At 57.6% G+C, this 52,157-nt stretch carries 52 protein-coding genes (2 of these 52 only partly in view); 24 read left to right on the top strand and 28 right to left on the bottom strand.

What is annotated here, in order from left to right:
• From ACO6TI_RS06340 to ACO6TI_RS06310, 7 genes are all read right to left on the bottom strand, one after another.
• Positions 1–626: the 5' portion of an SDR family NAD(P)-dependent oxidoreductase gene (locus tag ACO6TI_RS06340; RefSeq protein WP_055121109.1), read on the bottom strand. It extends 130 nt beyond the left edge of the window; the window shows 626 of its 756 coding nt (coding positions 1–626); its start codon is at positions 624–626; its stop codon lies off the left edge, out of view.
• Positions 627–646: 20 nt separating this feature from the next.
• The gene (locus ACO6TI_RS06335; protein WP_055121108.1) at positions 647–1,531 is read right to left on the bottom strand and encodes a dihydropteroate synthase; all 885 of its coding nucleotides are present in this window, start codon (positions 1,529–1,531) and stop codon (positions 647–649) included.
• Positions 1,532–1,613: 82 nt separating this feature from the next.
• The gene (locus tag ACO6TI_RS06330; RefSeq protein ID WP_422384558.1) at positions 1,614–2,015 is read right to left on the bottom strand and encodes a dihydroneopterin aldolase; all 402 of its coding nucleotides are present in this window, start codon (positions 2,013–2,015) and stop codon (positions 1,614–1,616) included.
• 98 nt (positions 2,016–2,113) lie between these two features.
• On the bottom strand, positions 2,114–3,286 hold the full coding sequence (uxuA, locus tag ACO6TI_RS06325) for a mannonate dehydratase (RefSeq protein ID WP_422384557.1): 1,173 nt from the start codon (positions 3,284–3,286) through the stop codon (positions 2,114–2,116).
• 26 nt (positions 3,287–3,312) lie between these two features.
• Complete coding sequence (locus tag ACO6TI_RS06320; RefSeq protein ID WP_055121105.1) at positions 3,313–4,053, bottom strand: FCD domain-containing protein; 741 nt, start codon at positions 4,051–4,053, stop codon at positions 3,313–3,315.
• Complete coding sequence (locus ACO6TI_RS06315; RefSeq protein WP_422384556.1) at positions 4,050–5,867, bottom strand: glycoside hydrolase family 2 protein; 1,818 nt, start codon at positions 5,865–5,867, stop codon at positions 4,050–4,052. Before ACO6TI_RS06315 ends, ACO6TI_RS06320 begins: the two co-directional genes overlap by 4 nt.
• 27 nt (positions 5,868–5,894) lie before the next feature.
• Positions 5,895–6,878, bottom strand: a complete 984-nt coding sequence (locus ACO6TI_RS06310; RefSeq protein WP_422384555.1) for a TRAP transporter substrate-binding protein — start codon at positions 6,876–6,878, stop codon at positions 5,895–5,897.
• Positions 6,879–7,117: 239 nt separating this feature from the next.
• Between ACO6TI_RS06310 and ACO6TI_RS06305 the strand changes: the two genes are divergently transcribed.
• The 14 genes from ACO6TI_RS06305 to ACO6TI_RS06240 all read left to right on the top strand — a co-directional run bounded on the left by ACO6TI_RS06305 (position 7,118) and on the right by ACO6TI_RS06240 (position 23,796).
• Entirely contained in the window at positions 7,118–7,642 is a 525-nt protein-coding gene (locus ACO6TI_RS06305) for a TRAP transporter small permease (RefSeq protein WP_104704819.1), read from the top strand.
• A gap of 20 nt (positions 7,643–7,662) precedes the next feature.
• Positions 7,663–8,964, top strand: a complete 1,302-nt coding sequence (locus tag ACO6TI_RS06300; RefSeq protein ID WP_055121101.1) for a TRAP transporter large permease — start codon at positions 7,663–7,665, stop codon at positions 8,962–8,964.
• A gap of 8 nt (positions 8,965–8,972) precedes the next feature.
• Positions 8,973–11,360 carry a TIM-barrel domain-containing protein gene (locus tag ACO6TI_RS06295; RefSeq protein ID WP_422384554.1) on the top strand — a complete coding sequence of 796 codons (2,388 nt, stop codon included), beginning with the start codon at positions 8,973–8,975 and terminating at the stop codon, positions 11,358–11,360.
• Between the two features lie 4 nt (positions 11,361–11,364).
• Entirely contained in the window at positions 11,365–12,807 is a 1,443-nt protein-coding gene (locus ACO6TI_RS06290; RefSeq protein ID WP_422384553.1) for a mannitol dehydrogenase family protein, read from the top strand.
• Positions 12,808–12,823: 16 nt separating this feature from the next.
• On the top strand, positions 12,824–14,230 hold the full coding sequence (gene uxaC, locus ACO6TI_RS06285; protein WP_422384552.1) for a glucuronate isomerase: 1,407 nt from the start codon (positions 12,824–12,826) through the stop codon (positions 14,228–14,230).
• Positions 14,231–14,348: 118 nt separating this feature from the next.
• The gene (locus ACO6TI_RS06280) at positions 14,349–15,596 is read left to right on the top strand and encodes an MHYT domain-containing protein (RefSeq protein WP_422384551.1); all 1,248 of its coding nucleotides are present in this window, start codon (positions 14,349–14,351) and stop codon (positions 15,594–15,596) included.
• Between the two features lie 441 nt (positions 15,597–16,037).
• Positions 16,038–16,904 carry an FAD binding domain-containing protein gene (locus ACO6TI_RS06275; RefSeq protein ID WP_422384550.1) on the top strand — a complete coding sequence of 289 codons (867 nt, stop codon included), beginning with the start codon at positions 16,038–16,040 and terminating at the stop codon, positions 16,902–16,904.
• A gap of 23 nt (positions 16,905–16,927) precedes the next feature.
• Entirely contained in the window at positions 16,928–17,437 is a 510-nt protein-coding gene (locus ACO6TI_RS06270; protein WP_082442984.1) for a (2Fe-2S)-binding protein, read from the top strand.
• Positions 17,434–19,854 (top strand): aerobic carbon-monoxide dehydrogenase large subunit, encoded by a 2,421-nt coding sequence (locus ACO6TI_RS06265; protein WP_104704814.1) that lies wholly within the window; start codon positions 17,434–17,436, stop codon positions 19,852–19,854. The genes ACO6TI_RS06270 and ACO6TI_RS06265 overlap by 4 nt, the downstream gene beginning before the upstream one ends.
• Before the next feature lie 118 nt (positions 19,855–19,972).
• Positions 19,973–20,854 (top strand): AAA family ATPase, encoded by an 882-nt coding sequence (locus ACO6TI_RS06260; RefSeq protein ID WP_197000691.1) that lies wholly within the window; start codon positions 19,973–19,975, stop codon positions 20,852–20,854.
• Positions 20,855–20,858: 4 nt separating this feature from the next.
• The gene (locus tag ACO6TI_RS06255) at positions 20,859–22,058 is read left to right on the top strand and encodes a vWA domain-containing protein (protein ID WP_422384549.1); all 1,200 of its coding nucleotides are present in this window, start codon (positions 20,859–20,861) and stop codon (positions 22,056–22,058) included.
• A gap of 19 nt (positions 22,059–22,077) precedes the next feature.
• A complete protein-coding gene (locus ACO6TI_RS06250; RefSeq protein ID WP_209003816.1) occupies positions 22,078–22,953 on the top strand; it encodes an XdhC family protein in 876 nt (291 codons plus the stop codon).
• 22 nt (positions 22,954–22,975) lie between these two features.
• Entirely contained in the window at positions 22,976–23,542 is a 567-nt protein-coding gene (locus ACO6TI_RS06245; protein ID WP_082442982.1) for an SRPBCC family protein, read from the top strand.
• Positions 23,543–23,601: 59 nt separating this feature from the next.
• Positions 23,602–23,796 (top strand): hypothetical protein, encoded by a 195-nt coding sequence (locus ACO6TI_RS06240; RefSeq protein ID WP_029064889.1) that lies wholly within the window; start codon positions 23,602–23,604, stop codon positions 23,794–23,796.
• A gap of 315 nt (positions 23,797–24,111) precedes the next feature.
• On the opposite strand, the gene ACO6TI_RS06235 is transcribed toward ACO6TI_RS06240, so the two are convergent.
• The 10 genes from ACO6TI_RS06235 to ACO6TI_RS06190 form a co-directional block, all read right to left on the bottom strand.
• Positions 24,112–24,762, bottom strand: a complete 651-nt coding sequence (locus tag ACO6TI_RS06235; protein WP_422384548.1) for a peroxiredoxin — start codon at positions 24,760–24,762, stop codon at positions 24,112–24,114.
• 251 nt (positions 24,763–25,013) lie between these two features.
• The gene (locus ACO6TI_RS06230) at positions 25,014–26,039 is read right to left on the bottom strand and encodes a trans-3-hydroxy-L-proline dehydratase (RefSeq protein ID WP_197000692.1); all 1,026 of its coding nucleotides are present in this window, start codon (positions 26,037–26,039) and stop codon (positions 25,014–25,016) included.
• 9 nt (positions 26,040–26,048) lie between these two features.
• A complete protein-coding gene (locus tag ACO6TI_RS06225) occupies positions 26,049–27,152 on the bottom strand; it encodes a cis-3-hydroxy-L-proline dehydratase (protein ID WP_197000693.1) in 1,104 nt (367 codons plus the stop codon).
• A gap of 10 nt (positions 27,153–27,162) precedes the next feature.
• Positions 27,163–28,413, bottom strand: a complete 1,251-nt coding sequence (locus tag ACO6TI_RS06220) for an NAD(P)/FAD-dependent oxidoreductase (RefSeq protein ID WP_197000694.1) — start codon at positions 28,411–28,413, stop codon at positions 27,163–27,165.
• A 25-nt stretch (positions 28,414–28,438) separates the two neighbouring features.
• Positions 28,439–29,371, bottom strand: a complete 933-nt coding sequence (locus ACO6TI_RS06215) for a proline racemase family protein (RefSeq protein WP_197000695.1) — start codon at positions 29,369–29,371, stop codon at positions 28,439–28,441.
• Positions 29,362–30,321, bottom strand: coding sequence for a dihydrodipicolinate synthase family protein (locus ACO6TI_RS06210; protein WP_104704838.1), 960 nt, complete (start codon positions 30,319–30,321; stop codon positions 29,362–29,364). Before ACO6TI_RS06210 ends, ACO6TI_RS06215 begins: the two co-directional genes overlap by 10 nt.
• A 90-nt stretch (positions 30,322–30,411) precedes the next feature.
• Positions 30,412–31,134, bottom strand: coding sequence for an amino acid ABC transporter ATP-binding protein (locus tag ACO6TI_RS06205; RefSeq protein WP_055121077.1), 723 nt, complete (start codon positions 31,132–31,134; stop codon positions 30,412–30,414).
• Complete coding sequence (locus ACO6TI_RS06200; RefSeq protein ID WP_055121075.1) at positions 31,131–31,793, bottom strand: amino acid ABC transporter permease; 663 nt, start codon at positions 31,791–31,793, stop codon at positions 31,131–31,133. Before ACO6TI_RS06200 ends, ACO6TI_RS06205 begins: the two co-directional genes overlap by 4 nt.
• 10 nt (positions 31,794–31,803) lie before the next feature.
• On the bottom strand, positions 31,804–32,466 hold the full coding sequence (locus tag ACO6TI_RS06195) for an amino acid ABC transporter permease (protein WP_055121073.1): 663 nt from the start codon (positions 32,464–32,466) through the stop codon (positions 31,804–31,806).
• A 148-nt stretch (positions 32,467–32,614) separates the two neighbouring features.
• Positions 32,615–33,415: a transporter substrate-binding domain-containing protein gene (locus ACO6TI_RS06190; RefSeq protein ID WP_035900161.1), complete on the bottom strand. Its 801-nt coding sequence runs from the start codon at positions 33,413–33,415 to the stop codon at positions 32,615–32,617.
• Between the two features lie 151 nt (positions 33,416–33,566).
• Between ACO6TI_RS06190 and ACO6TI_RS06185 the strand changes: the two genes are divergently transcribed.
• The 4 genes from ACO6TI_RS06185 (at position 33,567) to ACO6TI_RS06170 (ending at position 35,712) form a co-directional block, all read left to right on the top strand.
• Positions 33,567–34,226 carry a GntR family transcriptional regulator gene (locus ACO6TI_RS06185; protein ID WP_104704809.1) on the top strand — a complete coding sequence of 220 codons (660 nt, stop codon included), beginning with the start codon at positions 33,567–33,569 and terminating at the stop codon, positions 34,224–34,226.
• Positions 34,227–34,355: 129 nt separating this feature from the next.
• A complete protein-coding gene (locus ACO6TI_RS06180; protein WP_055121069.1) occupies positions 34,356–34,682 on the top strand; it encodes an ArsR/SmtB family transcription factor in 327 nt (108 codons plus the stop codon).
• A complete protein-coding gene (locus tag ACO6TI_RS06175; protein WP_422384547.1) occupies positions 34,679–35,137 on the top strand; it encodes an SRPBCC family protein in 459 nt (152 codons plus the stop codon). Before ACO6TI_RS06180 ends, ACO6TI_RS06175 begins: the two co-directional genes overlap by 4 nt.
• Positions 35,134–35,712: a dihydrofolate reductase family protein gene (locus ACO6TI_RS06170; RefSeq protein WP_422384546.1), complete on the top strand. Its 579-nt coding sequence runs from the start codon at positions 35,134–35,136 to the stop codon at positions 35,710–35,712. The genes ACO6TI_RS06175 and ACO6TI_RS06170 overlap by 4 nt, the downstream gene beginning before the upstream one ends.
• A 20-nt stretch (positions 35,713–35,732) precedes the next feature.
• On the opposite strand, the gene ACO6TI_RS06165 is transcribed toward ACO6TI_RS06170, so the two are convergent.
• The 8 genes from ACO6TI_RS06165 to ACO6TI_RS06130 all read right to left on the bottom strand — a co-directional run bounded on the left by ACO6TI_RS06165 (position 35,733) and on the right by ACO6TI_RS06130 (position 44,859).
• Positions 35,733–36,935: an oxidoreductase gene (locus ACO6TI_RS06165; protein WP_422384545.1), complete on the bottom strand. Its 1,203-nt coding sequence runs from the start codon at positions 36,933–36,935 to the stop codon at positions 35,733–35,735.
• An 80-nt stretch (positions 36,936–37,015) separates the two neighbouring features.
• Positions 37,016–37,324, bottom strand: coding sequence for an ArsR/SmtB family transcription factor (locus ACO6TI_RS06160; protein WP_422384544.1), 309 nt, complete (start codon positions 37,322–37,324; stop codon positions 37,016–37,018).
• A 230-nt stretch (positions 37,325–37,554) separates the two neighbouring features.
• Positions 37,555–39,387 (bottom strand): M24 family metallopeptidase, encoded by a 1,833-nt coding sequence (locus ACO6TI_RS06155; RefSeq protein WP_422384543.1) that lies wholly within the window; start codon positions 39,385–39,387, stop codon positions 37,555–37,557.
• Positions 39,380–40,375: an ABC transporter ATP-binding protein gene (locus ACO6TI_RS06150; RefSeq protein WP_055121057.1), complete on the bottom strand. Its 996-nt coding sequence runs from the start codon at positions 40,373–40,375 to the stop codon at positions 39,380–39,382. The genes ACO6TI_RS06155 and ACO6TI_RS06150 overlap by 8 nt, the downstream gene beginning before the upstream one ends.
• Positions 40,372–41,373: an ABC transporter ATP-binding protein gene (locus tag ACO6TI_RS06145; RefSeq protein WP_197000700.1), complete on the bottom strand. Its 1,002-nt coding sequence runs from the start codon at positions 41,371–41,373 to the stop codon at positions 40,372–40,374. Before ACO6TI_RS06145 ends, ACO6TI_RS06150 begins: the two co-directional genes overlap by 4 nt.
• Complete coding sequence (locus ACO6TI_RS06140; RefSeq protein WP_422385298.1) at positions 41,370–42,182, bottom strand: ABC transporter permease; 813 nt, start codon at positions 42,180–42,182, stop codon at positions 41,370–41,372. The genes ACO6TI_RS06145 and ACO6TI_RS06140 overlap by 4 nt, the downstream gene beginning before the upstream one ends.
• A gap of 50 nt (positions 42,183–42,232) precedes the next feature.
• Positions 42,233–43,189, bottom strand: a complete 957-nt coding sequence (locus ACO6TI_RS06135) for an ABC transporter permease (RefSeq protein WP_235814791.1) — start codon at positions 43,187–43,189, stop codon at positions 42,233–42,235.
• A gap of 71 nt (positions 43,190–43,260) precedes the next feature.
• Positions 43,261–44,859, bottom strand: a complete 1,599-nt coding sequence (locus ACO6TI_RS06130; protein WP_422384542.1) for an ABC transporter substrate-binding protein — start codon at positions 44,857–44,859, stop codon at positions 43,261–43,263.
• Between the two features lie 283 nt (positions 44,860–45,142).
• On the opposite strand from ACO6TI_RS06130, the gene ACO6TI_RS06125 reads away from it, so the two are divergent.
• From ACO6TI_RS06125 to ACO6TI_RS06115, 3 genes are all read left to right on the top strand, one after another.
• Positions 45,143–45,736: a helix-turn-helix domain-containing protein gene (locus ACO6TI_RS06125; protein WP_029064913.1), complete on the top strand. Its 594-nt coding sequence runs from the start codon at positions 45,143–45,145 to the stop codon at positions 45,734–45,736.
• Positions 45,737–45,835: 99 nt separating this feature from the next.
• Positions 45,836–46,486 (top strand): maleylacetoacetate isomerase, encoded by a 651-nt coding sequence (gene maiA / locus ACO6TI_RS06120; protein ID WP_422384541.1) that lies wholly within the window; start codon positions 45,836–45,838, stop codon positions 46,484–46,486.
• A gap of 31 nt (positions 46,487–46,517) precedes the next feature.
• Positions 46,518–47,396: a LysR family transcriptional regulator gene (locus ACO6TI_RS06115; RefSeq protein ID WP_055121047.1), complete on the top strand. Its 879-nt coding sequence runs from the start codon at positions 46,518–46,520 to the stop codon at positions 47,394–47,396.
• Between the two features lie 152 nt (positions 47,397–47,548).
• Here ACO6TI_RS06115 and ACO6TI_RS06110 read toward each other — a convergent pair whose 3' ends face one another.
• Positions 47,549–48,610 (bottom strand): Gfo/Idh/MocA family protein, encoded by a 1,062-nt coding sequence (locus ACO6TI_RS06110; RefSeq protein ID WP_055121119.1) that lies wholly within the window; start codon positions 48,608–48,610, stop codon positions 47,549–47,551.
• A 111-nt stretch (positions 48,611–48,721) separates the two neighbouring features.
• Positions 48,722–49,642, bottom strand: a complete 921-nt coding sequence (locus ACO6TI_RS06105) for a LysR family transcriptional regulator (protein WP_422384540.1) — start codon at positions 49,640–49,642, stop codon at positions 48,722–48,724.
• A 131-nt stretch (positions 49,643–49,773) separates the two neighbouring features.
• On the opposite strand from ACO6TI_RS06105, the gene ACO6TI_RS06100 reads away from it, so the two are divergent.
• Positions 49,774–50,790 (top strand): Gfo/Idh/MocA family protein, encoded by a 1,017-nt coding sequence (locus tag ACO6TI_RS06100; protein ID WP_422384539.1) that lies wholly within the window; start codon positions 49,774–49,776, stop codon positions 50,788–50,790.
• Entirely contained in the window at positions 50,791–51,579 is a 789-nt protein-coding gene (locus ACO6TI_RS06095; RefSeq protein WP_422384538.1) for a 3-keto-5-aminohexanoate cleavage protein, read from the top strand.
• Here the strand turns inward: ACO6TI_RS06095 and ACO6TI_RS06090 are convergent.
• Positions 51,576–51,974, bottom strand: coding sequence for a cupin domain-containing protein (locus ACO6TI_RS06090; protein WP_108876198.1), 399 nt, complete (start codon positions 51,972–51,974; stop codon positions 51,576–51,578). The two genes, ACO6TI_RS06095 and ACO6TI_RS06090, sit on opposite strands and share 4 nt — an antisense overlap.
• A 56-nt stretch (positions 51,975–52,030) precedes the next feature.
• Between ACO6TI_RS06090 and ACO6TI_RS06085 the strand changes: the two genes are divergently transcribed.
• Positions 52,031–52,157 carry the start of an Ldh family oxidoreductase gene (locus ACO6TI_RS06085; RefSeq protein ID WP_422384537.1) on the top strand. Its footprint extends 944 nt past the window's final position, so the window shows 127 of its 1,071 coding nt (coding positions 1–127); it begins with the start codon at positions 52,031–52,033; its stop codon lies beyond the right edge, outside the window.

The raw sequence follows: 52,157 nt of genomic DNA, 5'->3' as shown, positions 1-52,157 counted from the left end.
GGCCCGAGGGGTGTCAGGTTCTGCCGGCTGTCAAAGTTCTCCTGCGTCTGGTCACTCGGAAGTATGAGCCCCGGTGCGATGGCGTTGACACGGATCTTCTTCGCCCCAAGCTCAAAGGCCGCGAGCCGGGTCGCCCCTTCCAACGCAAACTTGCCACAGAAATAACTGAACCTTTCAGGTGATGCCGACAGCATCTGAGTGTCCAGCATGTTCACGATCGACCCGGTTTCGGGCAACGGATCCTGATTGGCAAAGGCCTGCATCAGAAAGACCGGAGCCGCCGCATTCACGTTCATCAGGAATTGCCAGCTTTCATGGGTCAGGTCGTGAAGGCTGTCCGTATTGAAAGCAGACGCAGAATTGACGAGGACCGAAACCGGGCCGCCAAGTGCGGCGGCAGTTTCGGCAATCAGTTCGCCTGCAAGTTCGGGCCGGCTCAAATCCTTCTGCAGCAGAACTGCCTGACCACCAGAAGCGCGGATCTCATCATGAAGTTCCTGAGCGCCACCAACCGACGAATTGAAATGAAGTCCGATCGCGTATCCCTTGTCGGCAAGACCCTTGGCAATGGCCTTGCCGAGGCGCTTTCCCGCTCCTGTTACCAACGCAATGTGATTTGATGCCATAGTCGTTCCCCCAGTTTGTGTCAGGCAAAATCCTGCAGGTTCAATACCGGCTGCACCCTTGAAACTTCATGACTGCGCACAAGATTGGCCTTCGACAACACCGCAAGCGTCGCAGCACTGGTCTGCGCAACACGTACCTCGTCGCGAAACAGGTAAACCGCTCCAGTCAGCTGCACCGTCACCGGCCAGCCAAGGGCACGCAACCGGAAAGACTGCAGAATGCTGTCTGTCTGATAGCGGATTCTGTCCGGGCCATCGGGCAAATGCAATGCAAACCCAAAACCCGGGTCCACCCAGAGACGCTCCACGCCCGCATCGGTCGCTATGCCGATCCGCTCCCTGAAGAAAGTCAGCTGATGATCAAAAATGTCTTCCGCCGGTGGCAGGTAGTCGCCGGACCTTGCATTTTCTCCCGGTGTATAACAGAGAACGACACCTGCCTGATGAGAAGCTATGGCTTCATAGAAAGCCGGGTCATCGACACGGCCGGTCAGATTGACAACACCTGCACCTGCTTCCAGCAGCGCCACGCCGACCTCGGGGTGATAGGTTTCGACCGAAACCAGAATGTTCTCCTCTGCGAGAGCCGTAACCACCGGGCGCATCCGGTCTATCTGCCGCTCGATGGATACGATGTCGGCCGTATCGCCTGTCGACTCGGCCCCGATATCGACCATTGCCGCACCTTCAAGCGTCATCCGCCGCCCTCGATAAAGCGCCGCTTCAAACGTGTGACAGACGGTTTCACGATAGGTGCTGTCTGCCGAAAGGTTCAGGACACCCATCTGGTAGGTTCTGTCTTCGAACCTGCGGCCGAATTTCGGAAAATCGAATGTTCTGACGGGGGTTTCGAGAGCGTCGCGATACTTGAGCCAGAGCGGCAGAATGCGATCAGCAGAAATCATGAAGGCAGGTCTCCGGATGGTTCGGCTTTGGTTTCAAAAGCCCGGGGTCACAAAGGAAGGGTGCTTTGCAATGCAAGTCAATTCAAGCCTTCTTGCGCGTGACCCGAATGCCTACCCCGCCGGCGTCTTCGAAAATATCGGGTTTGGTCACCTTGACCGTGACACGTGAGGCGAGCGGATTTGACAGCACAAACTCTGCAATGGCTTCAGCCCATTCTTCCACGAGCTCGACATGCCCGCCACGCTGCGCCTTGTCCTGTATAAAAGTGACCGTGTCCGCATAAGAAACATAAGTTCCGCTGTCCTGCACGACACGCCTGTAACCGGCTACTGTCTCGATGTCGACATCGAACCGGACCGCCTGACTGCGCCCCTTCTCGCTATCAAGTACGCCGATTTCTGCCGGCACCAGCAGATTTTCGATCAGGACCACATCCGGACCGTCTTCAACGAGGCCGATCGACTTCACCGGGCTTTCAGTCATCAAACTTCCTGTCCTTCGGAACATGCTTCAGGTTTCAGGACATGGATGTAGCCGGTAGCGGGCGCAGGTCAAGTCACCTGTCGCAACCGGTCGTCTCGTCAAGAGCGCAGGTTGTCAATGGAATCCACCGCACAGATCACGCCGCGCAGTTCCGCCAGACCCTTGAGCCGTCCAATTGCCGGATAGCCAGGTGTGGAGGCTCCGCTCAGATCGTTCAGGATCCGATGCCCGTGATCCGGCCGCATGGGAATGCGTTTTCCGGATCCTGCTTCCATCCGGCGCAGCGCCCGGATGATTGCAACCATATCAATGTCACCGCCAAGATGAGCGTCTTCGTAAAAGCTGCGCGGATCGTCCTCCCGGCGAGTTGCCCGCAGATGGGCGAAGTGAATACGATCGCCCATGGCCTCGACGATCGCGGGGAGGTCGTTGTCCGGGTGCACACCGAGCGAACCGGTGCACAAGGTAAATCCATTTGCCGGGGAAGCATTCATCGACGCTATTCGCTCCAGATCCGAAAGCGTACTGGCAATGCGCGGCAGTCCGAACAGGGGGCGCGGCGGGTCGTCAGGATGGAGCGCAAGGACGACACCGGCATCCTCGACTGCTGGAATGACCGTCTCCAGAAAATTCCGAAGATGCTGAAAGTGTTGTTCGCGTCCGATGTCCCGATAGGCGGCAAGCCGGTCCCTGAAGGCATCTAGTGTGTAACTTTCTTCTGATCCGGGGAGACCTGCAATGATATTGGCAGTCAACCGGTCCCGGTCCTCATGCGAACAGGCGGCAAGGTAGGATTGGGCTGCGGCAATATCGCCGCTGCTGTAGTCAACTTCGGCGCCATCCCTTTCCAGGATGAAAAGGTCGAAGGCCGCATAGGCGGCGAATTCAAACCGCAAGGCGGTGGCGCCACCCTCCAGACCGTAGTCGAGATCGGTGCGCGTCCAATCCAGGACCGGCATGAAGTTGTAGCAAATGGTCGTGATGCCCTGCCGGGCAAGAGCGTTTGCGGTTTCCGCCCAATTCCGTGCCCAGCGTTCCCAGCCAGGCGCACCGGTCTTGATGTCCTCATGAACCGGAATGCTCTCGGCGACCTGCCAGGTCAGACCCGCATCCTCGATCATCTGCCGACGCGCCGCGATTTCTTCCTCCGGCCAGAAAGTTCCGTTCGGGATTTCGTGCAACGCAGTCACGATGCCGGTTGCACCGGTCTGACGAACGTCATTCAGAGAAATCGGATCGTGCGGTCCGAACCAGCGCCAGCTTTCGATCATCGCCTTATTCTTTCTATTCGTGTTCTTTAAGGTGACGCGACCGTGGGCGTATAGAGATACCCGTCAAATTCCGGATCTCCGACATCGGAGAGTTCAAGAAGGGTCAAGCGCACATTTTCAAGATGCTGCCACATGGCAAGCCGGGCCTGTTCCGCATTGCGATGACGCAAGGCCTCCAGAATGGCGGCATGGTCGTCCAGCCAACTTGTCCGGTAACTCAGGTCGAAAATCCGGTCGTGCAGCCTTGCCCACATGGGGCTGTTTTCCCGTTTCTTCCAAAGCTCCTCGACATGATCGACGAGAACGCTGTTCTGGGTGGCCTCCGCGATCCGAAGATGGAATTGCCGGTCGGCGAAATAGTCCTCTTCGCCGTTTTCGATCGCCCTGCGTTCTAGTTCGAGCGTCTCCCGAAGTTTTATGATGTCACTTTTGGTAATGGTTGACGCGGCAAAACCCGCAATACTGCTTTCCAGCAGCTGCCGAGCCTGCAGCAGTTCAAAGGGACCGAAGTCGGACTTCTGGATGTTCAGCGAAATTTTTTCACCGGCTGCGACATAGCTGCCCGAGCCTTTGCGCACGTCGAGATATCCCTCGATCTCGAGCATGATGAAGGCTTCGCGCACAAGGGAACGGCTGATGCCCATTTCAAGGGAAATCTGCCTTTCCGTCGGAAACTTGTCACCGGGCCGGTACCCTTCCTCCGCGATCCGCCGTGCCAGGGATTCGGCAATTTCCTGATATCGGCGTTTTGAACCATCGCTGGTCATGAAGCCTTCCTTGCACTCTTCGCGTCCGCAGCAATCTTCCGATAGTAATCCGCCAGAATATGGAACGCTTTTTTCTTCGTCTTTTTGTCGGCCGCAATCAGCCCCTTGTGATTATACCCATTTTGAAAGATGTTTTGGCGCCGTTCCACTCGGAAATCATAAAGTATCCACGGCGACATGCCCTTGACGTAGTCCAGTTCCCGCAAGGTAGCGATCTGCCTGCGATAGACTTCGGCCATGTAGTCCTCGCTGAAGAGGCCGTTTTCCGGACCTTTGACGCCAATCACGCCATCAGCGCCGGTCTCGGAAATCACGACCGGCCGGTCCGGGTCAGAATTCCGGCCGATCTCCGCAAGGTCATCGAAATTCTCCTCGTACCAGCCGTAGTATTCATTGAGGCCGATGATATCGATATGCTCTGCGAGCCGATCCTCAATGCAGTTGTTTGCGTGATTGACGAGACAGGCAGCCGATGTCAGGCGGGTCGGATCGAGTTGAACAGCCCTTTCGGCCAGTCCCCTCATGAATTCGAGCCTGGCGTCCGTATCCGGGTTTTCGTTGCCAACCGACCAGATGATGACGCTTGCGCGGTTCCTGTCCCGCTTGATCAGCTCCATCAACTGGTTCTCCGCGTCCCGATAGGTAGCGGGATTGGCAAAGTCGATCGCCCAGTAGACCGGGATCTCTTCCCACAGGAGAAATCCGAGCTCATCGGCCAGTTCCGCCGCGCGCTCGTGATGCGGATAGTGGGCCAGGCGCAGGTAATTGCAGCCAAGTTCCCCGGCATGTTCGAAGCGCCGGCGCAGATCTTCGTCGGTCGTCACCTTGCCCAGGTCGGCATCGTCCTCATGCACCGAGATTCCGCGCAAGAACAAAGGTTCACCATTTAGCAGGATCTCGGTGCCCCGACGCTCGATCTGGCGAAAACCAACGCGATCTGCGACCTTATCCTCACCGAATGACAGGACCGCCTCGTAAAGCATCGGATCATCCGGGCTCCAAAGTCGCGGGCGCGCGGAGATTTCGATGCTGCCCTTGCCGTCCTCGACGGGAATTGTGCAGTCAATGTCGAGATCCGGGATCGACAGTCGTGCGACACCCGACCTGGTGCCACAAGTGGCTATCTCGGCACGAAGGCTGGAATAGGTACCGTCGGGCACAAGAAACAGGAAGAAGTCCCTGATCAGATCTCTTGGAGTTTCAAAGTATCGGACGTCTCGATAAACGCCGCCGTAATTGAACCAGTCGGTATTGCGCATAGGCACCCTGTCCAGGGTACGGGTATTGTTGACACAGGCCATTATCCAGTTCCGGCCCGGGCGCAACTTGCCGGTCAGTTCAACGCAAAACGGCGTTGACGCACCGTAGTGATTGCCCAGAAATTCGCCGTTCAGGAAAATCTTGCAGTCATAACTCGCAGCTCCGAAATGCAGGAACTGGCGCCTTGTTTCGTCAATGTCTTCAATATCGAGCGTGCGCGTATACCAGGCGCTGCCTTCAAAAAAATACCATTTGTCCTTGAGCATGGCCCAATTGGAGGGAACCGGAACGGTCTCGCCCATGTAGGGGTCGTAATCCCAGGGTTCGCAGCGCTTCTCCGGTGCTTCCGGCAGCATGGAAAACCATTTCTGCCGGAGGCCGGTGTCCAGTAGATCAACGCAAAAATTCCAGTCGCCGTTGAGACTTTCAGATGCCCGCCCGCCCATGAAGATCAGGCCGTCGTGATTCAAGGACTGTGTGTTGAAAGGAACATCATAGTCTTCATCATGAAGCGCCTGCAGCGCATTGTCGGCGAGTTTCGAGCGTTCGAGCATCTATCCTGTCTCCAGCCTGGACCTTGCTTATTGCGGTGCGCTTGCCTTGATGCGGTCGATCAGGTCCGAAACGACAGCAGATTTCTCGGCCGCCTCCTGGTGCATCGGCAGGACAGCCTCGATAAACGGTCCCTTTTCAACTTCGATAAACTTTACACCGAGTTCGGTCTTCGCTGTTTCAACAGCAGCAGCGCTCATGGCATCCCACTGTTCGCGGTGGAAATCCATCGATTCGCGCGCGGCCTTGGTCAGTGCCTGCTTGTGCTCGTCGGACAACTCGTTCCAGGTCTTGGAAGATATCATGACAACCGAAGGGATCATGGTATGGCCATCATTTGAATAAACCTTTGAAACCTCGCCGTGACGCGCCGACGTCAGCGCCATCGGATTGTTTTCTGCACCATCCACGACACCCTGCTGCAGGGCGCTATAGAGTTCGCCCCATGCGATTGGCGTCGGGTTGCCGCCAAGAAGCTCCACCATGCGGATCGCGGACGGGCTTGGCTGAACGCGGATCTTCATTCCTTTCAGGTCTGCCGGCGAATGGATTTCCTTGTTGGCATAGAAAGACCGCGCACCTTCGATGTAAAAGGCAATTCCGACAAAACCCTTGTCTGCGGATGCCGCCAGAATGTCTGAGCCGATATCTCCGCTCAAAACATCATAGTAATGGTCGGCATCCACGAAGATATAGGGCAGGTTGAGTGCGCCGTAGGATTCCTCGAAGGCTTCGAGTTCGGAGGCATTGGAGCGGGCCATGTCGAGGGAACCGTTCTGCATGAGTTCCATGGATTCACGCTGGGTACCGAGCTGCGCATTGGCGTAGATACGGATCTTCAAATCGCCGCCGGTCGCTTCTTCAAGCTTCTCCGCCATGTGCTCCATGGATTTGTGCAGCGGATGATCTTCCGGGTTGTTGTGATTGAGACGCAGGGTCTTGGCGTTGGCAACCGAACCCATTGCGACAGCACCTGCGGCCAGAACGGCCGCGAGCTTTACAAACTTCATCATGATTTCCTCCCAATGCAGCCTGGCCGAAACTCTCCGCCCTGACTTGAACGGGATGCCGGCTGCGGTTTTCGCGGCAGTGACTGCCACGGATGGCAAATTGTTCGTCCAATTTCGCAAATCAGTCAACCTTTTTTACGAAATTGGTTGACCAGTTTGAGTTGATAGCGCATTTCTAGTGCTGCCGTGCCCCGCTACCATCTGCTCAAAATGGTATTGCAGGCCGGATTGGGAGGACAATCGTGAACACCATTACCAAAGGCGTGGATCTCGTGCTGCGCCTTGTCATCACCTTCGCATTTGCCGTTTTGGTCGCCTGCGTCATCTGGCAGGTATTCTCGCGTTACGTTCTGGAAAGTCCCAGCACCGTCACGGACGAAATGGCCCGGTTCCTGTTCATCTGGGTTGCGCTTCTCGGCGGAGCCTACACGCTCGGACAACGGAGGCATCTTGCCATCGACCTGCTTCCGCAAGTCACGAGTGGCAACCTCCGGCTCACGGTCAACGCGGCGATCATCTTGGCTATCGCCACATTCGCCGCGCTGGTGATGATCTATGGCGGCGTGGACCTGGTGAACCGGACGCTTTCGACCGGACAGGTCTCACCTGCGCTCAGGCTGCCCATGGGGCTCGTCTATATCGCGATCCCGTTTTCCGGAATCTGCATTCTCTACTACTGCCTGACCTTTCTGGCCGACCTCTTTCGGAGCGGACGAGGACCGAATGATCAGGAAGGTACACCGAAGGCCGGCGGCCCGCTGGACTAGAACGGGAACAAGGGAACAAAATGGATATTCAGTCTGTCCTCGTCCTGTTCGGGACATTTGCACTGCTCATGATGCTGGGCGTTCCGATTGCCTTTTCGATCGGTCTTTCGGCCTTTGCAACCTTCCTGCTGTTCATGTCTTTCGATCAGTCGGTCTATATCGTCGCCCAGCAGGTCGCGTCGGGTCTCGACAGTTTCACGCTGCTTGCGATCCCGTTTTTCATTCTTGCCGGTAACATCATGAACCGGGGCGGTATTGCGATGCGCCTGATCGAATTCGCAAAGGTGATCGGTGGCCGGCTGCCGGGCGCACTGGCACACTGCAACGTCATCGCAAACATGATGTTCGGCTCGATTTCAGGTTCTGCGGTCGCCTCCGCCGCCGCCGTTGGTGGCGTCATGGCTCCCTTGCAGAAAAAGGAAGGATACGATCCGGCCTACAGCGCCGCCGTCAACATCGCTTCCTGCCCGACAGGCCTTCTGATCCCGCCAAGCTCCACTTTTATCGTCTATTCCCTGATCACCAACGGCACGTCCGTCGCCGCTCTGTTCGTTGCCGGATACATTCCCGGTCTCTTGATGGGGCTCAGCCTGATGGTGGTTGCCGGCATCATTGCAAAGCGGCGCGGATATCCGGTTGCAGAACGTCCGAGCGGTGTGGAAGTCGTCAGAAAGGCAGCTGACGCAATGTTACCGCTCGGCCTCATCGTCATCGTCATGGGAGGCATTGTCTGGGGTGTTTTCACAGCCACGGAAGCCTCCGCGGTCGCTGTTGTCTACACGCTCTTCCTGGCCGTGGTCTGGTACAGAGAGATCACATGGAGAGAATTGCCGAGCATCATTCTGGACAGTGCGGTGACGACGTCCATCGTGCTTTTGATGATCGGGTGTTCGATAGCCATGTCCAAGGCCATGGCGTTTGCCGATATCCCCTATTCGATCTCCGACGCATTGCTGAAGTTATCCGAAAACCCGATCGTTCTTCTGCTGATCATCAACATCGCGCTGCTCGTGGTCGGCACCTTCATGGACATGACCCCGGCGCTCCTGATCTTCACGCCGATATTCCTGCCGGTGGTCGAGGATCTTGGCATGGATCCGGTTCATTTCGGAGTGGTCATGACGTTCAATCTGTGTATCGGTATCTGTACGCCTCCGGTCGGATCGGCCCTGTTCGTAGGATGCTCGGTCGGAGGAGTGAAGATTGGGCAGGTGATCAAACCGATGATCGGCTTCTACGCCGTCCTGGTTTCATTGCTTCTGGTGATCACATATTTTCCCGCGCTCAGCCTGTTCCTGCCGCGCGTTCTACTCGGCTACTAGGACGGACCATGAAATCTCTCAAGAGATGGCAATTTGCCGAGCGTACGGATAGCAGCTTCACCCTGCTCGTCGAAGAGAGACACAGGTTCACCGTGACCGTGCTCGAACAGGATCTGGTGCGGGTCACGCTCCTGAAAGACGGAACATACAGGCTGAACCGGACCTGGGCGATCGCACCGGATCAGGACGTCCCTTTCGAAGGACGCGTGCGGACAGACACCAGCGGATTTTCCTGCCCGGAGTTTCAACTCGAGACAGATGAAAACGATCTCGTTCTGGAAACGGAATGCCTGCGCCTGACAATTGGCCGACCACTTTGCCTTACATGGGAAGCACGCGCCAACGCTGACAGCGCCTGGCAGGAGATCGCCCGCGATCGTCCCCAGGATGCCTACATGATCGGGCGGAAGGATCATCGCAACCAGCATTTCCTTTGCCGAGACCCGGGCGAATTCCACTATGGTCTCGGCGAAAAATCGGGGCCGCTCGAACGCTCGGGGCGCCGCTTTGAAATGCGGAATCTCGACGCACTAGGCTACGACGCAAGAACCACCGATCCGCTCTACAAGCACGTGCCTTTCACGATCACGGACAAGGGTGAACCTGGTGCCTTTGGCCTTTACTACGACACGCTGGCGACCTGCTGGTTCGATCTCGGCAACGAAAAAGACAACTATCATCCGCCATTCAGAGCCTTTCGCGCAGCTGACGGTGATCTCGACTATTATTTCAGCTGGGCGCCAACCGTACTTGATGTCGTCAAGCGCCATCACTGGCTGACCGGTGGCACCGCCTTCATGCCGCGATGGGGGCTCGGCTACTCCGGGTCAACGATGTCTTACACGGATTCGGAAAACGCGCAGGAGCGGGTGCAGTCGTTTCTGGACAAGCTCAGGGAAGAAGATATCCCCTGCGACAGTTTTCAATTGTCTTCCGGATACACCGCGATCGAAGGAAGGCGCTATGTCTTCAACTGGAACGCGGACCGTTTCCCTGATGTCGAAGCCCTGACCTCTGCCTACGCGGAGGCGGGGATCCACCTGATCGCCAACATCAAACCGGTTCTGCTGGACGATCACCCGCTCTACGGGGAAGCGGTGTCGAAGGGCCTTTTCATTCGTGACAGCGAGAGTGGCGCACCGGAACAGTCTCCTTTCTGGGACGGAACCGGTTCGCATCTGGACTTCACCAATCCGGAGACTGTTGCCTGGTGGCAGGCCAATGTGACCAGTAAGCTGTTGGCAAGGGGCATCAAAAGCACCTGGAATGACAACAACGAGTACGAGGTTTGGGATGATGACGCCGTCTGCGCAGGTTTCGGTGAGCCCATTCCAGTCAGCCTCGTCCGGCCGCTGCATAGCCAACTGATGACCAGGGCTTCCTGCGAGGCACAGAAGCAAGATCAACCGGGTCAGCGGCCGTACCTGATTTCCCGCTGTGCGGCCCCCGGAACGCAGCGCTATGCCCAGACGTGGACAGGCGACAATTTCACAAGCTGGGACACCTTGCGCTGGAACATTCCGATGGGGCTCGGCCTCAGCCTGTCAGGCTTCTACAACATCGGTCACGATGTCGGTGGCTTTGCAGGACCACGGCCCGAACCGGAGCTGTTCCTGCGCTGGGTGCAGAACGGAATTTTTCATCCGCGTTTCACGATCCATTCCTGGAATGACGATGGAACGGCCAACGAAGCGTGGATGTACCCGGATCTCACGCCGCTCGTGCGAGAGGCACTCGCGTTCAGGGCAATGCTGCTGCCATACCTCTATACGTCATTGTATCTGGCAGTCAGCGAAGGCGAACCGATCCTGCGACCGTTGTTTCTTGATCACCCGAACGACCCGAACTGCCGCGAAACGGAATTCGACTTTCTGGTCGGCAAGGACCTGCTTGTTGCGACAGTTGTCGAAAGGGGAGCACGGGTCCGCCAGGTCACGCTGCCGGCCAATGACGATGGTTGGTGGTCCTTCGACGGGCGCCGCTGGTATCCCGGCGGCCAAAGGATTGACGTTCCCGTCGAGCTGCACACGATCCCGCTCTTCGTTCGTGGCGGCGCCGTCATTCCGATGGCAGTAGCCAACCCACGTGCTGACGCGCAGTCAGACAGGACGCGTTCCTGGCGGATTTACCCGCAGCCGGAAGGTCATGGGTTGCGCCATTCACTTGCCTATGATGACGATGGTGTCTCGGAAGATGCGATCCATCAAAGGCACTCTCTCACCCGGTTTACGCTCTTCAGACAAAATGGCAGGGTTCACTTGAACTGGCAACGCTCAGGCAGTTGGAACCCGGCCTTTACCGATATTCAGCTTTGGCTTGCAGGAGACGAGAATCTAGTCGTCAATGATGCGCTGCAGGCCTCCGGTGATTCCATTTCCCTTGACCAGAAGCAATAATGCCATGTCCGATCCGACTTCCCAGATACAAAAAATTCCCTACGACCGTTCGATGCTGAGACCCAGGATCCTTCACATCGGATTCGGAGCCTTCGCCAAGGCGCATGTCATGGTCTACCACGACGAAGCGCTAAGGCTTGATCCGACCGATTGGGGCGTTGTCGCCGCACGACTCAATTCCGGAGCGGATGAACTCACGCTGCTCGATCAGGCTGGCGGCGTGTTCACGGTCGGCGAGATGTCGGATGACGACATCATGCTTCGCGAAATCGGTTCCGTCATCAGGACACTCCATCCCAAGCGGGACGGGACTTCCGCCCTGCTTGCGCAGATCGCGGACCCGGACATGAGGGTGATTACCCTGACGATTACCGAAAAAGGGTATTGCCTTGCCAAGGGCCGCCTGGATCTGAACAACCCGGGTGTCGAACGGGACCTTGCCGCTTCCGGTGATCCCGCAACGGCGATAGGCATCATTGCCAGGGGACTTCACCTGAGGAAGACCGCCGGTCTGGCTGGGCTAACGGTGCTTTCGTGTGACAACCTTCCCTCCAATGGTCGTCTTTGCCGGCAGGCAATTCTGGATTTCGCCGACCGTCTCGATCCGGAACTGGCCGCTTGGGTGGATGCAGAGTGCCGCTTCCCCAGTTCCATGGTCGACCGCATCACACCCGCCATGACCGATCAGTCGCAGCAGAAGCTTGAGACCGCGCTCGGCCGGCCGGACCCGAACGGTATTCTCTGCGAACCGTTTCGCCAGTGGGTCATCGAAGACAGCTTTGCCGGAGACCGACCGGCGTGGAACCTTGCCGGAGCACAATTCGTTGCTGAAGTCGCTCCCTTCGAGGAGATGAAACTTCGGCTGCTCAACGGAACACATTCCTTCCTTGCGTATCTTGGCGCGCTTGCAGGCAAGGAAACAATTTCGGACTGCATGGCAGACCCGGTCTTTCAGACCGCAGCGAAAAGACTCATGCTGGAGGAGCAGGCGCCCACGCTGGACGTTCCGGCCGGGATCGATGTTTGCAGTTATGCCGATGCGTTGATCGAACGGTTTTCCAACACGGCCCTTCGCCACAAGACGACGCAGATTGCCTCGGACGGCAGTCAGAAACTGCCCCAACGACTGCTTGCCCCTATCCGGCAACATCTCGCGGCAAATCGCGCCTGGCCGCTTGCGGCATTGGCCGTTGCCGGGTGGATGCACTATTGTCGCGGAAAGTCGGAAACCGGAGAATTCCTGCCGGTCAATGATCCGCTCGCAGCCAGAATCGCGGAATTTGCTACACAGTCCGATGGTCCTGAATATGTTAGCAACATGCTGACGCTGACGGCGGTCTTCGAAACCGAGGTGGTCGGAAGCCAGGACTTCACGAGCCGGATTCACGCTGCATACGCGCAACTTGAAACGGACGGGGTCGTCAAGTCACTTTCCACCTTGAGCTAGCAATCAGGACGTTTTCATGGCCGCCCCCTTTCTCGGACCGGATTTTCTCCTTGACACGCCAGCGAGCCGCCGCCTCTACCACGAGGTCGCATCAACGCTGCCAATCGTCGACTTCCACAATCACCTGGATCCGTCAGCAATAGCGGAAGATCGCAACTGGGACTCAATCGGCGAAATCTGGTTGGAGGGTGACCACTACAAATGGCGCGCCATGCGCTGGAACGGAATTCCGGAAAGTCTGGTGACCGGATCGGCTCCATTCCGCGAGAAATTCAACGCCTTTGCCGAAACAATTCCACATTGCCTTGGAAATCCGCTCTATCACTGGACCCATCTGGAATTGCGTCGCTACTTCGGTTGGGAGGGTGTTTTTGGGCCTGAGACCGCAGATGAGGTCTGGGAACTCGCCAACGACAAGCTTGCGAACCGCAGCCATAGCGCACGCAGCCTGCTTCGCAGCATGAATGTGAGTTACGTCGGGACAACAGACGACCCGTGTGATGACCTTTCCTTTCATGCAAGCGCACAAAACGACACCGACCTGACGTTCAAAATGGCTCCGAGCTTTCGGCCCGACAAAACCCTGGTCCCGTCCGATGCCGGTTTTGCCGCGTATTGCCGCCGGCTCGAAATCGCTTCCGATCATGCAATAAGTCGCTTCGACGATCTCATAGAGGCATTGCTCAAGCGCCTTGACCACTTCATAACCCTCGGCTGCAAGGCAAGCGATCATGCCTTGAACGAAATCCGGCCGTTCTCGATTCGCGCTCGCAGTGATCTTGATGCCATCTTGAAACGCGGGATGGAGAGTGGGCCGATCTCCGTTCAGGATGAGGCCGATTTCAAGGCGGCTGTCCTGATCGAACTTGGGCAGGCGTACCGGGCGCGGAACATCGTGATGCAGTTTCACATTGCGGCCTCCCGGAACAACAACAGCAAGCTCCTTGGAAGCCTTGGACCCGATACCGGTGGCGATTCCATCTCCGATGAAGCCGTTGGCGGTCCGTTGAATGCGCTTCTGGATCAGATCAATCGAGACAAGGGGCTCCCAAGGACCATTCTCTATTGCCTCAATCCGGCCTTGAATGAAGTTCTCGTGACAACCGCAGGCAACTTTCAGGATGGCTCCGAGCCCGGGAAGATCCAGTCAGGTCCGGCCTGGTGGTTCAATGACCAGCTGGAAGGCATGGAACGCCATCTCACGCAGGTTGCCCAAATGGGGTTGCTGTCGCGGTTTGTCGGAATGCTGACGGATTCCAGATCATTTCTGTCCTTTCCCCGTCACGAATACTACAGACGCCTGGTCTGCCGGATCGTGGGCCGCTGGATCGAAGATGGCAGCGTTCCCGATCAACCGGAACTGACGGACGGCCTGATCCGGCGCATCTGTTTTGAAAATGCACGGGACTGGTTTTTGCCTTAGCCGCAAAGCGATAACGATTGCGGGACACGATTGCTGCTGTCCTTTCTTTGCCTTATCATCGGTTTTCGAGAGCCTGTTCGAGAGGCGAAAGCAGGCGAAGAGGGAGGAGAGCCTCGGCATGACAGTGACGCACGAGCCCTGGCTCGTCGCGCTTTCCCTGGTTATGGCCTTTCAGGGAAGCTTTGTTGGCCTGAGTCTGGCGGTACAGGTCAGAAACGCGGCCGACCCAAGGCGCCGCCTGCTTCTGGTCGGCGCAGCGCTTACGCTTGCTCTTGCCATCTGGTCCATGCATTTCGTCGGCATGCTTGCCGTCAAGTTTCCGCTGGGTGTCGATTTTCTGGTCCTGCCGACACTGTTGTCCTTTCTCGTCTGTGTACTGGTTGTCGGAGTTGCCGTTTTCACAGCCAGCAACCGACGCCTGACATCCGTCCGCCTCGGTCTTGCAGCCTTCGTCATGGGGGCCGGCATCTGCACGATGCACTATCTCGGCATGTACTCGCTGCATAAATCTCTGCAAATGGTACACAATCCGACTTATGTTCTGGCAAGTTTCCTGATCGCCTTCAATGCGGCCGGCCTTGCGCTCTGGCTGCTGTTTGGGCTCGGCAAACGTCCGCCGATCGTGATATCGGCTGCCGTGATGGCGCTGGCAATTTCGGCAATGCATTACACCGCGATGTCCGGAATGACCTACGAATTGACCCAAACGGCGGGTGGTTTGTCAGCGCCATCGCTCGGCCCCGGAACACTGGCGATATTCGTCTCCTGTGTCGCCTTCCTCGTTTCCGGTCTGTTTTTGCTTGCGCTCGTTCCGGCGGAGAATGCCTCGACCGCGGAGGCAAACGGCGCCGATGCTGAAGTTGACCTGGAATTCGAAACGGTTCCGAACACACACCAGCCCAATCACAAGCCGACCGAAGAAGCAATCAAGCGAGCTGCGACAGGTCTGCAGGCTGCAGCTTCATCCCCCAGGAAACCTTCGACCGCATCAAAACGGACCCTGCCAATTGAGCGCGATGGACAGAAGACGCAGATCGGCATTTCGGATGTAGCCGCCATTCATGCTGATGCGCACTACACCAAGCTGTATGACGGGCAGCGAGAGTATTTCTGTCCGCTGTCGATCAGCGAAGCCGAACAGTTGCTTGATTCCAAGGTCTTCAAACGGGTTCACCGCAGCCACATCGTCAATCTGTCACGGGTCACCAGCTTCAAGCGTTCCGGTGATGGCGGCGTCCTCATTCTCGAAGGCACCGAAGCCCAATCCGTTCCGGTCAGCCGTTCCAGATGGGGCCGGATTCGCAATAGACTGACTGCGTTGGCAGACAAGCCTGAACAGCAAGGGCAGCCGGCTGCCGCACAATGACAACGCCCAATCAAACACCCCAAAAGCTTAGTGTGCGATGCAACAATGCGTTGATCTTGTCGCCATTCGTGCAAATTGCACGAATGGCGATCAATTGAATTCAGATCCAATTCCATTCGAATTCAATTCCAATTCTCTCATCACTATCAGTGTCTAACCATTGAATTCCGCGAATAGTACCGTCGCAATTCATGAAAAACGTCAGCGTGTCTGACGCTTTTCATGTTCGATTTTCAGCGATCGATGTATTCCAGGATGCGATCGGTGCATGTGTGCTTGAGTGTGCAGCGCACCCCTCCCCAACCTTGAAGCATGTGACATTCCGCCGTTCGACGCCAACGGCAATGCACGGATCGGCCGGTCCCTTGCCACTGGACGCAACCAGGCAGTGACCGGCATTCGGCCTGGAACAACCCAGGCCGTCAGAGGGAGGAGAAGAACGTGATCCCTGGTGAATTCACCTATCACCGGCCATCATCGGTGGCCGAAGCCGTTGCCATACTGGTGAGCCACGGTGACGAAGCGCGACCGTTGTCCGGCGGCCACAGCCTTATCCCCATGATGAAGCTGCGGATGGCCGCCCCGGAACATCTGGTTGACCTTGGCGGTATCGCCGACCTGAAAGGTATCAGCGAAGACGGCGGCACCATCACGATACGTGCCATGACCACCCAGCATAAACTCATCGAGTCCGATCTCCTGAGCGAAAAACTACCGATCGTCCGCGAGACCTCGCTGCTGATCGCCGATCCCCAGATCCGATACCTGGGCACGCTTGGCGGGAATGTTGCCAACGGAGATCCCGGGAATGACATGCCTGCCCTGATGCAGTGCCTCAACGCGTCCTATGTCCTGACAGGCCCGGATGGCAACCGCGAAGTGGCTGCACGGGATTTCTATGAGGCTGCTTATTTCACCGCGCTTGCGCCGGAAGAGATCCTGACCGCGGTGAAAATCCCGACACCCCCGGCCGGACACGGTTGGGCTTACGAGAAGCTGAAGCGCAAGGTCGGCGACTACGCCACCGCAGCCGCCGCCGTCATGCTGTCCATGTCGGGTGGCACGGTGACAAGCTGTTCGGTCGCCCTGACCAATGTCGCCGACACGCCGCTCTATGCAGCAGATGCCGGCGATATCCTCAATGGCTCGACCCTGGATGAAGCTACGGTTGCAAGGGCGGTCGCCGCCGCAGAAGCCATCACCGACCCCGCATCCGACGGACGCGGGCCAGCCGAGTACCGGACCAAAATGGCCGGCATCATGATGCAGCGCGCACTGGCACGTGCCGCAGAACGCGCAAGCGCATAAGACCGGGACCGAGGAAGAACACCATGAGCGATATCGAACAGATCCCGGTCACGCTGACCGTCAACGGCAAGAAGGTGCAACGTTTCGTCGAACCGCGCACGCTTCTGATCCACTTTCTGCGCGAGGAATTAAACATTACCGGGCCCCATATCGGTTGCGAGACGTCTCATTGCGGCGCATGCACCGTGGAGATGAACGGAATGTCGGTGAAATCCTGCACGGTTTTCGCGGCCCAGGCCAACGGCGCGGAAATGACCACGATCGAGGGCATGGCCAATCCGGATGGAACACTGTCGGCCCTTCAGGAAGGCTTTCGCCAGATGCACGGACTTCAGTGCGGCTTCTGCACGCCTGGAATGATTACGCGCGCGCACACGCTGTTGAAAGAAAATCCTAACCCGAGCGAGGAAGAAATTCGCATGGGTATTGCCGGAAACCTTTGCCGTTGCACCGGATATCAAAACATCGTCAAGGCGATCCAGTATGCCGCCGAACAGCTCAATCAGCCTGAAACCCAGGAGGCTGCAGAATGAATGACATGACCCCGACACGGGAACAGCGTGAAGCCGCCCTGGAAGGCATGGGCTGCAAGCGCAAGCGCGTCGAAGACGTACGGTTCACACAAGGAAAAGGACAGTATGTCGACGACCTGAAGCTGCCGGGCATGGTGTTCGGCGATTTCGTCCGTTCACCTTACCCCCATGCGAAGATCACCAGGATCGACGCATCCGAGGCGCTGAAACTGCCCGGCGTGATTGCCGTCCTGACAGCCGAGGATCTGAAGGGTGTCAATCTCGCCTGGATGCCGACGCTTGCCGGTGATGTCCAGATGGTCCTTGCGGATGGCAAGGTGCTCTACCAGAACCAGGAAGTCGCCTTCGTCGTTGCCGAAGACCGTTACATTGCCGATGATGCGATCCAACTGGTTGAAGTCGACTATGAAGAACTGCCGGTCCTGACCGATCCCTTCAAGTCGATGGATAGCGATGCACCTGTTCTGCGTCCCGATCTTGAAGGCAAGATGGAAGGTGCGCACGGTCCGCGAAAGCACCACAATCACATTTTCAACTGGGAAGTCGGCGACAAGGACGAGACAGCAAAAGCCTTCGCGGAAGCTGATGTCACGATCAACGAGATGATCTCCTACCACCGCACGCACCCGTCGCCGCTGGAAACCTGCCAGTGCGTGGCGTCCATGGACAAGGTGAAGGGCGAGTTGACGGTATGGGGCACGTTCCAGGCTCCTCATGTGATCCGCACGGTTGCCTCGCTGCTTTCCACCATTCCGGAACACAAGATCCACGTTATCGCGCCGGATATCGGTGGTGGTTTCGGCAACAAGGTCGGTGCCTATCCGGGCTATATCTGCTCTATCGTCGCCTCCATCGTCACCGGTGTCCCGGTAAAGTGGGTCGAGGACCGCATGGAGAACCTCTCCACGACGTCATTCGCCCGCGACTACCACATGACCACGGAAATCGCCGCCAAGAGCGATGGCACCGTGACAGGCCTGAAAGTGCACGTGCTCGCCGACCACGGCGGCTTCGACGCCTGTGCCGATCCGTCGAAATGGCCGGCCGGTTTCTTCAACATCGTCACCGGATCCTATGACTTCCCGACGGCGCATCTGGAAGTGGATGGCGTCTATACCAACAAGGCACCGGGCGGTGTTGCCTACCGATGCTCCTTCCGCGTGACGGAAGCGGCCTACTGCATCGAACGAGGAATGGACATTCTGGCGCAGAAGCTGGAAATGGATCCGGCCGACCTTCGCATAAAGAACTTCATCAAGCCGGAGCAGTTTCCGTATCAGTCCGCACTTGGCTGGGAGTATGACAGCGGCGACTATCACACCGCAATGCAGAAGGCGATGGACACGATCGGCTACCGGGAACTCCGCGCGGAGCAGAAAGCCAAACAGGAGGCCTTCAAACGCGGAGAAACGCGCGAAATCATGGGTATTGGCGTTTCCTTCTTCACGGAAATCGTCGGCGCGGGCCCGTCCAAGAACTGCGATATCCTGGGTGTTGCGATGTTCGACAGTGCGGAAATCCGCGTGCATCCGACGGGTTCGGTAATTTCTCGTATGGGAACCAAGTCCCAGGGCCAGGGCCACGAGACGACCTGGGCGCAGATCATCGCCACGGAAATCGGAATTCCCGCCGCCGACATCATGGTCGAGGAAGGCAATACCGATACGGCACCATATGGCCTTGGAACCTATGGTTCCCGCTCGACACCTGTTGCCGGCGCTGCGATCGCCCTTGCCGCCCGCAAGATCCGCAACAAGGCACAGATGATCGCGGCACACATGCTGGAAGTCTCGGAATACGACCTTGAATGGGATGTGGACGGTTTCCAGGTGAAGGGCAATCCGGAAGCACGCAAGTCGATGAAGGAGATCGCCTGGGCAGCCTATCATGCTCCGCCGCCCAACATGGAACCGGGTCTGGAAGCGGTCAGCTACTATGATCCACCCAACATGACCTATCCGTTCGGCGCCTATTTCTGCGTGATGGATATCGATGTCGATACAGGTGTTGCCACGACCCGGCGCTTCTATGCGCTCGACGACTGCGGCACCCGCATCAATCCGATGATCATCGAAGGACAGGTTCATGGTGGTCTGACCGAAGCCTTTGCCATCGCGATGGGTCAGGAGATCCGTTACGATGAGACCGGCAACGTGCTCGGAGCGTCCTTCATGGACTTCTTCATCCCGACCGCCGTCGAGACCCCCCATTGGGAGACCGACCACACGGTGACGCCGAGCCCGCATCATCCGATCGGTGCAAAGGGTGTCGGCGAGAGCCCGAATGTGGGCGGTGTTCCGGCGTTCTCGAATGCGGTCAACGATGCCTTCCAGTTCCTGGGCAACACGCATATCCAGATGCCGCATGATGCCTGGCGCAATTGGCAAGCCGCAAAGAACCTCGGCGCGCACAGCTGAGTTCATCAAAGACGCCGCGGGCATTGCCCGCGGCGCATGCCTGGCTTTCAGATCCGGGATCAGTGCTTCGGACCCGACTGAGCCTGTACCCTGAACACACCAGATTGCAGCGGAACGGATGAGCAAAACCAGAGAACAATTGGCGGAAGCGCTCGCAGAGACCGGCTACCTGGCCGATGACGGACTTGCGACCGCGTTACTGTTGACCGGGATGCTGGACCGTCCGCTGCTTCTTGAGGGCGAAGCCGGTGTCGGCAAGACCGAGGTTGCCAAGGCACTCGCCAAACTGGAGAACACCGATCTCATCCGCCTGCAATGCTATGAGGGCCTCGACCGCTCCGATGCCATCTATGAATGGAACTACCAACGGCAACTTCTTGCAATCAAGGCGCGCGAAGGGTCAGGCGACGATGCCGACCAGGTTGAGGAAGCCGTGTTTTCCGAGAAGTATCTCCTTGAACGTCCCCTGCTTGCCGCGATCCGGCAGGCAAGCCCGCCGGTTCTCCTGATCGACGAAGTCGACAGGGCCGACGAGGAATTCGAGGCTTTCCTGCTGGAAGTCCTCTCGGACTATCAGGTGTCCATTCCCGAGCTTGGCACCGTCCATGCCACAAGTATTCCTCGTGTCGTGCTGACATCCAACGGCACGCGCGAACTCTCCGACGCCCTTCGCCGTCGATGCCTCTATCACTATGTCGACTATCCGACACCTGACAGGGAAGCGCGCATCCTGCTTGCGCGTGTCGACGGCCTTGATGCCTCGCTTGCTCTTCAGATTGCCGAGCTGATGGGCAAGCTTCGAAAGGAAGACCTGACGAAAGTTCCAGGTGTCGCCGAAACGATCGACTGGGCGGCAGCACTGCTCGGACTTGGTGCCGGAAACCTTCATGAAAACCGGGAGTTGGTGTTCGACACGCTCGCCTGCGTGCTGAAGACACGTGAGGATCAGGCGCGCGTCACACAGGAAGTTACCGATCGGCTTCTGGGCAAGGTGGCCTGACGTGATGACCACGGCAAGTCCAGAAACGCGCGAGGACATCGGAATTGTGCTGCGCCTGCGACTTGCCGGTTTTGTCCGCTCGCTCCGGGACAGTGGCTTCAAGGTCGGGCTAGCGGAGACAGGCGACGCACTTGCACTATTGCGGTCACCGCTCATGCGAAAATCCCACAATCTCAAGGGAGCTTTCCGCGCCCTGTTCTGCGGTCGATTGTCGGACTGGAACACGTTCGACGACCTGTTTGATGCCTACTGGTTCGGCAAAGGTGTGAAGTCGAGTGTGAAAGTGTCCGGCAGCAGTTCGAAAAAAAGCATGAAGACGATCCGCGAACTGATGGATGCACAGGGTTCAAGACAGGACACGATCGCCGGCGATGTGGAGCGTCAACCAGGCGAAGAAGATGAAGACACGGACGACACGCCTTCCGGCAGACGCGAGGGCGCCAGCATCGCCGAAAGTCTCGGACAGGTCGATTTCCGAAATCTTCACGATCCCGAGGCCGCTGAAAAGGCGCACGAACTTGCCGAACGGCTGGCAAAATCCATGCGTGTCCGGCTAACGCGCCGTGACAAGCAGAGACGGAAAGGACCCCGACTTGATCTTCGCCGGACCATCCGGCATTCGATCGCCCATGGCGGAACACCGATCGAACTCATCAGGAAGGGTCCACGCCACCGGCAGCTCAGGCTGGTGATCCTGCTTGATGCTTCCGGATCGATGAACAACTACACCGCTGTCTTCACCCGCTTCGTACACGGCATGCTGGACAATTTCCGGGAAGCCGAGGCTTTCCTGTTTCACACCCGGCTTGTTCACGTCTCCTCGGCGCTCTCGGAACGGGACGCCGCAAGGGCGCTCGATCGCATGGGCCTCATGGCACAGGGCATCGGTGGCGGAACAAAAATCGGTGAGGCCCTCGCCGAGTTCAACCGTTGGCATGCTGCCAGGGTCATTCATTCACGCACCTGCGTGCTGATCCTTTCCGACGGCTACGATACCGGTGCTCCCGAAGCGCTTGGCGTGGAGATGGCAAAGTTGCGGCGCCGGTGCAAACGCATTGTCTGGCTCAATCCGCTGATTGGCTGGCAGGGGTATGAACCGACCGCGGGCGGCATGGAGGCCGCTCTGCCGCATGTCGACCTTTTTGCACCGGCTCACAATCTCGACAGTCTCGCCGCTCTTGAACCCTATCTGGCAAAGTTGTGATGCCATGGGAGATGCATCGATGAAACATTCTTCCGTTCCGACACCGCATTCAAATGCCGGACCAGAACTGACAAGTGACCTGCAACCCCTCATGAACAGGTTGCAAAACGCAAGCGAACCATTTGCGCTCGCAACCGTTGTGCGAACAATATCCGTGACTGCCGCCAAGGCGGGCGCAAAGGCAGTGATTGCAGCAGACGGCAGCATTGCCGGCGGCTGGATTGGAGGCGGATGTGCGCGGTCTGCCGTGATCAAGGCGGCCCGGGCCGCACTGGAAGATGGTGAAGCGCGGCTGGTCTCGATCCAGCCAGAGGACCTGCTTGCCGAGCTTGGTGTCGAATCAGGCGAGGAACGTGAAGGCGTGCAATTTGCCAAAAACATGTGTCCCAGCAAGGGAACCATGGACATATTCGTGGAACCGGTTCTGCCGCGACCGATCCTGGTGATCTGCGGTGCAAGCCCGGTGGCGCTCGCGCTCTCCAAGCAGGCGCCGACCATCGGTTTTGACGTGACGATCTGCGCACCGGCGGAAGACCATGCCGCCTTCCCGGGCGCAGGCAGACTGATCGACGGCTTCGGACTTGATGCAATCGGAAACGCGGACACCTATATCCTCGTCTCCACCCAGGGGCGTGGTGATCTCGCTGCCCTGGAAGGGGCCTTGAACGTACCTGCCCGGCATATCGGCTTTGTCGGAAGCCGTCGAAAAATCTCAACGTTAAAGGAAAAGTTGCGCGAAAAAGGTTTGAGCGAACAAGATCTTGAGCGCATCGAAGGACCCGCAGGCCTAGATCTCGGGGCCATTACGCCGGAAGAAATCGCTCTTTCGATCCTGGCCGAATTGCTCGTGATCCGCCGCACAGGTCAACGCCAGACAAACATACAGTACATCTGAAATTTCAATCGGAGACACCTACATGCAAATGAACGACAGCCAACGTATTGAAGCCCCCCGGCAAAAGGTCTGGGAAGCACTCAACGATCCGGACGTGCTGAAAGCTTCAATCCCGGGCTGCGAGGAACTGGTCAAACACTCGGACACCGAGATGGAGGCCAAGGTCAAGCTCAAGGTCGGACCGGTGAAGGCGACGTTCGGCGGCAAGGTCACTCTCAATGATCTCGATCCGCCCAACGGTTACACGATCGAGGGAGAAGGCTCCGGCGGCGTTGCCGGATTCGCGCGTGGCGGCGCCAAGATCCGCCTGGAAGAAGATGGACCGGACGCAACCATTCTCAATTATGAAGTTGACGCGAAAGTAGGTGGCAAACTTGCACAACTCGGCGCAAGGCTGATCGACAGTACGTCAAAACGGCTGGCCGGAGAATTTTTTGCCGCCTTTGCCGAGCAGGTGGCGCCGACGGAGCCGGCAGAGCACGCCACAGAAGAAATCAACGCCGAGGCACCTGAACAAAAGAAAGGCTGGCTGGGCGGTCTTTTCGGTGGAAAGAAAGCCGACCCGGCCGCAGAAGAACCAGCTGCTTGAAATTTACTGCGTCCGGGTGGAAACTTGTCCGGACGCCTCGCACTCAAGGGGAGGAACACATGAAAAAGACGCAGAATTCCGGTTCAATGGCGACCGCGGCTCGCGAGCTCCGTCAGGATCCCTCGCTTGTGCTTGCCCTGGCAACCGGCTCCGTGCTGACAGCATTCCTGCTGACTGTCCATGCCTGCTGCATCGGCCTTGCGACGCCGGATCATCTGGCGGCGCTGTTGCAGATCTGCTCGCCGATCGGCTGAGATCCCGCGATCGGTGTCACCCTGGCTGACCGCGTTTCGGCCTCCAGGATGATCTCATCCCAATAAGCTTGTCATTCCGGCAGAAGCGCAGCAGAAGGCTGGAATCCAGTAAACTCCTGTTTGACCGCCTTTTTCATCACAGCCTCTCGGCATACTGGATCCCGGTCTTGCCGCCAATGCGGCAAGACCGGGATGACAATTGTGGAAGATAATTCGGAAGGCAGGCACCGTTAGTCAGCTCGTCCAACCGACTTGAATCCATGGCGTTGAAACACTCAGCGACACCGACCCATCACTTCGCGTCGTACCCCAGCGTTACGCTGGTGCCTTGATCTTGCGCAGATAAGGCAGCACGGCATTGAATTCACCGTATTTCGCGCGGGCGTCGTCGTCATTGACGCTCGGCGGAATGATGACATCTTCACCGACATTCCAGTTCGCGGGTGTGGCAACGCCTTTGGCCGACGTTTGCAATGCATCGAGCGCACGAACAACTTCGGCAAAGTTACGTCCGACGGTCATCGGATATGTCATGGACAGCTTGAGCTGTTTGTCAGGGCCGATGATGAAAACAGAGCGCACTGTCGCGCTGTGCGCAGGCGTTCGTCCATCGGGCATGTAAGCTTCTGCGGGAAGCATGTCGAACAGCTTGGAGACCTTGAGGCCTTCATCGGCAATGATCGGGAAGCTTGGGGTCGCGCCGGACACCTTCTCGATATCGAGCTTCCATTTCCGGTGATCTTCCGCGTTGTCGACCGAAACACCGATGACCTTGGTGCCGCGTTTTTCCCATTCGTCCTTCAATTGCCCGACGACACCGAATTCGGTCGTGCAAACCGGTGTAAAGTCTTTTGGATGGCTGAACAGGATAGCCCAGCTGTCACCGATCCATTCGTGAAAGCTGATCGGACCCTGGTCGGTTTCCGCCGTGAAATCGGGAACTGTGTCATTGATACGAAGAGACATTTGGAAGAATCCTTTCAGGTATCTGCGGGGGCGAGAAACGTCACCCAACTGAATGCGCAGCTTTAGTTAAGCTCTCTTGTTCCCGCGGGCAATGCCTAGCCGGCCCGACAGAGAATCGCAGATGTACAAGGGAAGGCTCACCAAACGTTGCTCCCCAGCCATTCCTGCGTGAAAGAGCCTACACCAATCGGGTCAGACCCCGCTTCAATAAATCGCGACAATATCCGCAGGGAAATTCGAATCCCGATTGATCAGGCACCCCATGTGTCACTCAACTTGTACCCACCCGGCCAGGGGTCGCTCGGGTCCAGCATGTGCTGATGAATGCCGGTGACCCAGGCGCGGCCACTGATCTGAGGAATGATCGCCGGTCTGTCGCCGACAGTCGCCTCCGACAGGATCTTGCCGGTGAAGGTCGATCCGATAATGGATCGCGCCTCGAATTCCTGTCCGACAGACATCTGCCCACGCGCCGCCATCAGCGCCATACGCGCAGAAACCGCCGTTCCCGTAGGTGAGCGATCCACCTTGCCCGGCTGGATCGCAATTGCGGAACGTCCCGTCAGTCCCTTGTCGGTTGCCGTCAATGGGCCACAAAATGCACAGAACGAAATGTGTTTCCAGTCGGCGTTTTCGGGATGGCAGAAACCAAGCTGCTCATTCGCCGCATTGGTAATGCGCACACCCAGTCTGGCAATATCCGCAGCTTCGCTTTCCTCGATGGCAAATCCAAGAGCGCTCGCATCGACGACAACAAAACTGTCGCCGCCATAGGCCGTGTCGACCGTCAATGTACCCAAGCCGTCCACTTCCAGATTTGCGTCCAGTCTGTCGGCAAAGCTTGCTACATTCTGGACGTGGATCCTCTCTGCCTTGCCATTCCTGCAATCTGCCCTGACACGCACCAGACCACCCGGGGCTTCCAGAACCAGTTCCGTTACCGGTTCGGTCATCGGGACAATCCCGCCATCAAGCAGAACAGTCGACACACAGATGGAATTGGAGCCGGACATGGGCGGCGTGTCTTCCGGCTCCATGATGATGAAGGCCGCGTCAGCTTCGGGATGCTTCGGCGGCACCAGCAGATTGACATGCCTGAAAACCCCGCCGCGCGGTTCATTCAGAACGAAGTTGCGCAGAGACTGGTCTTTGGCAATGAAGCTGCGCTGCTCCCAGATCGTGTCGCCCGGCGGCGGTGTCACACCGCCCACGATGACGTCACCGACTTCGCCTTCCGCATGGCAGGAGATCACATGAATGGTTTTGCTGCTGCGCATGATCCTGCCTCACGAATAGCTGGCGACCGGGTCGCCAAGAGCTTCGAAAATCGGTTTTATGCCGAGGCCCGGCCGATCCGCCGCGGTCATCCTGCCGTTGACGCGCTTCGGTGCCCCCTCCGCAATGTCGACGGTGCCATAGCTGTTGAAATCGGTTGCCGAGAACGTGAATTCCGGCGGTGTCGAGCGGGCAAGATGGGCGATGGCGGCCGTGGTGATATCTCCGCCCCACGTGTCCTCAATGGTCATCGGGATGCCATGGGCCACACACAGGTCGCGCATCAGTTTCGCCCTGGTCAGGCCACCGACCTTGGAAATCTTCAGATTGATGCAATCCATGGCATCTTCCGCAATGCCGCGCACCAGCATGTTCGGACCGTCGATGACTTCGTCCAGGATAAACGGCAGGCCGGTCCGGCGCCGGATCGACACACTCTCTTCATAGGTCATGCAGGGCTGCTCGATGTAAACATCAAGCAAAGACACCGCCCCGACCACGCGTGCCGCTTCGTGACGTGTCCAACCGGTATTGGCGTCCGCGACAAGCAGATCAGAGGATTTCAGAACCGCGCGGGTCGCATGAATGCGGTCGATGTCGTCGTTGGCATCACCGCCGACCTTCAGCTGAAACTTGGTGTAACCCTCCGCCGCATAGCCTTCGATCTTTTTCGCCATCACGTCGGGCGCTTCCTGGCTGATTGCCCGGTAAAGGACCACATCGTCCTGTGCAGCACCTCCAAGCAGCGTATAGACGGGCTGATCCGTTGCCTTGCCAAGTAGATCCCAGCAGGCAATATCAATGGGCGCCTTTGCATAAGGATGTCCGCGCAGAGCCGTATCCATGACCCGGTTGATTTCGCCGATATTCAGGGGATCCAGCCCGATCAGATGGGGCGCCAGCTCCTCAAGGCCGGCGCGAACTCCAAGAGCGAAACTCGGCAGATATGCCGACCCGAGCGGGCAGCACTCCGCGTAGCCTTTCAGACCCCCGTCCGTAACAATCTCAACGACCGTACTATCGAAAACCTCGATGAAGTTGCCGTTGGACCAGCTGTAGCGTCCTTCCTTAAGTGGCAGGCCGACCTGAAACACATTGATGGCCGAAATTTTCATTTCCGTCTCCTCAGAAGCGGCGCGCAGAGAATGCGCTCATATCGATTGAAGGGGTCTGACCCTGGACAAGTTCGGTGACAAGTTTTGCGGTGCCGGCGGCCTGCGTAAGGCCCAGATGACCGTGCCCGAAGGCATAGAAAACCCTGCGCTCCCTCGGCGAGCGGTCGATGACCGGGAGACTGTCCGGCATGGAAGGGCGGAATCCCATCCACTGCGTCCCGGGTTCCGTCTTCAGCTCCGGCAGAAAACTCTTGGCCTTTTTCAGCAGCGTTTCCGCGCGCTTGTAATTGGGGGGCAGCTTCAATCCGCCCAGCTCCACTGCACCGCCAACCCGGATACCGTCGTTGATCCGTGTCACCACGAACCCGTGGCTGCCAAACGTCAAATGTGTCCTCAGATCAAACGCGCCGTCGGCAAGGGTTGTGTTGTAACCCCGTTCCGTTTCCAGCGGGACACTGTCTCCGACCGTTGACGCCAGATGACGGGACCAGGCACCGGCACAGACAATGACATTTGCTGCTCGCGTTTCTCCGTTCCGTCCTGACAAAGAAACGAATGCCTCAACAGGTGTGACTGACATGACGTCATCGGCTTCGATCCGTCCTCCACGTGCCAGAAATGTTTCGGAGAGATGCTTCAGAAAGCTGGCCGGATTGCAGGTATTCATCCATTCCGGCGTATATCCTGCATGAGTAAAACGCGCGTCTATACCCGGCTGGATAGCGGCAATGGCGTCTCTTGTTTCCAGAAGCTCGAAGGGGATGCCGTGTTTCTTTCTGAGTTGCCAGGCGTCCATGCTGGCACGGAATTCCCGCTCTCCTTCGTAAAGCTGCAGCTGGCCATCCCGGCGAAACAATTGCTCCGCAGACGTTTCCCGGATCTGGCAATCCAGCGCATGCCGGGAAGCATCCATCAGGCTGGCTTGCGCATTCAGGGAGTGACGGTAGCGGTCCGGCCAGCTCGCCCGCCAGAAGCGCAGCATCCAGGGCGCAATTTTCAGCGCATAGGCGGGCGGCACGGACAGTGGACCCAACGGATCGAGAAGCCATTTGGGTGCCTTGCGCATGATGCCCGGTGTTGCCAGCGGCACGATATCGGTGAAGGCAAAGGCGCCGGCATTCATTTCCGATGCCTTTTTCAGGCCGTCGTCCCTGTCCAGCACGAGGACGTGTCGTCCCTGTGCCTGCAGGGCCAGCGCTGTGCTGATGCCGATGATCCCGGCACCGACCACCACGATGTCATGGACGGCGTTGTCCGTCATGGTCGATACATCACCTTCTCAACTCTCAGGGCCGAATACCCAGCCGATATGGGTCCGCGGGATTGAAAATCAGGTTCGCATCGGACGTGACGAATGCCTGACCGGTAACCGACGGGACAATGGCGCCTTTCGATCCACGCTGGTAGCTGATCGTATATTTGCTGCCGATGACGCTTTCCTGTACCCACTCGCGGCCCGGTTCCAGGACACCATCTTCGGCCAGGCAGGCAAGCTTCGCGGAACATCCGGTCCCGCAGGGCGAACGGTCGTAGGCGCCACCCGGACACAGGACGAAATTGCGGCTGTCGGATGCACGATCCTGCGGTGGACCAAAGAGCTCGATGTGATCGATCCAGGCCCCGTCCGCACCCGTGATCCCCCGCTCTTCGAGCGCAGTGCGGATCTTTAACGTCAAATCCGTCAACGGTCTGATGTTGGCTGGTGTCAGGGCGACCGGGCTGTCTTTCACCAGATAAAACCAGTTGCCGCCCCAGGCGACATCACCCGTGAATTGGCCAAACCCGTCGACATCTACCATGACATCTTTCAGATGCCTGTAGCTTTCAACATTGACCACGGAGACCGTGTTCGCATCATGCAGATGAATTTCGACCACACCGACAGGGGTTTCCAGCTTGTGACGTCCGGGTTCGATCCGACCCAGATGCGCCAGGGTAACGCCAAGTCCAATCGATGCGTGACCGCACATGCCGAGGTTCTGCAGGTTGTTGAAGTAGACCACCGAGGCAACGCAGTCATCCCGCGAGGGCGGCAACAGGAGAGCACCGATGACTGCGTCGTGACCGCGCGGCTCGAGCACCACAGAAGCGCAGAAATCGAGATGCTCAGCCTCCAGGCGCGCAGCACGCTCGACCAGCGACCCCGATCCAAGATCGGGGCCGCCGTCGATCACGACACGAGTCGGTTCACCAGCCGTATGACTGTCGATCACGCGCATTCGGCGATCACTCCTCCCTGCCTGGACCAATCCGCGTACCAGGTCTTGAAGAGACTGTATTGCGCTTCGACATAGTTGCGCTGCGCGTCGTTCAGGGCGTCGGTTTCGTTGAAGTGCAGGCTGTATTCGCCTTCACCGTTCAGAACCATCAGGTGCTTGTAGTAAAGGACGAGATCAGGGCCTTCGTCGAAACTAGAGAGGATCGCGAGCGCTTCTTCCAGCTCTGCCGCGCGCTGGCGCGCTTCGACATGTCCCTGGGCTGCTTTCTGGCAGAGCCGGACAAGATGCAGGACTTCTTTCGGGATGGCATTGCCGATGCCGGTTATGGCACCGGTCGCGCCGCAATTGACGTAACCATGCAGAACGGCCGTGTCGACACCGACCATAAGCGTGACGTTGTCATCCTGAGAGGTGATGTTTTCCGCTGCGTAGCGCAGGTCGTCGAGGCCGCCGAATTCCTTGAAACCGATCAGGTTGGGGAATTGTGCGCGCAGCTCGAAGAACAGGTCCGCACGTGTCGCAAATCCGTAGTAAGGGCTGTTGTAGATGACGGCCGGAATGTTCGGCGCAGCCGACAATATGGCACTGAAATGGTGTCGCTGTGCACCCGGGGAGCTGCCGCGAGACAGCACGCGCGGAATGACCATCAATCCATGCGCTCCGACCTTTGCGGCATGAGCGGCATGTGCGACAGCGGATTTTGTGTTGATCGCACCGGTTCCAACCACGACTGGAACCCCGGCCGCAACCAGACGCTCAACACCTTCCATGCGCTCTTCGTCCGTCAGGAGTGGCCAGTCGCCCATGGAACCGCAATAGACCACGGCAGACATGCCCGCAGCGATCAGTTCCTGGCCCTTTCTGACGAGTGCATCGTAATCCGGCGAACGATCGGCCTTGCACGGTGTCATCAGGGCCGGCATGCAGCCGGAAAAGATATTCGTTGTCATCATTCACTCCTTCAGATGCAGGTCTGCCGGGCAAGGTTAACCCGCGCCGCATGGGGCCGCAGACCTGGCGTCACAAAGATGCGCGCCGAATCAGCGCACGTTAGCAAGAAATTTCCGGGTATGTCCGGACGTGGCATTTCCGAAGATCTGTTCCGGCGGCCCGATCTCCTCCATCACACCCTGGTGAAAATAGGCGACCCTGTCGGAGACATCGCGGGCAAATCCCATTTCATGGGTGACACAGATCATCGTCATGCCTTCTTCAGCAAGCAGGCGCATGGTATCGAGAACCTCGCCCACCAGCTCCGGATCGAGCGCTGAGGTTGCCTCGTCGAACAGCATGTAGGTGGGCTCCATCGCAAGTGCCCGGGCAATCGCCAGGCGCTGTTGCTGGCCGCCGGACAGCGCACTGGGAAAAACGTTCAACTTGTCGTCGAGACCGACATGCCTGAGTTGTTTTTCGGCGATGTCGCGCGCTTCGGCTTTCGACTTCCCCTTGACGATTTTCGGGGCCAGCGCGACGTTTTCCAACGCGGTCAGATGCGGAAAACTGTTCCATTGCTGAAACACCATTCCGAGTTTCTGCCGGAGCTTGTTTATGTCCGTACCCTTGGCATGGACATCCGTACCGTCGACAATGACGGATCCTTTCTGGATGGGCTCAAGGCCGTTGATGCAGTAAAGCAAAGTCGACTTGCCGGAGCCCGATGCGCCGATGACGGAAAGGACTTCGCCCTTTGCTACGTCCAGATCGATGCCCTTGAGCACCTGAAGCGCGCCGAAATATTTCTCAAGGCCGCGTATCTCGATCATTGGGCCCACCTTTGTTCCAGTTTTGCAGCATAGCGCGAGATCGGGAAAGACAGCGCGAAATAGAACGCGCCGGCGATTGCAAGGATCAGGAACGGTTCCTGTGTCCGGGTGATCAGGATCTGGCTGGCCTTGAGAAGCTCGACATAACCAAGCACCGAGACGAGGGCACTGTCCTTCATCACCCCGAGTGCAACGCCGACCCATGCGGGAAAGACCGCTCTGCCACCGATCGGCAGCACCACGTAACGCATGTCCTGCCAATAGCTCATGCCGAGGGAACGGGCCGCCCGTCGCATGGGCTTGCCGACCGCCTCGATCCCGCCGCGTGCAACATTGGCCACCAGCGCGGCCGTGTAGATCGTCAGGATCACCACACCCGACCCGAAGGGATCGAGGTCCAATCCGACAATCGGGGCGAAATTGTAGAACAGCACCAGCTGAATGATGAGCGGCACGGAGCGGAAAATATCAAGGACAGGGGCAAGGGTCAGTGCGGCGGTCAGCTTGCCCTCATAGAGCATCCATCCAAACACACCCCCCAAGATGGTGCCGATCGTGATCGACAGCGCCGAGATCCAGAGGGTTCTGAGTGCAGCCTCGCCCAAGAACCACAGGTCGTTTGGGGTGAACCCGCTGAAGAAGCTTATCGTTTCCTGCAAGTCAGCCTCCTCAATACCGGAACAGTCGCGCGGCGAGCAGCCGGGATGCGAGCAGAATGATCTTGACAATCACGTAGTAGATCACGGCGGTCGCCGCGAAATACTCGAAAATGCGGAAGGTTCGGCTGGCAAAGAACTGCGTCTCGCCGCTGAGCTCGCGAAAGCCGACCAGCATACCGAGCGAGGACATCAGCACCGCCCAGACCAGCTGGTTGGTCAGCGGGTGATAAACGATCCTGAAAACCTGCGGAATGATGATGCGCGTGTAGGCCTGCCAGGCGGTCATGCCAAGGCTGCGCGCCGCGCGCAACTGTGTCTCCGGCACCGCCTGAAACCCGCCCCGGAAGTTTTCGGCGAGATAGCCGGCGCAGTTGAAGCTCAGACCACAAAGCACGATCGCGAAAGGACTGAGGTGAAGACCGAAGGCCCCAAGCCCAAAACCGAAGAAAAACAGCTGGAACAGGGCCGGCGTGTTGCGCGCCAGCTCGACCCAGCCCGTCGCCAACCAGTAAAGAGGGCCGCGCATGTGCATGCGGATCAGGGCGAGCGCCAAACCGATGACGATGCCGACCACCATGGCAAGCACTGCAACCTGAAGGGTCAGCAGCCCCGCACCCAGCAGGTCCGGCAGGTTTTTCAGCACTGGTCGCCAATGAAAATTATAGTCGAACATCAGATGTCACGGGCTTCGGCGGGCGGATTTCACACAACCCTGCCTCCGGTTGAGACCTATGCGGTCGCCTTGCGGAAACAGGTGAATACAAAAGGGAGGCACGTCCGGCAATCCGGAGACTTTCAGACGTGCCCCAAGTCAGGAAGGATCAGTACATCACGCCGGGAATGCGCAATTCCGGAGCCTCGCCGCCGACATACTTGCCCCAGAGTTCCCCGTAACGGCCCGAGCGCACCTGATGGGTGACAAACAGGTTCAGGAAGTTGAGCCAGGTCACGTCTTCACGCTTGCCGACAACAGACGTGTAGTCTGTGGTCCAGGGCATGCGCGGTCCGGCGAAAATCGTATCGTATTGTTCCGTGATCGGCTTGACAGCCGTATTTGTGGTGATGCCGATATCGGCCTTGCCCTGGGCCACGGCGAGGAACACCTCGTTTTCGGACTGATAGCCCTGATAGAGGTTTTCTTCACCCCATTCCTTGGCAATTTTCAGCCATTCCTGCTCCGGCACCGTGCCGATGGCAGCCGCGACACGCTTGCCGCGAATATCTTCAAATGACTTGATTCCGCTTTCGGAATTGACCACGCCCTGTGCGTAATAGATCGCGTAGGGAATGGTGAAACCGACGGTCCGGGCCCGCGCGAGGCTGTCGGAAGTTGCGCCGAAAACCACATCCGCGCGGCCGGTAACGATAACCGGAAGGCGTTCGGCCCATGTCAGAGGCAGGATCTTGGGTTCCACCTCCAGCGCCGCAGCGAGATCGTTGCAGTATTCGACGTCAAAACCGGCGGGTTCGTTGTTGGCATCCCGATAGCCGATCGGCGGAAAATCCAGAACAACACCACAGCGCAGTTCGCCGCGGTCAACAACATCATCGAGCGTATCCGCCTTTACCGGCATTGCGGCAACAAGCGTCAGGGCGGCAGCTGCCGCAATTTTCTTGAACATGGTTCCCCTCTTCATTTTTCGAAGAATTTCTTCTGGCGGGAGATTGATAAACCATTTTGGATCCAATATTCAATATAAAATATTCAAAAAGTTTTCCGCTTCCCCGACTCGGGAGGTTCGCTTAAAAGACGGATCCAGGGAGTGACGGCTAATGAAACTGACATCGATGGACATTTCCACGACAGCATCTGCGTCCTCGATCGTGTTCGACGCGCTGCGGAAAGCCATTATCCAGGGACAACTCGAAGAAGGCGAACCTCTTCGCCAGGATGAAATTGCCCGCCTCTTCAACACCAGCCGCATTCCGGTCCGCGAAGCCATCTCCCGTCTCGAGGAGCAGGGACTGGTCAAGACACAGCGCTACAAGGGTGCGGTCGTCGCCGGTCTCTCGCCAAAGGAAACCGAAGAGATTTTCGACCTGAGAGCCCTGGTCGAACCGGAAATCATCAAGAATGCCGTGCCGCGGATGTCGAAAGAGATTCTCGCCAGTGCGCGCGAAAAATGCGCGGCATTCTCCGCATCGGACAATCCGATGGAATGGGGCGATCTCAATCGCGACTTCCACGAGACACTTTACAGCGCCAGTGACCTGAAATTCTTCAGGGAAATCGCTCACAATGCAATTGACCGTGTAGAACGCCAGATCCGCGCCCAGCTGGTCATGTCCAATGGCATGGAACGCGCGGGCCGCGAACACTTCGGCATCATGGACGCTTGCGAGGCCGGAGACGCGGATCTTGCCGCCGATCTCACGGGTGAGCATATCCTGGGTGCAAAGAAATCACTTCTTGCCCACATTCAGGACAGCTGATCGGGTCCTTGCCGGAACAACCGGTCTCTGTGTCTCCTGAACAGCGATGAATTCCCAAACGAGGATTACATTGACAGCGAACATGGTTTGAATTTATATAGCCATATGGCTATTCATTATCAAACTTCCATGGACCGCTCCTTTCACGCACTTGGCGACGGCACGCGGCGTGAAATGATTGCAATGCTGGCGCGCAACGGTGCCCTGTCGGCAAACGAACTCCGCTCGCCTTTCAGCGTGGCACAACCCACGATCTCCAAGCACCTGAAAGTGCTTGAAAAGGCAGGGCTGGTTCGCAGGGAAATCAACGGGCGTGTTCACCTGTTTCATCTGGAAACGGCTCCCTTGAGGGAAGCAGAGGACTGGATATCCAGGCACCGGACGTTCTGGGAAGGCACCCTTCAGCGTCTTGAAAAATTCGTCAATGCCGCGGATGGACAGGAGGACAAGACATGACGTCAGTCGCCATTCCACTGGTTGTCCGCCGCACGATAAAAGCTCTTCCTGGCCCGCTCTTCGACGCCTTTGCAACAGAGGCGTCCCTGACATGCTGGTTCACGCCGAGCCCGGATATCACTGTCGAGGCCTTGAATTATGATTTCACACCAGGTGGCCGCTTTCGTCTCCGGTACAGGATGCCTGATGGTCGAAATCCGGTTGTCGCCGGGGTATTCGAAGTGATCGACCGGCCGAAACAGATCGTGATGACCTGGGAATGGCAAGCCCCGGATCCGCTTGAAAACGTGCCGATGAAGGTCTCGTTTCGGTTTCTGGAAAAACCAAATGCCACGGAAGTCGTCATTACTCATGAAGGCATCCCGTCAGACAGCGCCTGCTCGATACATGCCGACGGCTGGGAAGCGACACTGTCCGTCCTGGACGCATTCTTCAATCGGGAGACCCAGCAATGAGAAACATCGCCATACTGACCTTCATTACCCTGGATGGCGTGATGCAGGCACCCAGCAAGCCCGACGAAGACCGCTCGGGAAACTTCGAGCGGGGTGGCTGGGCAACCCCCTATTGGAACGGCGTGATGGAACAGGTTCAAAAAGAAGCAATGTCCGAACCGTATGACATGCTCTTCGGACGCAAGACCTACGACCTGTTCGCTGGACACTGGCCCGATGCTGCAGGTGACCCGGTCGCCGACATGATGAATGCCGCCAGCAAATATGTTGTCACTTCGCGCCCGGACAGCCTGAGCTGGAAGCACTCCCATGCGATCTCTGGCGACATTGCGCGGAAAATTTCGGATCTGAAGCTTGAAGACGGGCCTATCCTGCAGATTCATGGCAGCTGGGAGCTGATCCAGTTCCTGCTTGCGCACGACCTGATCGACGAATTCCGACTTTGGACATTTCCGGTCGTTGCCGGTTCCGGCAAACGGCTGTTCGAAAAACCGGCGAAACCGGAAACGCTCAAGCTGGCCAAATCGGAACCTTGCGCGAACGGCGTCGTCATGAGCATCTACCGGCGCGGCTGAAACCACCAGACTTGATTTTACTACGATCCGAAATGTTCCAGCCACCTCGGGCAGCGTTCTGCATCGCGCGCTTCATACGCTTCCAGTGCCTCTTCAAGAGTTGGAGCAAATTGGCTTTCTTCATTTTCGCCCAACGCTTTAAGACGCATTGAATACCAGGCTGTGATGCCACCGCGTGGCGGCGTTTCAAACCTGGGAAACGCTGGATCACTACCCAGGCCTGATAGCCAGGAATTCGCAAGTGCCGGGTCGAGAACCATTGCTCGAGCCAGACCGATGGCGTCCGCGGCACCTGTTTGGAGCGCGGCGACGGCATCGGCGCGCGTTTGCATGCCTCCGGTCACCATGATTGGAATTTCGGTCATCTTCTTCGCATGCCGGGCAAACTCGATGAAATACGGCCCCGACGCCGATACGCCATCAGAACTAGACGCAGCTCCGGGGAAATATGTTCCTCCGCTTACATCAATGAGATCAATCGAGGTCCTGTCGAGCATCCGGACAACCTGCAAAGCGTCTTCATCGGTCAAGCCTCCGACGAGCTTGTCCGTCGAGTTGATCCTTATGCCGACCGGAAAAGACGGACCGACGGCTTGGCGCACTGCATCGATTACCTCGCCGATAACGCGAAAACGTCCCTCGATCGAGCCGCCATAGGCATCAGCCCTGTGATTGAACAGGGGCGACAGGAATTGGCTAAGCAGAAACCCGTGACCTGCATGGATTTGCACACCGCCAAATCCGGTGTCCTTTGCCATGGTCGCAGCCCGCGCAAACAGGCCTGGCAGTTCATGAATTTCCTCCAGCGACAGCCCCTGACATTGGAGGCCCTCGACGTTCAGCGGTGACGGCCCTTTCGGTTTGCTGACAGGCAAGTGGGCAAGGGCGCCTGCGTGGCCGAGCTGAGGCCAGATATGGGCATCATTGATAGAACCACGTTTCGCAAGAATGCGGAGTCCAGCCGTGTCTGATCCCTGCACCAGCACAAGGTTTCCGGGCTTTTCCGGATAGTGCGGACTGGTCTGCACCTCACCGATCAGGGACAACGCCACACCGCCTTCGGCCCAGCGCTCATACAGTCTTGTCTGCGCTTTGGTCGGGTTTCCGGTGCCGTCACCGAGCGAGTCGGACATCGGCGACTTGATCAACCGGTTCTTCAGGCGGGCACCGCAGGGGAGAACCAGAGGCTTGTCGAGGAGCATTGTCGCTTCATTTTTTGCCATTCTATAGTTCCTTTTATCGAGATATCTCGAAATTCATATCTCCCGCCTGCCGAAAAACCCTCAAATCGTGCCCTTGCGGATTACTGCGTCAAAAGTTCTTTCCGTACCGCCGCAAGAAACGATCGAATGTTGTCTTCGTCTCGACGATAGAAAGTCCATTGCCCGTGGCGTTCTGCAACGACGAAGCCAGCCTGCTTCAGAAGGCCCATATAGTTGGAAACCGTCGATTGCGAGAGCTGCGCCTTTTCCTGGATATAGCCCACACAAACGCCTTCCAGGCCGGCGTGCTCCGGCAGTGCAGGCGGGAAATTCGACCGATCCTTCAGCCATTCCAGGATTTTTCGCCGAATTGGATTGTTCAGCGCTGCTATCGATTTTTCAATGTCCATAAATCGAAATATCTCGATTTATCGGCATATGTCAACGAATTTCGTGATTTTTCTGCGTGAATTTTCACGTACCCGGACGATGTTGTTGTTACCGAACGTAATAAACACCGTTCTGACTTTCAGCGGCCTTAGGGTGAATGCCAGCTTGACGACTTTCCTGCGGCACAGCAAAGTCCGCTTATTTGCAATACACTACTGTAGCTGAGTCACAATGCTGTTCAGGTCCGGGCCTATCCCGCCTGCTGCCATGGCGCAGGCGCGCGTCCCAGCGGACGGCAGGTGTCGGCCAGCCAGTGCCTTGCGCCATCCTGGCACCTGGGACCGACCAGTTTTTCCGTCTGCTCATGATAAGTGTCTAGCCAAGTGATTTCAGCCACAGAAAGGCGCTCCGGAATGAGAGCATCCTTCTGGATCGGAATCCAGGTCATGTTGTCGAAGTAAAGAAAGCCGTCGTCTGCTTCACGGATCTCGAAAAGGTTTTCAAGACGAATGCCGAAGGCTCCGGCCTTGTAGTAGCCCGGTTCGATGGACAGGACCATTCCGGGCGCAAGATCGACCGGATTGTGCGGTTTGCCAATGCGCTGGGGATGTTCGTGAACCGAAAGACGATGGCCAATGCCGTGGCCGGTGCCATGGTCATAGTCAAGGCCCAGATCCCAAAGCGGGCGGCGGCAGATAGCATCGATGTGATGACCTTGCGTGCCTTTCGGGAACCGCAGGGTCGCAAGCGCGACCAGTGCCTTGAAGACAGCAGTATACGCTTCAGCGTAGCCGACCGGCAGGAACCCGAAACTGAATGATCTTGTCGCGTCCGTGGTACCGGTTTCAAACTGTCCGCCGCTGTCGAGCAGATACGGTGCGGCCGGCAGTATCGGTGCCGAATTGTTCTTGTCTGCCGCATAGTGGCACATAGCTGCATTCGGCCCGGCGCAGGAAATCGTATGGAAACTCTCGCTCAGGTAGCCCGGCCGTTCCCTTCTGAATGAAAGGATTTTTTCCAACGCCTCGAATTCCGTGACCGGATCTCCATCCGCCGCGCGTGAAGCGACAGTATCCATCAGCCATTCGCTGAATTCGATCCAGGCCACCGCGTCCTCAATATGGCAGGATCGCAGACCCTCAAGTTCGGTCGCATTTTTCCTGGCCTTGGCGAGCGTCATCGGGCTCAGCTTTGGAACCGGCACGGCTTCGGCCTCGATGATCCGTTGGGAAACAGCTGCCGGTGAAAAATCCGGATCGACCAGCACCCTGGCCCCCTTCCCTGTCTTAGCAGCCAAAGATTCCAGAAGATCGGACTTTGCTCGCAGGGACACCCAGTCCGGCAGGGTGTCGGCAAGTCCCTCCTCGAACTTGCCTTGATCCACGAACCAGTGAGCTGCCCCGGACCTTTCCAGAAGCAGGAAGGACTGGGGCATCGGATTGTAGGCGACATCGTCCCCGCGAACGTTCAGGAACCAGGCGATGTTGTCCGGCTGGGTCTCGACCAGAAGCGCCGCATCCTCCGCGGCCATCTCCTTGAGAAACAGGTCCCTTTTGTCGCTAGAAGACACTCCGGCGAACTGAAGCGGGAAGGCGCTGATCGTGCCAAGAGGTTCGTCCGGTTGGTCGCCCCAGACAGCATCGACCGGATTTTCGCTCATCGCCTTCAGCGAGGCTCCGGCGGCGTTTGCACCCTTTTCAAACCGTTTCACCCAGTTTGGCGGCAGATGCATGGCATCGTAGCCGATCACCCAATCGGGTTGCGCGACGTCCGACAGCCAGTGTTCCGGCGGGTGATTGTGAATGTGATCGCGGTCGATCAAACCGGCGGGACACTGGTTGCCGGCCTGCACCACGTAGCGGCCGTCAACGAAGAGGCGCACTTCGGCGTGCGTCACGATGGCAACCCCGGCTGATCCGGTGAATCCCGTCACGAACCCAAGACGTTCATCGTGAGGAGCGATGTATTCACCCTGATGTGCATCGAAGCGCGGCACAATGAACGCATCCAGCAAACGCATTTTCATTTCAGCGCGCAGCGCGGTCACGTGGCCGGTCAACTCGGCCAATTGGCTTTCAGACATTCTCGATCTCTTCGGCATGATGACAGGCGACCGAACCGCGTCCGGCAATCGGACGAAGCTTCGGCTGCTCGGTGGTACATTTCGGCGACTTGTGACGGCATCTGACGTGGAATGGGCAGCCGGGCGGGATATCAAGCGGCGAGGGCAACTCACCCTCCAGGTGTATTTTCCTGCCCTTGTCGTCCGGATCAAGAGACGGCGCCGCACTCAGGAGCGCCTGGGAATAGGGATGCGACGGGCTGGCAAACAGTGTCTCGCTGTCGCCAATCTCAACTATCCGGCCGAGATAAATGACCGCCACCCGATTGGACACATGTCGCACCAGACGAAGGTCATGAGCAACGAAGAGGATCGTGAGCCCAAGCCGGTCCTGCAGATCCAGCAGGAGGTTTACGATCTGTGCCTGTACCGAAACATCGAGCGCAGACACGAGTTCGTCGGCGATCAACACCTCCGGTTCGACTGCAAGAGCACGGGCAATCGCGATCCGCTGCCTTTGCCCGCCCGAAAATTCATGCGGATATTTTTCCAGAGCGTCCCCGGGCAACTGGACGAGGTCCATAAGGTTCGCAAGACGCGCCGGCACATCATCTTCCGGACACATGTCATGCACACGCAGCGCCTCGGACAGAATCTGGCCGGTCGTCATGCGGGGATTCAAAGACGAATACGGGTCCTGAAACATCATTTGGACCCGGCGATTGTAGGTCCGGTCGCCACGTTCGTGCGAAGCAAACACATCCATGCCGTGAAAATGTACACTGCCGCCGTTGGGTTCGTGCAGACGCACGATGCAACGGGCAAGCGTGGACTTGCCACATCCGGACTCGCCGACTACGCCAAGGGTTTCTCCCTGCCGCAGATCAAGACTGACCCCGTTGAGCGCGTTGACGTTTTTCACAGGTGTGTTGCTGAGAACATCGAGCAAAGATCGTTTGCCCTTGAACGCCAGGCTGACGTCTCGAATTTCAAGCACTGCTTCGCTCATGCGGCCGCGCCTCCCTTTGCCTCGACCCTGTTGAAGCAGGCAACAGACCGTCCGCCCTTCAACGTCTCAAGTTCCGGCCGACCGGTCTCGCAGCCGGCCGTCCTTTGCGGGCAGCGTGCTGCGAAAGCACAGCCATCGGGAAGCGACAACAGGCTGGGGGGTGTTCCGGGGATGGAGTAAAGAGGGGTGCGTGGTGGCACATTCTGTGGCACGGAACGCATCAGCCCGACAGTGTAGGGGTGTCGCGGTTCTCTCAGGACGGACCGGACACTGCCCTGTTCGACTATACGGCCCGCATACATCACGGCCACCTGTTCGCATGTCTGAGCGACAACGCCCAGATCGTGGGTCACCAGAATGACACCCATGTCGAAATCCTTGGCAAGCGACAGGATCAGATCGAGGATCTGCGCCTGGATTGTCACATCCAGCGCGGTGGTCGGTTCGTCCGCCAAAAGCAGCTTCGGCCTCGCGGCAAGCGCAATTGCAATCATCACCCGTTGCCGCATGCCGCCAGAAAACTGATGCGGATATTCAGAAAGCCGGGATCCGGCAGCCGGAATGCCGACGACGTCAAGCATCTCGATTGCGCGCTTCTTCCGCTCGCCTGCAGACATGTCCGTATGCGCCTTCAGCGTCTCGTCGATCTGGACTCCGACCGTCAGCAACGGATTGAGCGATGTCATCGGCTCCTGAAAGATCATTGCGATTTCACCGCCCCGGATCCGGCGCATTTCGGACTCGGGCAGTGTGACCAGGTTTTCGCCACGCCAGAGCGCCGAGCCAGTTGTCCTGCCATAGCGGCGGGACAGGCCGAGGACCGATCGAAGGGTCACACTCTTGCCCGATCCGCTCTCGCCAACGAGACCGAGTATTTCGCCCTTGTTGATGGTGAACCCGACATCACGGACAGCCGGAACCGAGGTGTCACCGGCTCCGAACGTGGTGCACAGACCGGAAACTTCCAGCAAGGGGGTTTTTACGCTTCTCAGGGTCATCCGCGTGGCCTCAACAAGTCTGCCAATCCGTCACCGATCAGGGAAAACCCGAGCCCGGTCAACACGATGGCAATGCCCGGCATCAGGCTGAGCCACCAGGCCGTGGTGATGAAATTGCGGCCTTCAGCAATCAGGACACCCCACTCTGCCTGTGGCGGCTGTGCACCGAGACCAAGATATCCAAGCGAGGAACCGAGCAGGATAGCGAGCGCCATGTCGGTCATCCAATAGACAATGACCGGCGTGATCGCGTTCGGCAGAAGATGGCGAAAAATGATACGGAGATCAGAGTATCCCATGACGATGCCTGCCGAGGCGTAGTCATTGGCCATCTGGGATATGACCTCCGCGCGCATGAGCCTGGCATAGTAGACCCAGCCGACCAGCGTAATTGCGATGTACATGTTGATCAGGCCCGGGCCCAGCACCGCGACGATGGCAATCACCAGCACCAGAAACGGAAATGTTATGACGGCATCGACGACGCGGCCAAAAATCATGTCGGCGATACCGCGATAGTAGCCGACCAGAGCGCCGACGAAAACGCCGATCACCAACGCGAAGACAGTAGCCAGGACGGCCATCTGCATATTGACCGAATAGGCCCAGATCACCCGTGAAAAGGAATCCCGACCCAACAGGTCCGTACCGAAAGGATGCTGCCAGCTTGGCGGCTGGCGTACGGCCAGATAGTCAATGAAATTGGGATCGTAGGGCGCAAACAAACCCGGAAACAGCGCCAGCACTGTTGAAATTGCAATGATGGTGAAGCCGACCATGAAGCCGGGCTTACGGAAGGCGATCTGCATGCGGCCACGCCGCCGGCTTCGAACATTCCCGCGGGAGATTGTCGTGTCGCTCATGACAGACGCATCCTCGGATCAAGCCAGCTCTGGAATATGTCGGTCATCAGAAAAACCAGCGACACCAGAACGGCAAAGGTCAGCGTGAGGCCCTGGATAAGGGGATAATCCCGGGCAAAAATAGCCTCCAGCATCATGCGTCCGACACCGGGGACAGCAAAGACGGTCTCGGTCACCAGCGTCCCGCTCATGAGCTGTCCAATGGAAAGTCCGAGCAGAGTGACTGTCGAAACCAGGGCATTCTTCAAAACGTGGCGACCAAGGATCAGACGCGGCGGCAGTCCCTTGGCGCGGGCGAACTGGACATATTCCGCATCAAGGACCTCAATGATCGCCGAACGCAGGTTCCGCATGAGTATGGCCGAGGTATAGAGCGCGACCGTCACGGCAGGCAGAAACAGATGATAGGCGCGATCAAGGAAGGTTTCGCCGTATCCTCCGACCGGAAACAGCCGCAGCTGTGCAGCCAGAAACGTCAGCAACAAGAGACCGATGTAGAAAACCGGCATCGAAAGCCCAACCTGAAAGACCGCCCGGATGAGATTGTCCTGCCACTTTCCGCGATTGAGTGCAGCGACAAAGGCAAGCGGACCCGCGATCAGGATTGACAGGGTGACCGCATAAAGCGTCAGGAAAATCGTTGTCGGCAAACGGGCAAGAATTACCTCTGTCACCGGTGCGCGCAGTAAAATCGAGCGTCCGAGATCACCCTGAAGCGTGTTCGTCAGGAATAGCCAGAACTGGGTCCAGAGCGGTGCGTTCAGACCCAGTCGCTCGCGGATGGCGGCTATATCCGCATCGGACGCCTTGTCTCCGGCAATCGCGATCGCGGGATCACCCGGCAAAAGCCTGACCAGCAGGAAAATGATGATCATGACCAGCAGAAAGGTCGGGATCATCAGGAGAATACGGTTCAAGGTGTATTGCAAACCGGCCATGGAGGTCGTCGCCAATTCTCACTCAAGCACGGAGGGTGGGGGAGAGCTCAGCGCACCCTCACCTTCCTGTTCACGGGTTCTGCGGATCAACGTTCCAGGGAAACGTTCTCAAAGACGTTGTTGCCCAGAGGTGTCTGCAGATACCCGTCCACCTTTCCGGAAACCGCGACCGCGAAAGGCGTTTCGTACATGAAGAGCAGCGGTGCCGCTTCGGCATAAATGTCCTGCATTTTCCTGTACTGGTCCGCCCGCTTTTCGGGATCCATTTCCGAAGAGGATGCTTCATACAGCGTGTTGAAATCGGCGTTGTTCCAACCGGTTCCGACTGCTTTTGCTGTCGGGAAATATCCGAGCCAGCCCGTCACCTGGCTAGGATCGTTGACATCGTCAACCCAACCATAGGTGTGAATGTCGAACTCACCTGACCGGTTCTTGGCGCCACGGGTCGCGTTGTCGACCTGTTCGGCAACAAGATTGATGCCAAGCGGTGCCCACATCTGCTGGAGAGCGGCAAATATGGTCGCATCGTCTGCAGATCCGGCAAGGGTCGTCAGCGTGACTTCCGTTCCCGCTTTCAGGCCAGCTTCGGCAACAAGGGCCTTCGCCTTTTCAATATCGTAGCCGTAGAGCGGGTTCATGTCCGCGGCCAGCCGGGTTGAAGACGACATGACCGGCGACGACATCGGCTTACCCGCGCCTTGCAGGACGAGACCGATCAGCGCTTCCTTGTTTGTTGCGTAGTTCAATGCCTGGCGAACCCGCTTGTCGTGCAGCGGATTCGGCGTTCCGTCGGCCTTGGCCTCACGCGTGTTGATCGGTGAATAGATAATCCGCGTGGACGGGAAGAGGTTCATGTCGACTGCCGGGTCGGCATCCAGCTCCGCAACGCGCGAAAACGGGATGAACTCGGCGATGTCAACTTCGCCTGCCGTCAGTTTCAGCACACGAGTCGCATCGTCCGGAATGATTTCAAAATGGACCTTTTCCAGATAAGGCAACGGCTTGCCGTCCTTGCCTTCTTTCCAGTAATGCGGGTTCGCGGTGAAGGTCATGGACGATCCCTGCTCGAAACCGCTCAGATAGAAGGGGCCCGATCCGACACCTGGACCACCCGCTGCGAATATCGCAGCCGATTTTTCCTGATCATTCGCACCCGGCGCAGCATCAAAAGCTTTCTTGGAAACAATGGCCGTATTGAATGTCGCCAGCATCGAGAGCAATGCCGGGTCAGGCGTCTCAAGAGAAATGGTGATATTGCGGCCGTCCGCGCTCACGGAAGAGACAGCGGACAGAAGCCCCGACCATGGACCCAGGTCAGGGTTGCGGGCGCGTTCCAGCGAGAAAACAACGTCGTCACCCGTGAGCGGGCTTCCGTCGGAAAACTTGAGGCCATCGCGCAACACGAGGGAAACGGTCTTGCCGTCAGATGAGACCTCGAAGCTTTCAGCGAGCGACCCGACAAGGTCGGTACCGTCTTCAGTCGGTGCCAGCAGCGTACTGAACAGGCTTCCGACCATCCAGATATCCGGATTGCGGTCGGCGTAGATCGGGTCGACAAGCTTCGAACCGTCATATCGAGCAAAATTCAGAGTTCCGCCACGCTCCTGCGCGTCGGCAAACCCAATGGTAGATGCGCCTAGAGCCGTGCTTGTTGCCAGCGCGAGGGCAAGTGCTGCAGCCTTCATGGTATGTCCTCCCAGATGCACATGTGATGGTGCGACGGAGATTAGCCGAACAGGCCCCTTCCGCAAGGAATTTTTTAGCGATTTTGCATATTGGATCCAATATTTGTTTTAAATCAAGAATTTATTATTTTCATAACTTATTGTTTTCTATTTGTTTTTTCTATCATCAACAAATTTTCGAATTACTAAAAAAAATTTTAGTATTGATAAACTCTCCAAGCTATCGAATGCTGGAATTACAGCGCCCGGAACGATATAAGTGTGTGCCTGAACGGAGGAATGCATGACAACAAGCAGGCGGCAAGCCACGCAGGACACAGTGCAGGACACGCCCAACTACGGTCCCGTCATCCGCCAACGACGCAAGGCTCTGGGCATGACACTGGACGATGTCGCCAAGGCAACAGACCTGACGATCGGGTTTCTGTCCCAAGTGGAACGTGGCATCAGCGCGCCCTCCCTTTCCTCTTTCATGCGCATTGCCGGTGCCCTTCAGACCAGTCTGGAGGAGCTTCTCAAGGTTCCCGAGCCCTATATGGAATATGTTCCGAAGGACTCGCGCCAAACCTATGTTCTGGGCAAATCGAAACGCCTCTATGAAAAACTCGGCCCCGGATTTCCAGGTGCGCTGACCTATCCCTGCATCATCCACCGCCCACCCGGACATGTCTCGGAACACATGCAGCATGAAGGCGAGGTGTTCTGTTACCTGCTCTCCGGAAGCCTGGAGTATCACCTGGGCAACAAGGTTTTCATCATGACGCCGGGCGACAGCATTCACCACGACACCAGCAAACCACATTTTTCCAAGGTTCTCGGTGATGAGGAGTCCGTCGAACTCTGGGTCAGCTCCACGCCGATCAAGACACCGGGCTGACACCCACTGCCGCAACAATGACCGTATGTGATGCAAGCCCATTGCACGGGACGCCTGCCAAGGTCTATCAAGGAGCCGTGAACCAACCGGAGACCTTTGATGGAGCGAACGGCAATTCTATTCGATTACTGGCGATCGTCAGCCAGCTATCGTGTGCGCATCGCATTGAATCTGTTGAGCATCCCGATCGAGTATCGCCCGGTCAACCTGTTGACCGGGGACCACAGGTCAGCTGTCTATCTTGACCAGAACCCGCAAGGTCTCCTGCCGACGTTGGAGATCGATGGGAAGCGGCTGACACAGTCGCTTGCCATTATCGAATATCTGCACGCCACGACACCTGGTTCGAAGCTGCTGCCAGACTCGATCGACGGTCAGTACCGGATTCGCCAGCTGTCCGACGCCATCGCGATGGAGATCCATCCTGTTTGCAATCTCAGAGTTGCGCAGCGTGTTTTGGATCTCACCGGCGGCGGTGATGAGGTCAGGGTCGACTGGATGCGCCACTTCATTTCAAAAGGTCTGGGCGCGTTCGAACGGCTGCTGGGTGCCGACGAAGGCCCGTTCTGCTTTGGCAACCAGCCAACCATGGCCGATTGCTGCCTGATACCGCAGCTCTACAACGCTGAGCGGTGGGGTGTCGACACGTCCGGTTTCCGGAGAATTGGCGAAGCCGCAAACGCGGCAACTGCAATGAATGCCTTTGTGGATGCTCACCCGGATGCGGTTGGCGCGCCGCCGGCGGACTAATCCGCCGGCAACGGGAGGAACCTGTTAGCTCATGAATTTCCGGCAACTGGAAGCATTTCGCGCGGTTCGCGATACAGGTTCGACAACCCTGGCTGCCGACAGGATCGGTGTGACGCAATCGACCGCAAGCCGCCTTATACTCCAGCTCGAAGAAGATATCGGCTACCAGCTGTTCGACCGTCAGGGCGCCGGGTTGACCCTCACACCCGAAGGACTGGACTTTTCGGAAATCGCCGAACGTATCCTTGCCGAAATCGAACGCATCAACCTGATGTCGCGCAATATCCGCCAACTCAGTACCCGCACTGTCCGCATTGCCGCCATGCCCGCGATCGGCACCTGCATGACGCCGGAACCACTACGCCGTTTCCTCGACGAAAACCCCAACGTGCATCTCAAGGTGGACCTGAAGCCGAGGTCGGAGGTTCAGTCGCTGGTCATCAACGGCAAATGCGATCTTGGCCTCGTAACCCTGCCACTCTCGGATGACGGGCTGCATATCGAACCACTGTGCCAGGAGGAAACAGTCTGTGTCTTGCCTCCCGGTCATCATCTGGAAGAGAAGGATGTCGTCTCGTTCGGGGATCTTGCCAGCGAGCGCCTGATCAGCATCGCGACACATACGATCCTTCGCTACCGGCTGGAAGAGGCCTTGAGCAGTGCCGGTGTCCGCCTCGGATCCATATGCGAGACAGATTCAACCCTGCTCGTGGCAAACCTCGTCGCAGCCAATGCGGGGGTCGCCATCATTCACAAGGTGGTCGCGGACATGCTGAAGGACCGTCTGGTCATTCGTCCGCTGGCGACGCCGATCCAGCTCTCTTATGGCATCATCCGGCGGCGCGGCAGTCCGCCGCGCGTACTCACCGAGAGACTGGTCGATTGTCTGAAGTCCGCGTTTACAGAGTGACTGCCGGGAACCCGGCTTCAATCAAGCGTCGACACTCCGCGGTTTCGGCAAGGCGTGCATGAGCCGAGACATTTTTCTCGGCCACCGGAGACCGGATCTTCGCTTCGCCGCATCCAAAACGGTACCGTTGTGTTTCGGCGCGTTAGCGGCTCTCAGGCCATGATCGAACTCAGGCTGGCGTCGTTCAATGGCAGGTGGACCGGCTCGCCGCGCTCGGCAGACAGATCAGCAGCAATATAGACTTCCATTACCTGACGGGCCTGATCGGCAGTGACCAGAACCGGCTTGTCCCGGGCGCAGGCATCTATGAAGTGATTGGTCTCCGGCGCCATCGGGCCGGCATAGGCGTGTCCGACGAATTCTCCCGGCATGGAAGACATCGGGAACTGGATACCGTTGTCTTCCGTGTTCAGGACAACATCCTTGTGGCTGTCATCCACCATCAGGGCACCCTTGGTCCCGACCATTTCCAGCGTGGTGCTGGAATAGTTCGGATAGCCGAGTGGCAGGATCCAGCCGGCGCCGATGGTAAAGGAAATGCCGTTGTCCATGGTCACGATGATCCAGGTACAATCCGGTGCATCGACCCCCTTGCCCCGCATATAGCGGTAGACGTTCTGGGCGTAGACCTTTACCGGTCTGGCCGGCTCCAGACACCAGAGCACAAAGTCGAGATCGTGAGTTGCTTCCATTGCGGCGGGCGACAGCTTGGTCCGACCCGAAATCTTGTTGCCGAGACCGCGTGTGATGTGGCGGCTGACCAGAGCGGAGACAGGATCGCCAAGCGTTCCATTGAGGAGGCTCTCGCGAATATAGGCATATTTGTAATTGAAGCGCTGCGAATAGCCGATCGTGAACTTGACATCGTTCTGCTTCGACAGAGCAACCAGATCATCGGCTTCTGCAAGGGTGATCGCAATCGGCTTTTCAAGAAAAACATGCTTTCCTGCCAGGAGGGCAGCTCTGGCCATCGGGTAGTGAACGTCTTCAGGCGTTGCGGAAATGATGACGGAAGAGATGTTCGGGTTTTCAATGATCTCCTGATAAGTGTCCGTCGCGGTTGCCGGAGCATAGCGGTCCTTCATTTCCTGCAAGCGTTCACTGCGCGTCTCGGCAATGTGCATCGACGCAACCTGCGGATTGCGGGCTGCCGCTTCGATGCGGATACCACCGCACCAGCCCGCACCGATCACACCCAGTTCAATCTGTTCCATACCCTGGCTCCCCTGATCGCGGAGCCGCCGCACGACAGACCCCTTCTCTTGTCAGAAGCATGTTGGGCAAACGGACTTACGGGGTAAAATTCTGAATCTGCGTTGAGATATTCAAACTCCGCATCGCGCCGCTTTGCGGGTCGACGCAATCGTTCTGGTCAGCTCTTCCTGCAAAATGTCACAGAAGGCCTGTGCTGCATCATTGAGTGGTTTTGCTGCCGGTTCGATCCTGCTGTAGCTCACGGAAAGCTCCGGCCTGACGATCGGATGCAGCCGGCGGCGCTGCCCGTCCAGATCTGCAGCGCACATGATACCAGGCAGGATCGTATGCCAATCCGACCGGGCGACAAGGTCGATTGTGCCGAACATCGCGTCGAGTTCCAGAACACTGTCCACCTTGATGTGATGGTCAGCAAAGTAGCGGTCGATGCGACGGCGGCGCGAATTTGCAGGACTGGGAAGAACATAACGCAAAGGGGCATGATCTTTCAGGTCCACAGGCTGGAGATGCCTCTCACCGGGTGCACCAACCAGAAATTCGTTGTCGGTTCCCATGGGTTCCGCGCGAATAATGTCATGCCCTTCGAATGCCGGAACGATAGCGAAATCAAGATCTTCACGTCCAACCGCTTCAATCAGCTGGAAGGAATAGGCCTCCACCATGGAAAGGCGCACCATCGGATAAGTTTCCGTGAATTGCAGCATCGCCTCGGACAGGACGCTACGCGTAAGGGTCGGGATCAAGCCGACACGCACCTGCCCCGTCATGGTTCCGGACGCACGTTTCAAGGTCTCGTCTGCATCGGCAGCCGACCGCAGGACATCGACCGCTTTCTTGTAGAACAGCATGCCGGTTTCGGTTGGCGTGACACCGGTCGACTTGCGGATCAGCAACTGCACACCATACCGGTCCTCGAGCTCTCGGACCTGCATTGAAATACCGGATTGGGTGGCGTTAACCCGGTTGGCCGCAGCCGAGAAAGAACCTTCCTCATAGACGGCGACGAAAAATCTGAGTTGCTGAAGCTTCATCTCAAGCCATCACTTTTTCTGTTGGCAAATATCATTGATAATGAGTTGCGTTGAAGGCGGCAAGACCTACTAACTAACAGAAGAAAACACCAAAAGAGCAGAATGGCCGGACCGGTGGACAGGGTAAAACTATGAACATACAGAATAAATCATTTTGTATCGCGGTCGCCGGGTTCGGTTGGTGGGGGCGCCACATTGTCAATCGCCTCAAGCTGACCGACGGAATTTCCGTACCTGTCGTAATCGAACCGAACGAGACCGCCCACGATCAGATCCGGGATGCCGGCCCAGCGCCCTACACACGTTTCGAAGACGTTCTAAAACGCCCAGACATTGATGCCGTCGTTCTGACAACCCCCAATCCACTGCATGAGGAACAGGTGCGCCAATGCGCGGCTGCTGGCAAACATGTCTTTTGTGAAAAACCTCTGGGCCTGACCGGTGAGAGCGCGCGCCGCTCTGTCAAGGCATGCAAAGAGGCAGGCGTCACGCTTGGCATAGGACACGAACGGCGGTTCGAGCCGGCCATGGAAGCTCTCAAGGCAGAGATTGAACGGGGTGGCCTCGGCAAGATCATGCATGCCGAAGCCGCCTTCAGTCACGACAAGCTGATCGGTGTCCCCTCGGGCGACTGGCGCACGTCAAAATCCACCTGTCCGGCCGCCGGCATGACGGCGATGGGTATCCACCTCACCGACCTGCTGATCTCCTTTTTCGGGCCGGTCAAAACGGTTCAGGCGATGACAGCGGATCGTTCACTCGGCTGGGAAACCGGTGACCTTGTTACTGTGCAACTCGGGTTCAGAGAAGGAATGACGGCGACCTTGAGCGCCATCCTGCACACACCTCACTTCATTCGCATGCACGTGTTCGGAACTGAAAAATGGGTGGAAGCGCGCAACGACACCCATCCCGACACGCCGGGCGGCAAGGTAAGTTATGTGGAATCGGTGACAGGGATGCCGCTGAAGGAAACCGCTTTCGAGTGGACCGATACCGTGATTCACAACCTTGAGGCGTTCAGGGATGCCTGCCTCGGGCGTCGTCCATACAGGGTTTCCCACCAGGAAATGATCCATAATATTGAAGTTCTCGAAGCAATTGCGCAGTCTGCCGAACATCGTGAAACCATCCATCTGAATTCATAAATGATCGAACTGCCTAAAATTCTCGTTGCACCCAATGGTGCGCGCCGGGACAAGTCCGCCCATCCTGCGTTGCCGATGAGCGTTGAAGAACTGGTCGAAACCTGCCGCCAATGTGCCGCCGCCGGTGCCGGAGGCGTCCATGCCCACGTGCGCGATGATGCCGGCCTGCACAGTCTCGATGCCGCTCGATATCGTGAGGTCATCGCTCGAATTGCCGAAGAGTTGCCAGGGTGGTTCGTGCAAATCACGAGCGAAACCGCAGGGCGCTTCAATGCCAGAGATCAGCAGGACCTGATCCGGACGATGCGTCCCAGATCGATTTCCGTCGCGGTTCGCGAATTCGTGCCGAATGAAGAAACCTTGCCCGAGGCCCGCAGAACCTATCACTGGGCTCGTGACCACAACGTTGCGATTCAGCATATCTGCTATTCGAAAGCCGAGCTCACCCAGCTCATCGGCTTCATTGCCGACGGAACGGTGCCCGGGTCCGCTCACCAGATACAACTTGTCCTTGGATCTTATGACGGCGGCCGGACCAGCCGTCCCGAGGATATCGAAGCCTTGGTCAAACCGATGCGGGACCTTGAGGAGCAGCAATCATTTGACTGGATGCTGTGTGCCTTCGGACCGGAGGAGACAGATTGTCTGCTGCGGGCTCTGGAACTCGGCGGCAAGGCGCGGATCGGCTTTGAAAACTCACTCTGGAACAGGAATGGCTCACTTGCGAAGGACAATGCCGAACGTGTCAGCGAACTTGTCGGACTGGCCGGCAAATCCGGCCTGCTTTAAACTTGATCGCCTGCGGACAGATGCGGAACGGTCTCACCGGTTTCGACAAATGTGCGTGTCACGTCACGAGCGCCATAGACCCACAAGATGACAAGGCGTCCGTCACCCCTGTTCCTGAAATAATGCGGTGATCCGGCTTCGGCAAAGGCCGTGTCGCCCTTGGTCAGATTGTAGACGTTCCCGCCGATACTGGCCTCGGCCTCGCCCTCCAGGATTGTGACCTGTTCGTCGCAATTGTGGGAGTGCATCGGTGCGCTGCAGCCAGCGGGGAAAACGGTCGTTCCCGTGGTGAACGGGACAGTGTCGCTGACGGCCTTTCCGATCAGAAGCCGCGTCTCGACCCCGTCCCCGCGCTGGAAAGGCCTGATGTCTTTGTATGTGATGACGGTGGACACGATTTCATCCTCTTTGTGAAGCGGGACTTGACCCCAAATGTAGGTGGAACTGGCGAATGACTGAAACACGTGAAACCAAAAAAAACCTGGAGAGGTTCATATGCCGGGTTCTCTCGACAAATGGTCTGCCCGAGGAAGATGCCAGCACCATCGCTGAACTGATGGTAACCGCCGACCTCATTG

The sequence above is a fragment of the Roseibium album genome, assembly GCF_965233825.1.
In the GTDB taxonomy this organism is placed as follows: domain Bacteria; phylum Pseudomonadota; class Alphaproteobacteria; order Rhizobiales; family Stappiaceae; genus Roseibium; species Roseibium album.
The sequence above is the reverse complement of the archived record's forward strand: the minus strand, read 5'-3'. Positions and strand labels throughout refer to the sequence as shown.

Bases quoted from the DNA above. Each gene is read 5' to 3' on its own strand.
- ACO6TI_RS06165 (WP_422384545.1), bottom strand. From the start codon at position 36,935: ATGGCAAAAAATGAAGCGACAATGCTCCTCGACAAGCCTCTGGTTCTC.
- ACO6TI_RS06295 (WP_422384554.1), top strand. From the start codon at position 8,973: ATGAAATCTCTCAAGAGATGGCAATTTGCCGAGCGTACGGATAGCAGC.
- ACO6TI_RS06260 (WP_197000691.1), top strand. From the start codon at position 19,973: ATGAGCAAAACCAGAGAACAATTGGCGGAAGCGCTCGCAGAGACCGGC.
- ACO6TI_RS06245 (WP_082442982.1), top strand. From the start codon at position 22,976: ATGCAAATGAACGACAGCCAACGTATTGAAGCCCCCCGGCAAAAGGTC.
- ACO6TI_RS06210 (WP_104704838.1), bottom strand. From the start codon at position 30,321: ATGACAACGAATATCTTTTCCGGCTGCATGCCGGCCCTGATGACACCG.
- ACO6TI_RS06255 (WP_422384549.1), top strand. From the start codon at position 20,859: ATGACCACGGCAAGTCCAGAAACGCGCGAGGACATCGGAATTGTGCTG.
- uxaC (WP_422384552.1), top strand. From the start codon at position 12,824: ATGGCCGCCCCCTTTCTCGGACCGGATTTTCTCCTTGACACGCCAGCG.
- ACO6TI_RS06110 (WP_055121119.1), bottom strand. From the start codon at position 48,610: ATGGAACAGATTGAACTGGGTGTGATCGGTGCGGGCTGGTGCGGTGGT.
- ACO6TI_RS06330 (WP_422384558.1), bottom strand. From the start codon at position 2,015: ATGACTGAAAGCCCGGTGAAGTCGATCGGCCTCGTTGAAGACGGTCCG.
- ACO6TI_RS06190 (WP_035900161.1), bottom strand. From the start codon at position 33,415: ATGTTCAAGAAAATTGCGGCAGCTGCCGCCCTGACGCTTGTTGCCGCA.
- ACO6TI_RS06100 (WP_422384539.1), top strand. From the start codon at position 49,774: ATGAACATACAGAATAAATCATTTTGTATCGCGGTCGCCGGGTTCGGT.
- ACO6TI_RS06105 (WP_422384540.1), bottom strand. From the start codon at position 49,642: ATGAAGCTTCAGCAACTCAGATTTTTCGTCGCCGTCTATGAGGAAGGT.
- ACO6TI_RS06175 (WP_422384547.1), top strand. From the start codon at position 34,679: ATGACGTCAGTCGCCATTCCACTGGTTGTCCGCCGCACGATAAAAGCT.
- ACO6TI_RS06230 (WP_197000692.1), bottom strand. From the start codon at position 26,039: ATGCGCAGCAGCAAAACCATTCATGTGATCTCCTGCCATGCGGAAGGC.
- ACO6TI_RS06240 (WP_029064889.1), top strand. From the start codon at position 23,602: ATGAAAAAGACGCAGAATTCCGGTTCAATGGCGACCGCGGCTCGCGAG.
- uxuA (WP_422384557.1), bottom strand. From the start codon at position 3,286: ATGATCGAAAGCTGGCGCTGGTTCGGACCGCACGATCCGATTTCTCTG.
- ACO6TI_RS06215 (WP_197000695.1), bottom strand. From the start codon at position 29,371: ATGCGCGTGATCGACAGTCATACGGCTGGTGAACCGACTCGTGTCGTG.
- ACO6TI_RS06160 (WP_422384544.1), bottom strand. From the start codon at position 37,324: ATGGACATTGAAAAATCGATAGCAGCGCTGAACAATCCAATTCGGCGA.
- ACO6TI_RS06220 (WP_197000694.1), bottom strand. From the start codon at position 28,413: ATGACGGACAACGCCGTCCATGACATCGTGGTGGTCGGTGCCGGGATC.
- ACO6TI_RS06170 (WP_422384546.1), top strand. From the start codon at position 35,134: ATGAGAAACATCGCCATACTGACCTTCATTACCCTGGATGGCGTGATG.
- ACO6TI_RS06195 (WP_055121073.1), bottom strand. From the start codon at position 32,466: ATGTTCGACTATAATTTTCATTGGCGACCAGTGCTGAAAAACCTGCCG.
- ACO6TI_RS06130 (WP_422384542.1), bottom strand. From the start codon at position 44,859: ATGAAGGCTGCAGCACTTGCCCTCGCGCTGGCAACAAGCACGGCTCTA.
- ACO6TI_RS06145 (WP_197000700.1), bottom strand. From the start codon at position 41,373: ATGACCCTGAGAAGCGTAAAAACCCCCTTGCTGGAAGTTTCCGGTCTG.
- ACO6TI_RS06140 (WP_422385298.1), bottom strand. From the start codon at position 42,182: ATGCAGATCGCCTTCCGTAAGCCCGGCTTCATGGTCGGCTTCACCATC.
- ACO6TI_RS06335 (WP_055121108.1), bottom strand. From the start codon at position 1,531: ATGATTTCTGCTGATCGCATTCTGCCGCTCTGGCTCAAGTATCGCGAC.
- maiA (WP_422384541.1), top strand. From the start codon at position 45,836: ATGGAGCGAACGGCAATTCTATTCGATTACTGGCGATCGTCAGCCAGC.
- ACO6TI_RS06150 (WP_055121057.1), bottom strand. From the start codon at position 40,375: ATGAGCGAAGCAGTGCTTGAAATTCGAGACGTCAGCCTGGCGTTCAAG.
- ACO6TI_RS06250 (WP_209003816.1), top strand. From the start codon at position 22,078: ATGAAACATTCTTCCGTTCCGACACCGCATTCAAATGCCGGACCAGAA.
- ACO6TI_RS06115 (WP_055121047.1), top strand. From the start codon at position 46,518: ATGAATTTCCGGCAACTGGAAGCATTTCGCGCGGTTCGCGATACAGGT.
- ACO6TI_RS06125 (WP_029064913.1), top strand. From the start codon at position 45,143: ATGACAACAAGCAGGCGGCAAGCCACGCAGGACACAGTGCAGGACACG.
- ACO6TI_RS06320 (WP_055121105.1), bottom strand. From the start codon at position 4,053: ATGACCAGCGATGGTTCAAAACGCCGATATCAGGAAATTGCCGAATCC.
- ACO6TI_RS06290 (WP_422384553.1), top strand. From the start codon at position 11,365: ATGTCCGATCCGACTTCCCAGATACAAAAAATTCCCTACGACCGTTCG.
- ACO6TI_RS06205 (WP_055121077.1), bottom strand. From the start codon at position 31,134: ATGATCGAGATACGCGGCCTTGAGAAATATTTCGGCGCGCTTCAGGTG.
- ACO6TI_RS06185 (WP_104704809.1), top strand. From the start codon at position 33,567: ATGAAACTGACATCGATGGACATTTCCACGACAGCATCTGCGTCCTCG.
- ACO6TI_RS06270 (WP_082442984.1), top strand. From the start codon at position 16,928: ATGAGCGATATCGAACAGATCCCGGTCACGCTGACCGTCAACGGCAAG.
- ACO6TI_RS06315 (WP_422384556.1), bottom strand. From the start codon at position 5,867: ATGCTCGAACGCTCGAAACTCGCCGACAATGCGCTGCAGGCGCTTCAT.
- ACO6TI_RS06155 (WP_422384543.1), bottom strand. From the start codon at position 39,387: ATGTCTGAAAGCCAATTGGCCGAGTTGACCGGCCACGTGACCGCGCTG.
- ACO6TI_RS06235 (WP_422384548.1), bottom strand. From the start codon at position 24,762: ATGTCTCTTCGTATCAATGACACAGTTCCCGATTTCACGGCGGAAACC.
- ACO6TI_RS06095 (WP_422384538.1), top strand. From the start codon at position 50,791: ATGATCGAACTGCCTAAAATTCTCGTTGCACCCAATGGTGCGCGCCGG.
- ACO6TI_RS06225 (WP_197000693.1), bottom strand. From the start codon at position 27,152: ATGAAAATTTCGGCCATCAATGTGTTTCAGGTCGGCCTGCCACTTAAG.
- ACO6TI_RS06265 (WP_104704814.1), top strand. From the start codon at position 17,434: ATGAATGACATGACCCCGACACGGGAACAGCGTGAAGCCGCCCTGGAA.
- ACO6TI_RS06180 (WP_055121069.1), top strand. From the start codon at position 34,356: ATGGACCGCTCCTTTCACGCACTTGGCGACGGCACGCGGCGTGAAATG.
- ACO6TI_RS06280 (WP_422384551.1), top strand. From the start codon at position 14,349: ATGACAGTGACGCACGAGCCCTGGCTCGTCGCGCTTTCCCTGGTTATG.
- ACO6TI_RS06310 (WP_422384555.1), bottom strand. From the start codon at position 6,878: ATGATGAAGTTTGTAAAGCTCGCGGCCGTTCTGGCCGCAGGTGCTGTC.
- ACO6TI_RS06300 (WP_055121101.1), top strand. From the start codon at position 7,663: ATGGATATTCAGTCTGTCCTCGTCCTGTTCGGGACATTTGCACTGCTC.